General features: G+C 55.6%; 57 protein-coding genes and 1 riboswitch (1 of these 58 running past the window's edge). Of the genes, 41 read left to right on the top strand and 16 right to left on the bottom strand.

From position 1 onward, the window contains the following. On the bottom strand, window positions 1-196 hold the 5' portion of the coding sequence (locus tag ACX5K5_RS16440; RefSeq protein ID WP_459174835.1) for a hypothetical protein. 80 nt of this gene lie to the left of the window's left edge; the window shows 196 of its 276 coding nt (coding positions 1-196); its start codon is at window positions 194-196; its stop codon lies off the left edge, out of view. A gap of 104 nt (window positions 197-300) precedes the next feature. Here ACX5K5_RS16440 and ACX5K5_RS16435 point away from each other — a divergent pair, with 104 nt between their 5' ends. The 7 genes from ACX5K5_RS16435 (at window position 301) to ACX5K5_RS16405 (ending at window position 8,146) form a co-directional block, all read left to right on the top strand. Continuing rightward, window positions 301-1,755 (top strand): glycosyltransferase family 87 protein, encoded by a 1,455-nt coding sequence (locus ACX5K5_RS16435; protein ID WP_096255123.1) that lies wholly within the window; start codon window positions 301-303, stop codon window positions 1,753-1,755. Then, window positions 1,752-3,170, top strand: coding sequence for a phytoene desaturase family protein (locus tag ACX5K5_RS16430; protein WP_096255125.1), 1,419 nt, complete (start codon window positions 1,752-1,754; stop codon window positions 3,168-3,170). The genes ACX5K5_RS16435 and ACX5K5_RS16430 overlap by 4 nt, the downstream gene beginning before the upstream one ends. A gap of 17 nt (window positions 3,171-3,187) precedes the next feature. Next, window positions 3,188-4,222 carry a YdcF family protein gene (locus ACX5K5_RS16425; protein ID WP_188683874.1) on the top strand — a complete coding sequence of 345 codons (1,035 nt, stop codon included), beginning with the start codon at window positions 3,188-3,190 and terminating at the stop codon, window positions 4,220-4,222. 130 nt (window positions 4,223-4,352) lie between these two features. Further along, on the top strand, window positions 4,353-5,285 hold the full coding sequence (locus ACX5K5_RS16420) for an ABC transporter ATP-binding protein (protein WP_096255129.1): 933 nt from the start codon (window positions 4,353-4,355) through the stop codon (window positions 5,283-5,285). Then, window positions 5,285-6,115 (top strand): ABC transporter permease, encoded by an 831-nt coding sequence (locus ACX5K5_RS16415; protein ID WP_443438779.1) that lies wholly within the window; start codon window positions 5,285-5,287, stop codon window positions 6,113-6,115. The genes ACX5K5_RS16420 and ACX5K5_RS16415 overlap by 1 nt, the downstream gene beginning before the upstream one ends. A 36-nt stretch (window positions 6,116-6,151) precedes the next feature. Beyond that, a complete protein-coding gene (locus tag ACX5K5_RS16410; RefSeq protein ID WP_096255133.1) occupies window positions 6,152-7,441 on the top strand; it encodes a sensor histidine kinase in 1,290 nt (429 codons plus the stop codon). A gap of 3 nt (window positions 7,442-7,444) precedes the next feature. Further along, window positions 7,445-8,146 (top strand): response regulator, encoded by a 702-nt coding sequence (locus ACX5K5_RS16405; RefSeq protein ID WP_096255135.1) that lies wholly within the window; start codon window positions 7,445-7,447, stop codon window positions 8,144-8,146. 61 nt (window positions 8,147-8,207) lie between these two features. Here the strand turns inward: ACX5K5_RS16405 and ACX5K5_RS16400 are convergent, their stop codons facing one another. Continuing rightward, window positions 8,208-8,621, bottom strand: coding sequence for a LapA family protein (locus ACX5K5_RS16400; protein WP_096255137.1), 414 nt, complete (start codon window positions 8,619-8,621; stop codon window positions 8,208-8,210). 214 nt (window positions 8,622-8,835) lie between these two features. On the opposite strand from ACX5K5_RS16400, the gene ACX5K5_RS16395 reads away from it, so the two are divergent. The 8 genes from ACX5K5_RS16395 to rplI all read left to right on the top strand — a co-directional run bounded on the left by ACX5K5_RS16395 (window position 8,836) and on the right by rplI (window position 15,570). Then, complete coding sequence (locus tag ACX5K5_RS16395) at window positions 8,836-10,116, top strand: M18 family aminopeptidase (protein WP_459174834.1); 1,281 nt, start codon at window positions 8,836-8,838, stop codon at window positions 10,114-10,116. A gap of 139 nt (window positions 10,117-10,255) precedes the next feature. Continuing rightward, window positions 10,256-10,807, top strand: a complete 552-nt coding sequence (locus tag ACX5K5_RS16390) for an LURP-one-related/scramblase family protein (protein ID WP_096255141.1) — start codon at window positions 10,256-10,258, stop codon at window positions 10,805-10,807. A 165-nt stretch (window positions 10,808-10,972) separates the two neighbouring features. Further along, window positions 10,973-11,464, top strand: coding sequence for a type II toxin-antitoxin system RelB family anti-toxin (locus ACX5K5_RS16385; protein WP_096255143.1), 492 nt, complete (start codon window positions 10,973-10,975; stop codon window positions 11,462-11,464). Window positions 11,465-11,584: 120 nt separating this feature from the next. After that, window positions 11,585-13,675, top strand: a complete 2,091-nt coding sequence (locus ACX5K5_RS16380; protein ID WP_459174833.1) for an acyltransferase family protein — start codon at window positions 11,585-11,587, stop codon at window positions 13,673-13,675. Window positions 13,676-13,850: 175 nt separating this feature from the next. Beyond that, window positions 13,851-14,147, top strand: a complete 297-nt coding sequence (rpsF, locus tag ACX5K5_RS16375; RefSeq protein WP_096255147.1) for a 30S ribosomal protein S6 — start codon at window positions 13,851-13,853, stop codon at window positions 14,145-14,147. Window positions 14,148-14,201: 54 nt separating this feature from the next. Further along, window positions 14,202-14,792, top strand: a complete 591-nt coding sequence (locus ACX5K5_RS16370) for a single-stranded DNA-binding protein (protein ID WP_105676539.1) — start codon at window positions 14,202-14,204, stop codon at window positions 14,790-14,792. A 62-nt stretch (window positions 14,793-14,854) separates the two neighbouring features. Beyond that, on the top strand, window positions 14,855-15,094 hold the full coding sequence (gene rpsR, locus ACX5K5_RS16365; RefSeq protein WP_026820365.1) for a 30S ribosomal protein S18: 240 nt from the start codon (window positions 14,855-14,857) through the stop codon (window positions 15,092-15,094). 17 nt (window positions 15,095-15,111) lie between these two features. Then, window positions 15,112-15,570: a 50S ribosomal protein L9 gene (gene rplI / locus ACX5K5_RS16360; protein WP_096255151.1), complete on the top strand. Its 459-nt coding sequence runs from the start codon at window positions 15,112-15,114 to the stop codon at window positions 15,568-15,570. Window positions 15,571-15,641: 71 nt separating this feature from the next. Here the strand turns inward: rplI and ACX5K5_RS16355 are convergent, their stop codons facing one another. Next, the gene (locus ACX5K5_RS16355) at window positions 15,642-16,025 is read right to left on the bottom strand and encodes a hypothetical protein (RefSeq protein ID WP_096255153.1); all 384 of its coding nucleotides are present in this window, start codon (window positions 16,023-16,025) and stop codon (window positions 15,642-15,644) included. A 9-nt stretch (window positions 16,026-16,034) separates the two neighbouring features. Then, on the bottom strand, window positions 16,035-16,337 hold the full coding sequence (locus ACX5K5_RS16350; RefSeq protein WP_096255155.1) for a PadR family transcriptional regulator: 303 nt from the start codon (window positions 16,335-16,337) through the stop codon (window positions 16,035-16,037). 213 nt (window positions 16,338-16,550) lie between these two features. Here ACX5K5_RS16350 and ACX5K5_RS16345 point away from each other — a divergent pair, with 213 nt between their 5' ends. Both ACX5K5_RS16345 and ACX5K5_RS16340 read left to right on the top strand, forming a co-directional pair. Continuing rightward, on the top strand, window positions 16,551-16,883 hold the full coding sequence (locus ACX5K5_RS16345) for a type II toxin-antitoxin system RelB family anti-toxin (RefSeq protein ID WP_141392897.1): 333 nt from the start codon (window positions 16,551-16,553) through the stop codon (window positions 16,881-16,883). Between the two features lie 204 nt (window positions 16,884-17,087). Further along, complete coding sequence (locus ACX5K5_RS16340) at window positions 17,088-18,605, top strand: succinyl-CoA:acetate CoA-transferase ScpC (RefSeq protein ID WP_443438775.1); 1,518 nt, start codon at window positions 17,088-17,090, stop codon at window positions 18,603-18,605. 68 nt (window positions 18,606-18,673) lie between these two features. Here the strand turns inward: ACX5K5_RS16340 and ACX5K5_RS16335 are convergent, their stop codons facing one another. The 4 genes from ACX5K5_RS16335 to ACX5K5_RS16320 form a co-directional block, all read right to left on the bottom strand. After that, window positions 18,674-19,627, bottom strand: coding sequence for a hypothetical protein (locus ACX5K5_RS16335; protein WP_459174832.1), 954 nt, complete (start codon window positions 19,625-19,627; stop codon window positions 18,674-18,676). A 130-nt stretch (window positions 19,628-19,757) separates the two neighbouring features. Then, complete coding sequence (locus tag ACX5K5_RS16330; RefSeq protein ID WP_459174831.1) at window positions 19,758-20,336, bottom strand: dihydrofolate reductase family protein; 579 nt, start codon at window positions 20,334-20,336, stop codon at window positions 19,758-19,760. An 88-nt stretch (window positions 20,337-20,424) separates the two neighbouring features. Next, complete coding sequence (locus ACX5K5_RS16325) at window positions 20,425-22,029, bottom strand: acyl--CoA ligase family protein (RefSeq protein WP_459174830.1); 1,605 nt, start codon at window positions 22,027-22,029, stop codon at window positions 20,425-20,427. A gap of 158 nt (window positions 22,030-22,187) precedes the next feature. After that, the gene (locus ACX5K5_RS16320; RefSeq protein ID WP_459174829.1) at window positions 22,188-23,291 is read right to left on the bottom strand and encodes a PQQ-dependent sugar dehydrogenase; all 1,104 of its coding nucleotides are present in this window, start codon (window positions 23,289-23,291) and stop codon (window positions 22,188-22,190) included. 189 nt (window positions 23,292-23,480) lie between these two features. Continuing rightward, window positions 23,481-23,596, top strand: a riboswitch (SAM riboswitch). Window positions 23,597-23,702: 106 nt separating this feature from the next. On the opposite strand from ACX5K5_RS16320, the gene ACX5K5_RS16315 reads away from it, so the two are divergent. From ACX5K5_RS16315 to ACX5K5_RS16300, 4 genes are all read left to right on the top strand, one after another. Further along, entirely contained in the window at window positions 23,703-24,203 is a 501-nt protein-coding gene (locus ACX5K5_RS16315) for a flavin reductase family protein (RefSeq protein WP_096255163.1), read from the top strand. A 648-nt stretch (window positions 24,204-24,851) separates the two neighbouring features. Continuing rightward, window positions 24,852-26,207, top strand: coding sequence for a replicative DNA helicase (gene dnaB / locus ACX5K5_RS16310; protein ID WP_096255165.1), 1,356 nt, complete (start codon window positions 24,852-24,854; stop codon window positions 26,205-26,207). A 303-nt stretch (window positions 26,208-26,510) separates the two neighbouring features. After that, the gene (locus tag ACX5K5_RS16305; protein WP_188683854.1) at window positions 26,511-27,893 is read left to right on the top strand and encodes an MFS transporter; all 1,383 of its coding nucleotides are present in this window, start codon (window positions 26,511-26,513) and stop codon (window positions 27,891-27,893) included. 13 nt (window positions 27,894-27,906) lie between these two features. Next, window positions 27,907-28,095: a helix-hairpin-helix domain-containing protein gene (locus ACX5K5_RS16300; RefSeq protein WP_096255169.1), complete on the top strand. Its 189-nt coding sequence runs from the start codon at window positions 27,907-27,909 to the stop codon at window positions 28,093-28,095. Here the strand turns inward: ACX5K5_RS16300 and ACX5K5_RS16295 are convergent. The 3 genes from ACX5K5_RS16295 to ACX5K5_RS16285 are packed head-to-tail and all read right to left on the bottom strand — an operon-like array spanning window position 28,092 to window position 30,481. After that, window positions 28,092-28,424 carry a GNAT family N-acetyltransferase gene (locus tag ACX5K5_RS16295; protein WP_443443008.1) on the bottom strand — a complete coding sequence of 111 codons (333 nt, stop codon included), beginning with the start codon at window positions 28,422-28,424 and terminating at the stop codon, window positions 28,092-28,094. The two genes, ACX5K5_RS16300 and ACX5K5_RS16295, sit on opposite strands and share 4 nt — an antisense overlap. 14 nt (window positions 28,425-28,438) lie before the next feature. Beyond that, window positions 28,439-29,440: a pirin family protein gene (locus tag ACX5K5_RS16290; protein WP_459174828.1), complete on the bottom strand. Its 1,002-nt coding sequence runs from the start codon at window positions 29,438-29,440 to the stop codon at window positions 28,439-28,441. Between the two features lie 9 nt (window positions 29,441-29,449). Continuing rightward, the gene (locus ACX5K5_RS16285) at window positions 29,450-30,481 is read right to left on the bottom strand and encodes a tellurite resistance/C4-dicarboxylate transporter family protein (RefSeq protein ID WP_459174827.1); all 1,032 of its coding nucleotides are present in this window, start codon (window positions 30,479-30,481) and stop codon (window positions 29,450-29,452) included. A gap of 135 nt (window positions 30,482-30,616) precedes the next feature. Here ACX5K5_RS16285 and ACX5K5_RS16280 point away from each other — a divergent pair, with 135 nt between their 5' ends. From ACX5K5_RS16280 to ACX5K5_RS16270, 3 genes are all read left to right on the top strand, one after another. Beyond that, on the top strand, window positions 30,617-31,078 hold the full coding sequence (locus ACX5K5_RS16280) for a MarR family winged helix-turn-helix transcriptional regulator (RefSeq protein WP_459174826.1): 462 nt from the start codon (window positions 30,617-30,619) through the stop codon (window positions 31,076-31,078). 92 nt (window positions 31,079-31,170) lie between these two features. After that, window positions 31,171-31,428 (top strand): hypothetical protein, encoded by a 258-nt coding sequence (locus ACX5K5_RS16275; RefSeq protein ID WP_096255179.1) that lies wholly within the window; start codon window positions 31,171-31,173, stop codon window positions 31,426-31,428. A gap of 48 nt (window positions 31,429-31,476) precedes the next feature. Next, entirely contained in the window at window positions 31,477-31,917 is a 441-nt protein-coding gene (locus tag ACX5K5_RS16270) for an SRPBCC family protein (protein WP_205738262.1), read from the top strand. Here ACX5K5_RS16270 and ACX5K5_RS16265 read toward each other — a convergent pair. Then, on the bottom strand, window positions 31,897-32,313 hold the full coding sequence (locus ACX5K5_RS16265; RefSeq protein ID WP_096255183.1) for a nuclear transport factor 2 family protein: 417 nt from the start codon (window positions 32,311-32,313) through the stop codon (window positions 31,897-31,899). The genes ACX5K5_RS16270 and ACX5K5_RS16265 overlap by 21 nt on opposite strands. Before the next feature lie 77 nt (window positions 32,314-32,390). Beyond that, window positions 32,391-33,146 (bottom strand): SDR family oxidoreductase, encoded by a 756-nt coding sequence (locus ACX5K5_RS16260; RefSeq protein WP_096255185.1) that lies wholly within the window; start codon window positions 33,144-33,146, stop codon window positions 32,391-32,393. Window positions 33,147-33,313: 167 nt separating this feature from the next. Here ACX5K5_RS16260 and ACX5K5_RS16255 point away from each other — a divergent pair, with 167 nt between their 5' ends. Further along, complete coding sequence (locus ACX5K5_RS16255; RefSeq protein ID WP_459174825.1) at window positions 33,314-34,315, top strand: AEC family transporter; 1,002 nt, start codon at window positions 33,314-33,316, stop codon at window positions 34,313-34,315. Between the two features lie 17 nt (window positions 34,316-34,332). Here ACX5K5_RS16255 and ACX5K5_RS16250 read toward each other — a convergent pair whose 3' ends face one another. Both ACX5K5_RS16250 and ACX5K5_RS16245 read right to left on the bottom strand, forming a co-directional pair. Beyond that, window positions 34,333-35,355 (bottom strand): sugar phosphate isomerase/epimerase family protein, encoded by a 1,023-nt coding sequence (locus ACX5K5_RS16250; RefSeq protein ID WP_459174824.1) that lies wholly within the window; start codon window positions 35,353-35,355, stop codon window positions 34,333-34,335. Continuing rightward, a complete protein-coding gene (locus tag ACX5K5_RS16245) occupies window positions 35,352-36,593 on the bottom strand; it encodes an ROK family transcriptional regulator (protein WP_096255189.1) in 1,242 nt (413 codons plus the stop codon). Before ACX5K5_RS16245 ends, ACX5K5_RS16250 begins: the two co-directional genes overlap by 4 nt. Before the next feature lie 111 nt (window positions 36,594-36,704). On the opposite strand from ACX5K5_RS16245, the gene ACX5K5_RS16240 reads away from it, so the two are divergent. The 4 genes from ACX5K5_RS16240 to ACX5K5_RS16225 are packed head-to-tail and all read left to right on the top strand — an operon-like array spanning window position 36,705 to window position 41,580. After that, window positions 36,705-38,243, top strand: a complete 1,539-nt coding sequence (locus ACX5K5_RS16240; RefSeq protein ID WP_240520485.1) for a sugar ABC transporter ATP-binding protein — start codon at window positions 36,705-36,707, stop codon at window positions 38,241-38,243. Beyond that, complete coding sequence (locus tag ACX5K5_RS16235; RefSeq protein WP_096255190.1) at window positions 38,240-39,268, top strand: ABC transporter permease; 1,029 nt, start codon at window positions 38,240-38,242, stop codon at window positions 39,266-39,268. The genes ACX5K5_RS16240 and ACX5K5_RS16235 overlap by 4 nt, the downstream gene beginning before the upstream one ends. Window positions 39,269-39,325: 57 nt before the next feature. After that, complete coding sequence (locus ACX5K5_RS16230; protein ID WP_096255192.1) at window positions 39,326-40,387, top strand: substrate-binding domain-containing protein; 1,062 nt, start codon at window positions 39,326-39,328, stop codon at window positions 40,385-40,387. Window positions 40,388-40,431: 44 nt separating this feature from the next. After that, window positions 40,432-41,580, top strand: coding sequence for a Gfo/Idh/MocA family protein (locus ACX5K5_RS16225; protein WP_096255194.1), 1,149 nt, complete (start codon window positions 40,432-40,434; stop codon window positions 41,578-41,580). A 162-nt stretch (window positions 41,581-41,742) separates the two neighbouring features. Here the strand turns inward: ACX5K5_RS16225 and ACX5K5_RS16220 are convergent, their stop codons facing one another. Beyond that, window positions 41,743-41,925, bottom strand: coding sequence for a dimerization domain-containing protein (locus ACX5K5_RS16220; RefSeq protein WP_188683838.1), 183 nt, complete (start codon window positions 41,923-41,925; stop codon window positions 41,743-41,745). Window positions 41,926-42,241: 316 nt separating this feature from the next. Here ACX5K5_RS16220 and uraD point away from each other — a divergent pair, with 316 nt between their 5' ends. The 12 genes from uraD to mmsB all read left to right on the top strand — a co-directional run bounded on the left by uraD (window position 42,242) and on the right by mmsB (window position 55,748). Continuing rightward, window positions 42,242-42,736 carry a 2-oxo-4-hydroxy-4-carboxy-5-ureidoimidazoline decarboxylase gene (gene uraD, locus ACX5K5_RS16215; protein WP_459174823.1) on the top strand — a complete coding sequence of 165 codons (495 nt, stop codon included), beginning with the start codon at window positions 42,242-42,244 and terminating at the stop codon, window positions 42,734-42,736. Between the two features lie 29 nt (window positions 42,737-42,765). Next, window positions 42,766-43,122 carry a hydroxyisourate hydrolase gene (gene uraH, locus ACX5K5_RS16210; RefSeq protein ID WP_096255200.1) on the top strand — a complete coding sequence of 119 codons (357 nt, stop codon included), beginning with the start codon at window positions 42,766-42,768 and terminating at the stop codon, window positions 43,120-43,122. Window positions 43,123-43,126: 4 nt separating this feature from the next. Beyond that, a complete protein-coding gene (pucL, locus tag ACX5K5_RS16205; protein ID WP_096255202.1) occupies window positions 43,127-44,050 on the top strand; it encodes a factor-independent urate hydroxylase in 924 nt (307 codons plus the stop codon). Between the two features lie 76 nt (window positions 44,051-44,126). Continuing rightward, the gene (locus ACX5K5_RS16200; RefSeq protein ID WP_459174822.1) at window positions 44,127-45,662 is read left to right on the top strand and encodes a nucleobase:cation symporter-2 family protein; all 1,536 of its coding nucleotides are present in this window, start codon (window positions 44,127-44,129) and stop codon (window positions 45,660-45,662) included. Window positions 45,663-45,834: 172 nt separating this feature from the next. Continuing rightward, window positions 45,835-46,896: a LacI family DNA-binding transcriptional regulator gene (locus tag ACX5K5_RS16195; RefSeq protein WP_459174821.1), complete on the top strand. Its 1,062-nt coding sequence runs from the start codon at window positions 45,835-45,837 to the stop codon at window positions 46,894-46,896. 171 nt (window positions 46,897-47,067) lie between these two features. Further along, a complete protein-coding gene (locus ACX5K5_RS16190) occupies window positions 47,068-48,681 on the top strand; it encodes an FGGY-family carbohydrate kinase (RefSeq protein ID WP_459174820.1) in 1,614 nt (537 codons plus the stop codon). Window positions 48,682-48,714: 33 nt separating this feature from the next. Then, a complete protein-coding gene (locus ACX5K5_RS16185) occupies window positions 48,715-49,431 on the top strand; it encodes an L-ribulose-5-phosphate 4-epimerase (RefSeq protein ID WP_459174819.1) in 717 nt (238 codons plus the stop codon). Between the two features lie 42 nt (window positions 49,432-49,473). Then, window positions 49,474-50,985, top strand: a complete 1,512-nt coding sequence (gene araA / locus ACX5K5_RS16180) for an L-arabinose isomerase (RefSeq protein WP_096255207.1) — start codon at window positions 49,474-49,476, stop codon at window positions 50,983-50,985. Window positions 50,986-51,183: 198 nt separating this feature from the next. Next, complete coding sequence (locus tag ACX5K5_RS16175) at window positions 51,184-51,450, top strand: hypothetical protein (RefSeq protein ID WP_188683830.1); 267 nt, start codon at window positions 51,184-51,186, stop codon at window positions 51,448-51,450. Window positions 51,451-51,763: 313 nt separating this feature from the next. Then, window positions 51,764-52,930 (top strand): multiple monosaccharide ABC transporter substrate-binding protein, encoded by a 1,167-nt coding sequence (gene chvE, locus ACX5K5_RS16170; protein WP_096255208.1) that lies wholly within the window; start codon window positions 51,764-51,766, stop codon window positions 52,928-52,930. Between the two features lie 101 nt (window positions 52,931-53,031). After that, entirely contained in the window at window positions 53,032-54,570 is a 1,539-nt protein-coding gene (gene mmsA / locus ACX5K5_RS16165; RefSeq protein WP_188684095.1) for a multiple monosaccharide ABC transporter ATP-binding protein, read from the top strand. Next, entirely contained in the window at window positions 54,567-55,748 is a 1,182-nt protein-coding gene (gene mmsB / locus ACX5K5_RS16160; protein ID WP_096255211.1) for a multiple monosaccharide ABC transporter permease, read from the top strand. Before mmsA ends, mmsB begins: the two co-directional genes overlap by 4 nt. Window positions 55,749-55,851: the final 103 nt, after the last annotated feature.

Here is a 55,851-nt window from a genome sequence, read left to right as displayed (position 1 = left end):
GCACCTGCATATCGAGGATGGCTCGAGCCTCGTCTTCGCTGACTCCTAGGAGCTTGTGGACTGCCACGGCCGACGCATCGGTGGAAGGGGCATCCTTAATGCACGCGAAGACTTCTTCACGATGGTCGATTCCCCGGAGGATTGCCCGAAGTATTCTGGCGCTTGCTTCCAAACTTTCACGGCGTTGGCTGTGCATAGTTGCATCCTGCCATGTACCGCCCGGTGGCGAAAGGACGAGAATAACCGAACTAGCGGACTAAATGATGCAGTGCGGTGCCCGGGCAAACTAGGCTGGAGGTCATGAGTGCCCCGAAGAAACCGAGCCAACGCGGTCCGTTGCGCATTACCGTCCCCTCGAGGGCGGATGGATTTTTGCGTCAATTCACCGCGCTGATTGGTGGCCCCTTGGGTCGTCACAGTGATCCGGGACGAGTCAGTCCGGGATTCTTCAGTGTAGAACGCGTGATGATCTTGCTGACCACTCTCGGAGCGCTACTCATGCTCTTGGCGAAGAACCCCTGCCGAGTCAACGGCTGGGGCGGTTCAAACCCCTATGTTTATGCTTGCTACTCCGACTGGGTGCCGTTGTTCGGTGCGCGCGGTTTTGCCGACAACCCCTGGGTACCTTTTAGCAGCGGGGCAGAATTTGAATACCCGGTGCTGATGAGCGCCGTGGCCTCGGCGGTGGCGGCACTGGTTCCACAGGGGCTAGAGAACCGGTCACTGCTCTACTTTGATATGAACCTGGCGATCGTGGCGATCCTCTGGGTCATCACCGTGGTGTGTACGTTGCGCATGGGCGGACGTCGCCCCTGGGATGCGGCCATCGTGGCCATCGCGCCGGGCATCATCCTCACTGCCAGCATCAACTGGGATATGTGGGCGGTGGCCCTACTTGCTATGGGCATGCTGGCCTTCGCACGCGGACATACGGTGCTCGCCGGCGTGCTCATCGGGTTGGGCGCGGCGATGAAGATCTACCCATTTTTTGTTCTTGGGGCGATCCTGGTCATCGCCATCCGAACCGGAAAGTTCAAAGTCTTCTGGACAACCGGTGCAGTCGCCGCCGCAACGTGGGTGCTGGTCAATCTGCCCTACGCCCTGGCTTACCCGGACTCCTTTAAACACTTCTTCACTTTCTCCTCCGAACGCGGTGCGGGGCTCTCAAGTTTCTGGCATGCATGGAACGCCATCGCAGCAAAAACCGACTCCATGGGCACCTTCGAAGCCGAACAAATCTCGCGCTACGGGCTGATCCTCTTCTTCCTGTGCTGCATTGGCGTTGCGGTTCTAGGCCTGATGGCTAAACGCACCCCACGTCTGGGGTCACTGGCGTTTTTGATCATTGCCTCCTTTGTCATGGTCAATAAGGTGTACTCCCCACAGTTCATTGTTTGGCTGATCCCGTTGTTCGCGTTGGCGTTGCCGCGTTGGCGATTATTTGTGGTCTGGATGATGGTCGAAGTGGCGCACTTCTACGGACTCTGGAACTATCTTGACTCGTTCTCCGCAGATAAAGATCCACATAAGGTCTTCCCGGAAATCGGCTATGTTCTCTTAGTGCTCGCACATATGGTGATGCTGGCCTACGTGATGTTCCAAGTGGTTCGTTCGATCCTTGATCCGCGGCGTGACCCGATACGTGCCGTGGGACAAGAAGATCCATTGGCAGGTCCATTTGCCGGAGCCAAAGACGTATTCACCCTGCGCGGTCTTGGTAAGGGTGCAGAAAAACCAGAGGGACAAAAAGTATGACGTCGGTAGCGGTAGTAGGGGCTGGACCTAATGGACTCGCGGCGGCTGCGGTAGCCGCTCGAGCCGGGCTAAGTGTCGATGTCTACGAAGCCAACGAGACTATCGGCGGCGCCGCGCGCACACAACCGTTAGAGGGCTCGAGCGCAAAGTTTGATCTAGGCAGCGCCGTGCACCCCATGGCCATGCTTTCCACCGCGATGCACGAGCTCAACGTGCACCAACGGGTCGACTTTATCGTCCCGGAACTGTCCTTTGCTCATGTTCTAGACGAACGGACCGCCTACGCATGGCGCGACTTAGAACGCACCGGAGCCGAACTTGGTGCAGGCGACGGGCAGGCTTACACCCGGCTGCTTAGACCCCTGGTGCAACGTATCGAAGCGCTGAGCGATACCTTGCTTAACCCGCTGCTCAAGATGCCAGCCCACCCACTGACCTTGGGACTCTTTAGTGCCTCCACGCTAGGTGGCATGGCGTTGAAAGACATATTTTCAGCCAGGTACCCGCGTGCCGCAGCGCTTTACGCGGGATGTGCCGCCCATGTGGCCGGCGGAGCGCGTGGCCCGGCCAACGCCGGGGCTGGACTCTTTCTTGCAGCAGCAGCGCACGGGCAAGGATGGGCCGTACCGCGTGGCGGCTCACAGGCTATTGCCGATGCACTTGCCGCCGAAGTCATCAGCCACGGGGGCACCATTCATACCGGACATAAGGTGTCGCATGTTGCCGAACTCCAGGCAAAAACAATCCTGCTTGATACCTCCGCAGAGGATGGCGCTAAACTAACTAGCGGAAAAATTCCTGACAAACTGGCCAAAAAGTTGGCAAAAACCCGGCGCTCGCCGGGCAGCTGTTTGGTACATTTTGTGCTCAACGAACCGATCCCTTGGAAAGATCCGGTGTTGAGCCAGACAAGCACCGTGCATCTGGGCGGTACCGCAGCACAAGTGGGCCGGGCCGAACGCGCAGCGAACCGCCGCACCAGCGAGCATCCGTATCTGATTGTCGCCCAACCATCGCTTTTTGATGATTCGCGCGCACCGGCCGGAGAACAGGTTATTTGGGCTTACTGTCATGTCCCGCTGGGATCAACAGCAGACATGAGTCGGCAGATCACCGCTCAAATCGAAGCTGCGGCTCCAGGTTTCAGCGACCTCATTAAAGAAAGTCATGTGGTTCCTGCCAGCGGACTAGAACAGCAAAATGCTGCTCTGGTCGGGGGAGATCTTTCGGGAGGAACTATGGACCTCCTCGGAAGCGTGATGCGTCCGAGATTGTCTGCGGAGCCGTGGTATTTGCAATCCAAGGGCCTGTATTTAGTTTCCTCGGCGACCCCTCCGGGACCGTCGGTGCATGGGATGGCTGGTTATCTTGGGGCCAAGGCGATGCTGCGACGCGAATATTCGATTTCTTCCTAAGCTTTAAGGACTGGCAGATGAATTCTCTTTACTCCGGTTGGCTTCCCGGCCTAGTACTTGTGGGTTTCTGGTTGTTCTTCGTGCATTCTTATCGCAAGGATCCACGCCGTTTAGGCAATGCGGTGCTACTTTTCCCCTTAGTTCTGTTGAGCATCGCCTTCTTAGCTGATCTAGTGACTGACCTAGTGCCAGGTCTTGGACTGGTATTTGTGTTGGTCTTCGCCCTGGCTCCGCTGATTTACCTGATCTTTGCCGGTGCGCTGATCTATAACGGGGTGGTGATGTGGCGCCGGGAAGGCTCCCGCGTCTCCAACCTACTTTCCTTTGCTTCCGGGGTCGCGGTTCTTGTGCTGCCGGTGGTGGCCATACTGCTGGTGGCACTGAATACCTGGTGGTCCTACACCGTAGCCTTTGTGTTGTTCATGTCCTCCGCTTTTACCGCCAGCCTTTTTGCGATGTTGCTGCTCTACGCCTGGGTGCACGGAAAGTTTCCTTCGATGGGTCAGCCTGCCGCGGTGGTGGTGCTCGGTGCACGCACCATTGATGGAAAAGTTACCCCGCTATTGCGCGGTCGACTCGATCGTGGCCTGCAGTTATACCGCGCGGCGACAGAACCTAAACCGCTCATAGTTCCCACCGGTGGGCAGGGCACCGACGAGCTGGAGCCCGAAGGCGTCAGCATGAGCCGCTACCTGAGCGAGCAGGGGATAGCTGAGGAACAGCTGTTGATTGAAGACCGGGCTAAAGACACCATAGAGAATTTGAAGTTCTCTGACACTCTGGTGCGAACCCATAGGCCGGACGGACAATTATGGGTGGTGACCAGTGATTACCATGCGCTACGCGCAGGGCTTGCAGCACGTAGTCTGGGGTTGGACGCGCGAGCGTTCGGCGGCAAAACCGCCGCGTATTACCGGCCCAGCGCGTTCTTGCGTGAATTTGTTGCCATCATGCGCGACCACCGAGTGCTGGTTGCGCTGCTCGCTTTACCCTTTGCTGCCGTGATAGTCGCGGGTTTAATGGTTCTGACTAACGCTGCGCTGTGGGTCTGAAGTCCACGACTTGTGCGCCTATAGGTGCACTTGTTGGCGCCTCAGCACGGTTGGCTCCACCTTTGGAGTGAGGGTCAAGATCAGCACTCGGGTCGGTGTTTTTGCTGACCAAGTTTTTTATGCTGGACATATGATTCAGGCACAGCAGCTAACCAAGAAATACGGTGCAAAAACCGTAGTCGACAACGTGTCGTTCACGGTCCAGCCGGGAATGGTGACCGGATTCCTCGGCCCTAACGGCGCCGGCAAATCGACCACCATGCGCATGATCGTAGGGTTGGCCAAGCCAACCGCCGGGCAGGTCGCAGTCAACGGCAATAATTTTCGCTCATCAAAGCATCCATTGACCGAGGTGGGGGCCTTGCTCGAAGCGAAATCGGTGCACAAGTCGCTTACCGCCCGCACCCACTTGCGGGCTATGGCAGCCACCGGGGGTATCTCGAGATCTCGTGTGGACGAGGCGTTGGAACTGACCGGTTTGAGCCAGTTGAACCGGAAGAAGGTCGGCGGCTTCTCACTGGGTATGGGTCAACGTCTGGGCATTGCCTCGGCGTTGCTCGGGGACCCACAGGTGTTAATCCTTGATGAACCGGTCAACGGACTGGATCCCGAGGGTGTCGCCTGGGTGCGTAACCTGGCTCGCCAGCAGGCAGCCGAGGGGAAAACGGTTTTCATCTCCTCGCACCTGATGAGCGAGATGGCGCAGACCGCCGATCACCTGATTGTTATTGGTCGTGGGCGGATCCTTGCCGATGCGCCGATCAGTGAATTTATTGATGACGGATTGCGTCAGACCATTGTGCGCTCGTCGAATCTGGATCCGTTGATGACGGTTCTCGCAGCCGATGGTGTGCAATTAACCCGACTGGATTCCACCACCTTGCGTGTGGCTGGTCCGGACTCGGAATCGATTGGACGCCGGGCTTTGGAAAGCGGAATCGTGCTCAGTGAGCTCCGACCACTGCAGCGCACGCTCGAAGACGCTTACATGGAATTGACCCGCGACGAGGTCGAATACAAGTCCCAAGTTCAGCACGACGCAGTCGCCGGAGGCACCCACTAATGAGCACTCATCTCGCAACCCCAAGCACTGGCAAAGTCACCTTTGGTGGCGTGCTGCGTTCGGAATCGATCCGATTCTTTTCGCTGAATTCCACCCGCGTCCTGATCCTAGTGGCGGTTGTACTCAATATGGGTATTGCCGTGCTGGGTGTCTGGGGCGTTGGTTCTTTCGCCAGCGAAGCCCCACCGATGGCCGGGGTTCCGGATATGACGAGCCCCGAATTTACTGCGGAACTGCTGGGCTCAGGCCTAGCCTTCTCGCAGCTAATCCTCGGTGTTCTCGGTGTGCTGCTGATGAGCGGCGAATTCACCACCGGCTCGGCTGTCAGTACCTTCCTGGCAAGCCCACAACGACTGCGTGTGCTGGGAGCCAAAGCATTACTCATCACCATCCTCAGTGCGCTCGTCCAACTGACTAGTAGTGTGCTGACCTATCTGGTCTGCTTGCCGCTAGCAAAGAACTACAACATGAAGTTGGACTTCTTCGCAAGTCACTTCCAAAACGTTCTTTGGTACGGTGCGCTCGCGGTAGTCATGGCAGCCCTGATTGGTTTGGCGCTGGGAGCAATCCTGCGTAACTCCGCAGGCGGCATCACCTCTTTGGTGGCCCTGTTCTTCGTACTTCCAATCGTCACCGGACTGCTGACTATGCTGGCAGACTGGGTGCAAAATGTTGTCCAGTTCCTCCCGGACCAGCTGGGCATGTCACTGGCTTTGCCGCAGTCCTATCCAAGCGATCTTGAACTGTGGCAACAGCTAGTTGGCGTAGCCGGTTGGACGCTGATCCCGCTGATCTTAGGTGCCTGGTTGCTTAAGGCCCGCGACATCTAAAAAATTGAAACACCGGATCAAACTAGACTGGATGATATGAGCCAAACATCGCTGCAGGAGCCGGTAGTCTCCTTCGACGAGCTGGCGGCCAAGCGGATGGGTCGGGTACGTAGATACCTGCGTACCCATCCGCGTGTGGTCGTTGTGGGGACCGTAGTCATTTACTTTTTCCTGGCGTTGCCCAACACCGTCATGATGGCCTACCTGCCTAATGTGCCACCGGCCTTGTATTTGTTACTGACCGTAGCTATTGGTCTGGCACTGTTGTGGCGGCGCAAGGCTCCACTGACGGTGTTATGCGTCATCTTCGTCCTTGAGTTTGTTGGCATATTACTTGCCGGCCAAAGCGGCGGTATGGGTGGCGTGGGAATGGCCATCGTCCTGTATTCGGTGGGCACCAGTTATTCTGGACGGCGGGCGATTCCCATTGCCTTGCTTGCAGGTTGTTTCCAACTGTTAATGATGGTGCTGATGGGCTACCCGGACCTGACCGATCTGACGGTGGAATCGGACGCGGAGAATATTGATGACGCGGCGGCCTCCGGGATCCTCATCGGTATTACCGGTGGCTTCCTGATCGGTATTTATGCTGCTGCTGCGGCCATCGGCACAAATATTCGTAACGCTCGCATCCATGAGGCCGAATTGAATCACTGGGCCTCCCAAGTTTCACGGCTCGCCCAGGTCCAAGAACGAAACCGTATTGCCCGCGAAATGCATGACGTGGTGGCTCACTCACTGTCGGTGATGATCGCTTTGTCTGAGGGTGCCCGTGTGGTGGGACGACGCGACCAAGAACGTTCCGAACAGGTACTCAAGGAACTATCGGGGACCGGACGTGCGGCCCTGTCTGATATGCGACGTATGCTCGGGGTACTACGGCAAAGCGAAACCGAAGAACTTGAACTGAAACCTACCGGCGGTAGCTTGGATCAGATGCTCGAGGGATTCCGTGTGGCAGGTTTGCCACTGACCTTTACGTATACCGGTGAGCCGCTTCCAGAAGATACAACTTTTCAGTTGACGGTCTTCCGCATCATCCAAGAATCTCTGACTAATTCATTGCGCTACGCTCACAATGTCAGCGATGTGCAGGTGCGTATGGAACGTTGTTCCAGCCAGGTGCGAATCGAAATTATCGATGACGGTGACGCAACCAGGGTACCGAGCGTGGGCACCGGCCAAGGACTACGTGGCATGCGTGAACGGGTTGCCCTCTTTGGCGGAACGGTGAACGCCGGCCCAGTGGCCCAAGGTGGCTGGATCGTGAAAGCTACCCTGCAAATGCCAGAACATTCCAACGAACATTTAGCCATCAAGGAGTAGCTCATGGAAGAAATTATCAAGGTGTTGCTGGTTGATGACCAGCCACTGCTACGCATGGGCTTCCGACTAATTCTTGAGGGCGAAAACGATATGCACATCGTGGGTGAGGCCGCCGATGGGTTAGAAGCACTCACGCAGACCGCGGCCTTGGCTCCAGACGTCGTGCTCATGGACGTGCGCATGCCAAAAATGGATGGGCTGGAGGCGACCGAACGGATCGCTAAACAGTACCCGGATACGAAGATCATCATCCTGACGACCTTTGACCTAGACGAGTACGCCTTTTCTGGATTGCAGGCAGGTGCCAGTGCCTTCCTACTCAAAGATGTTGCACCCGAAGAACTTGTCTCCGCGGTGCGCCTAGTAGCCTCGGGTGACGCGGTGGTAGCACCGCGCGTGACAGCCCGACTGTTGGAAACCTATGTGCGCCACGGTGCCAAGGGACATCCCGCAAAGACTGCCGACCCCCCGGAACGCGATCCACTGCTTGATGACCTGACTCCGCGCGAACAGGAAGTTCTGCGGGCCTTGTCCGAAGGACTATCAAATGCCGAAATTGCGCACCGATTTTTCCTCTCCGAGGCAACTGTTAAAACCCATGTTCGCCGGATTCTGACAAAGCTGCACTTACGTGATCGAGTGCAGGCAGTGGTTTATGCCTACGAAACCGGGCTGGTCATCCCATCGCAGGGCCTGGACTTCTAGACTTTAAACAAGAAACGCTGCTGACCGGCCTTCATCGGGTCCGGGCAGCAGCGTTCATACTTTAACGACGCTTCTGTGCCTTGCGGTCTTTTCGTGCAGTGGCGCGTAACTGAATCACGCGGGCGGCACCGACTGCCGCGATCAACAGGCCGCCGGCAACCGCTGCGATAAACAGGGCCAGACCAAGATTTACCTGACCTTCATAGGTAAAGTAGCGCAGCGTCACCTGGTCCTGGTTCTGCGCAATAAAAATGATCAGCAGCACCAGAACAATAAGACCCAGAACGGACGCAGTCCAGATCCGACCTAGTTTGGTCGCTGGTAACTTGGACTCTGGTTCGGGCGGCGGGGTCTGGGACTTAGTTGGCTTCTCAAGCGGTGCGGTAACTGGCTTGACGCTGGTAGCACCGTCTGGATCTGACGTTGCTTCGTGTCCAACCGGGAGTTCGTCTGGTGTGTGAGGAGTCGATGCCATGATTTCACTCGTTTCCTAGTTGGCTACTTTCTGTCAGCATGCTTGTAAATGTCCTACTACGTCAAGCTCGACACTCAGAAGCTTCGTTGATGAGACATTTTAAGTTCAAAGCGGAGACGATTGCACCCCTTAAAGGCCGAAAAATACTAAGCTGGGAAAAGCTCGGCAGTTCAGGCCGACACAGCAACCTGATGAAAGAAGTGAGCACCCAGTTATGGCACAAGCCGCAGCAATGGCACACATTGCAGACCTGGCCGAGTACGTAGCGACCTCCCCTTCCAGCTTCCACGCGGTGGCTAGCGCCGCCAAACGCTTGGACGCGGAGGGATTCACCGCCTTGGATGAAAGCGCAGCATGGAATTTGAGCTCAGGCTCTTACTATGTTGTGCGAGATGGTGCGATCATCGCTTGGGTGCAACCCGAAGCCGCGACAGCAACCAGTGGGTTTCACATTTTTGGAGCCCATACCGACTCACCTGGCTTTAAACTTAAGCCAAAGCCGACAACCGGATCTAACGGTTGGTGGCAGGCAGGCGTCGAGGTATACGGCGGACCGCTGCTCAACTCCTGGTTAGACCGAGAACTAGTGCTCGCAGGCCGTCTGGTCTTGCGTGACGGATCGGTTCACCTGGCTCAGACCGAACCGCTGCTGCGTATTCCACAACTGGCTATTCACCTTGATCGTCAGGTTAACGACGGCCTGACCCTCGACAAGCAGACTCACACCAACCCAATCTTCGGAGCCGGTGATCTGGCTGATGCCGACATTTTGGGTATTTTGGCGGCCTCCGCTGGTGTTGATCCGACGCAGGTCGCAGGCTACGACGTGCTGACTGCCCCGGCCCAACGCGGAGAGGTCTTCGGCCATGGCAAGGACTTCTTTGCCAGCTCGCGGCTGGATAACCTCACCAGCGTGCACGCAGGGCTAATTGCCCTGACTAATCATTCGCGCACCCCATCGGGGCAGCGCATCGCGATGCTCGCGGCCTTTGACCACGAAGAAATCGGTTCGGCTTCACGCTCCGGTGCTAGTGGACCATTCTTGGAAGAGATCTTGGGACGAATCCAGGCATCCTTCGGTGCTAGTACGGAGGACAACGCTCGTGCGATGGCCGCCTCCGTATGCCTCTCGGCTGATGCTGGACACGCGGTACACCCGAACTATCCGGAACGTCACGATCCGGCTAACCGCCCACAGCTCAACGGCGGACCGTTGCTGAAGATCAACGCGAACCAACGATACGCAACCGACGCGGTAGGTGCTGCAGCTTTTGCGAACTGGTGCGAGAACGCAGGGGTTCCATACCAAGAATTTGTTTCGAACAACCAGGTTCCTTGTGGTTCAACCATCGGCCCGCTGACCGCTACCCGTTTGGGTATCCGTACGTTGGATGTCGGCGTCGCGTTGTTATCGATGCACTCGGCTCGCGAGATGTGCGGTGTGGATGATCCTTGGTACCTCTCCAAGGTATCCCGCGAGTTCTTCGGAGAATAAGCGTCACGAAAAGCCGAAAGGAGCCCAGAAGCTTTTGAACCTGGGCTCCTAAAGTTTCGGAACTTAAGACGACTAGCGGAACTACACGTACAAAAGTATTACTCGGCTTGTCGAAGTTCTGGATGGCATAATCGCTTGCATGTCGATCTTCAATCAGGACGTTCTCGTTTTTCAGCAGACTAAGAATATTTCGAAAAATGATTTTGCCATCTTAGATGGTTCCGGTGGGCAAGTTGCCCATGTTGAAACCGGAGGAAGTGCGCTCGGACGTATGTTTGCTGGCGCGCGGCAACTGACAGTATTTGACGGACCGGACAATCCGGTCGTTCAGGTCAAGGACACCATGACTATGGGTCGCGACCGTTTTGAAATTCTAGACGGGCAGAGCGTTCCGTTGGCGAGTCTGGTCAAGCGCGTTACTTTCTTCAAGACACGAGTCACCATTTCCATGCAGGGCGAAGAGCTGGATTTGCTCGGTAGCGTATGGGACTTTAATTTCCAGATCACCGGTTCCACCGGAGAGATGGCCAGCGTTACCCGTGAGTGGTCGGGGATGGGCAATGCGTTATTAGGTAAGTCCACCTACGCACTGCAGATCGCTTCCCATCTAAATGTTGGGCAACGTCAGGCGGTCATCGGATCGGTACTCGCTTTGGATCTAATCCGGGAGAAACAAAACCGTAGCTCGTAGAGTCACTCTCTGAGAACCAAGGAACATGCCTTCGAGGGCATATGTCTTTCTTGTCCGGTAAATAGACTGAAAACCCCGTAAAGTCAAAGGTGTCGGCTTGTTGTCGGGTGAGTGTCGGGGTCATGTCGTGGTGCTTACGTGTCTGCCGCCAGTAGTGTCACTTGCATGAATGAATCACGGATTGCAGAACTTCGCCGCGCTAAAGGTTGGACGCAAGAACGTCTGGCTACGGAAAGCGGCATCACTGTTAGAACTGTTCAGCGGCTCGAAGCCGGCAGCGATGCCAGCTTGGAAACAATCTCGCTGATCGCTAAGGCGTTGGACGTGCAGGTTGGTGAACTTTTTATCAGCGTGCAGACCCCACACTTCTCAGAAGCCGTCGACGGATTAGAAACTCGTACACGAGTTGATCAAGAGCGTCGAGATTCTGCCACCCAGGGAATAGTCCTAATCTTTCGAGGGCTGGGAATACTGGTCACTTTCGCAACCCTGATTCTCGCCACGGTTGGACAATTCGGCTGGTACATCTGGTTGCTCATACCTGTCTATTGGGGAGTGGGCCGGTTACTGCTCGAAGCGGTCTTCCGATTGCGCATAGATCCCAAATTTGATGCCAAATATCCGCTCTCCTCGGCAAATAGAAAACTTTTGGGATAGTTCTATTCAGGTATTCCTCGTGGCACATGTCGGATACCCACGAGTTTCCCACTTGTAGTTTTGCTTGCGGATGCCCGGTGATTACCTGCTGTTCACCGGGAACTGGTCTGATCAAAGAACATGAGTTCAGCACCGGCAAACATCAAAAATTTCAGGCCCGAAATTCAGGCACTACGCGCCTTAGCGGTCCTGCTGGTGGTTGCTTACCATTTAGAGCCAGGTGTGCTCCCAGGTGGGTATATCGGCGTGGATATCTTCTTCGTCATTTCCGGTTTTCTGATCACCTCACATTTACTGCGCGAAGCACAACGCACCGGAACGGTGAATCTTGCCTCGTTCTTTGCCGGCCGAGCACGCAGAATCTTGCCCGCCGCGATGCTGGTCATTGTTGTTGTGATTGTTGCCGGACTACTGATTCTGCCTAAGACTCTGTGGGGGACTCTGGGGATTCAAGCGCTCGCCTCCGCCTTTTCCGTGCAGAACTGGGTGCTCGCAGCTGATGCGGTTGATTATCTGGCCGCCGAAGAAGCCGCCGGTCCACTTCAGCATTTCTGGTCACTCGGAGTCGAAGAACAGTTTTACCTTTTCTGGCCATTGATAGTGCTCGTCGTCTGTGTGCTGGTTAAGCAAAATTTTCCGGGCCCACGAACTGACCGGTTTGCTTCCCGACGGCGGGTCATATTTCTCAGCTTTATGATTATCGCGCTGATCTCTTTGGGCTACTCGATCTACACGGGATACTCCGGTGATGCTGCCGGATATTTCATCACCACCACCCGCATCTGGGAGTTAGCCGTTGGCGGACTGCTCGCTGTACTGATGGATGCACACGCAAACGGATCTTTCACCCTTCCCCGATGGACCAGTTCGGCGGCTGTGCGAAATACTCTGGTGCTCATTTCCTTGGTCTCGATTCTGGGCGCTGCGCTGACCTATGATGCGCAGACGGTGTTCCCCGGAATTGCCGCAGCCCTACCGGTGCTCAGCTGTGTGGCAATTATTATTGCGGGCAATACTCGTGGGCTTGGTTCTTTGCACTTACTGGTTCAGTGGAAACCGGTGCAATGGATCGGCTTGGCTTCCTACTCGCTCTATCTCTGGCATTGGCCACTGATCGTCTTTGTCACCCATCTTCTGGGTCATGATCCAAACCCGATTCAAACGCTGGCCCTGTTGGCTGGGTCGTTGCTCTTGGCCTGGGCGAGTTTGAAGTTTGTTGAGTCGCCGGCACGGCAATTTATGCCGTTAGCCGGCTCGGCGAAGCTTTCGCTGGTTGCCGGTGCAGCAGCGGTTGCAGTAGTGGCAGGAACTGCACTCATACCTGGTATCGCGCAACGAGAAAGCATCGAAAAGGATCAGCAGGCAGTCGCCCAGCTAATCCAGGATCCACCGGCAGGTTTTGGTGCCGCTTCGGTGGGCTCCGGAGCTCCGGCATACCTTCCGGAGACCACGCAGATCATCCCGGTGCCTGCCACGGCCGAGGATGATCAACCGGATTTGGGTGAGTGTGTCCAGGATCCGCAATCAACGCAGATCAAAGAATGCGAATTCGGGAGCAAAAACGCCAGCTTCACGGTGGCGCTGGTCGGCGACTCCCACGCAGCTCACTGGTTCGAAGCGTTAGCCGAACATGCCAAAGAGCGGGGCTGGAAAGTTGTCACGTACTTGAAGAACTCTTGTCCGTTTAGCGCTACGGAACGCACCGCAGAACGCGACGGGGGCATCAACTGCGCCGAAGCCAACAAGCAGACTCTGGAGAGGCTTAAAAGCAGGGACGATATAAACGCGGTGGTTGCCGCGAACTGGGCCGGAGCCAGCTTTGTGGCAGACGCTGCGCAAGGTTATGCGCAGCAGTGGAGCAAACTAGAAGATGCCGGTTTGCCAGTGTATGCGGTGGTTGATACTCCGCGGCCGCCCAAGGATGAATATGCCCGTGATTGCGTGGAAGAACATTCGGCAGAGCCCGAGGCTTGCAGCTTCGATAAAGCGGTAGCTTTCGAATCGGGGGACGTCACCAAGCAGGCGGCGAAACACGAGCCCCGGGTGAAGGTCTTGGATTTCAGTGATCAATTTTGTATCGACGAGCGCTGTCCGTCGGTGATAGGCAATGTGCTGGTCTACCGGGATAAGCACCACATCTCCGATACCTACATGCGCACTCTGGCCACAGTGTTTGGGGAACGTCTTGAATCGGCGATGAATGCTCAATGAAATTCAGTGCATGATCTAGGACACCTAGGGTTCTGTCATTGCACTTATCTCGGGTAGGATTGGAAGGTCTGTGCTACTGCACGCCCGAAACTTGGGTGCCGCGGTGCATGGATAACGCAAGAACCTCCTGTTGCGGAAATGCCGCGACCGTTTAGCCCAAAGGAGGTGGGTTCACATGCGTGCTTATGAACTTATGGTCCTCATCGATCCAGAGGTCGATGACCGCACCGTAGAGCCAACTCTCGAGAAGTACCTCGAAGTTGTTCGCTCAAACGGTGGAACGATCGACAAGGTCGATATCTGGGGACGTCGCAAGATGTCTTACGAGATCCAGAAGAAGGCAGAAGCCATCTACATCGTGGTGAACTACACCGCGGATCCAGCTACTTCGTCCGAGCTTGAGCGTCTGCTCAAGATCAACGAGCTGATCCTGCGTCACAAGGTCACCCGTCCGGAAGAGGCTCGCGTTTAATTACGCTTGCACTTTCGTTGTACGACAAACGTTCATTCTGACTAAGGAGAGTCAATGGCAGGCGAGACTGTTATTACCGTTATCGGAAACCTGACCGCCGATCCGGAGCTGCGTTTCACGCCGTCCGGTTCAGCCGTAGCGAACTTCACGATCGCTTCGACTCCTCGCACCTTTGATCGCCAGTCCAATGAGTGGAAGGACGGGGAAGCCCTGTTCTTGCGCGCATCGGTATGGCGTGAGGCTGCAGAGAACGTTGCGGAGACCTTCACCAAGGGCATGCGAGTCATCGCCCAGGGTCGTCTGCGCTCACGTTCGTATGACACCAAGGAAGGCGAACGTCGCACCGTCATGGAGCTCGAGGTCGATGAAATCGGCCCGTCGCTCCGCTTTGCGTCCGCCAAGGTAACCCGTACCCAGCGCTCCGGCGGTGGCCAGGGCGGCTTTGGCAACAACGGTGGCGGTGGAGGATTCTCCAACGCTCCGCAGCAAAATGCCCCACAAGCACAGCCGCAGCAACAGCAGCAGCCACAGCAGGGCGGCGGATGGAATGCTCCATCCAACGACCCGTGGAGCACCGGCGGTAACAACGGCGGCGGTGGCGGCGGTGGCTGGGGCAACCCAGGCAGCGACGAACCACCTTTCTAAAAAACTATTTATTCACCATCCCGCAGATCTCTCTGCGGGCTCCAAACCTAAGGAGCTCCACGATGGCTAAGGCTGAAATCCGTAAGCCCAAACCAAAGTCCAATCCCTTGAAGGCCGCTGACATCACTGTCATCGACTACAAGGACGTAGCGTTGCTGCGCAAGTTCATTTCTGATCGCGGAAAGATCCGCGCTCGTCGCGTGACCGGCGTATCGGTTCAGGAACAGCGCAAGATCGCACAGGCTATCAAGAACGCACGTGAAGTAGCCCTGCTGCCTTACTCCGGCGCTGGCCGCGGCTAAGGAAGAGGGGATATAAAATGGCAAAGATCATTCTGACTCACGAAGTATCCGGTCTGGGTGCTGCAGGCGACATTGTTGAGGTAAAGAACGGCTACGCCCGTAACTACCTCCTTCCACGCGGGTTCGCACTCGTATGGACCAAGGGTGGCGAGAAGCAGGTTGAGTCCATCAAGGCTGCTCGCGCTGCTCGCGCCGTAGCAAACCTTGAGGATGCTCAGGCACTTGCTTCGAAGCTGAAGTCCCAGCCGGTGAAAATCACCATGAAGGCTGGCACCAACGGCCGCCTGTTCGGCACCGTGAAGACCGCAGACATTGCTGCTGCGGTTGAAGCTGCTGGCCTAGGCAAGATCGACAAGCGCAACGTTGAGGTCAACGACCACATCAAGTCGACTGGCAACTACACCGCAACCGTTCGCGTACACGAGGATGTTGTTGCAAACCTGAAGCTTCAGGTTGTTGCTGCAGCCAAGAAGTAAGTCTTTTTAGACTCACCTCTGTTCAAAGGGTGATGCATTCTCCGCAAGGGGAGTGCATCACCCTTTGACGTTTAACGACTCTTGCGCGAACGTGCGATAGCGCGTGAGAAATCAATGATGATCCCCAGCGCTACGAATCCGAATGCAGGTAGCCACGTGACTGCCCAATTACTCATGCTCCCGGCAGTTCGGTCGCGAAGGATAAGTTGCAGCAGTGGCCACAAGATTCCCAAGACCACTCCGATGATCATGAATGTTTGGTGGCCCTTGGGGGTAGCTTTCTTGGGAAAGGAATCCGCATATTCGTCGGGGCTTCCGAAGCTAGCTGTAGCTTCGTCGTAGTTGCTGCTCTCTGCTTCAACTTCGCGCACAATGTCACGAATGGTGGCGACGTCCAGATTCCGTAGTGAGAGATTAAAACGAAGCTCGGCGAGATAGTCTTTAGTGCTTTTCATCGTTTTCTCCTAGGTTATCTGGCGTAGCCAGGTTCGAACTTCTTGCAGAGTTGTTTGGCCTTGACTGGTGATCCTGAAGGTCTTGCGTGCTGGGCCGCGGTCGGTGATTTCCCATTCCGAGACGATATCTCCGGACTCTTCCATCACTCGCAACAATGGGTAGAGGGTGCCGCTTTTGATCCCTGTGAGACCATGTTCTTCGAGTTTGGATAGCAATGCATAGCCATGTGCTGGCTCATTCATTAGCTGATTCAAGATGATCACCGGTAGCGTTGAGCGCTTCACCTGATGAACTGTCTTATTCGCGTTCATGCCTTAAGTATGATTCATACATATTCAAGTTCCAATACTACTTTCGGATGACATCTGAGACTTTGCTCAAGTCACCTTTGCTTCCTAAAGCCCTGCGGAGAGGCGTAACCGCGCATTGGGTCATTGTTCATTCAAATGACCCCCGCCAAGGCCGTCACAATCATTGGGAAATGCGCCGGTCACACCTAATCTCAGAGATGAGAGTAGCTAGCTTTGAACAATGAAAGAACGGTGGAACACATGGGCTTTGCTTTTGCGGATCCGGATGTATTAACTGAGGCCCAGCGTGAGGCGGTTGCCGAACATCGACGTTCGGTGAAGATTGAGTCTCGCAAGCTCTCGCTGCGCGAAATGCGCGAGGACGCGCAGCTGAGCCAGGTGGAGCTTGCAACATCCCTGAAGCTCAGCGTAGACCGGGTTGCACGTATGGAAGCCGGGGATCTGGACCGCGTGCAGGTGGCAACACTTCGGCGATATGTTGAAGCGATGGGTGGCAGGCTTAAGGTAAAGGCCGTTGGTGAAGCAATTCACGTGGACCTTGGATAAGTAAACAAGGCGGGTCAAATTACTGCATATTAGCTGTCAAGGCCAGACCGGTCAGCGCAAATTGAAGACAGCTCGTCGCTAAAACTCTGAACTCTCGTGCAAAAGCCCTAGCCGCGGTGAAATCAACCGCAAATACCGGCTAAAGTGTTCCGGTGAGATGTGGGTTACTGATCTGCATCACAAGGAAGTTTAGAAGGGGTTATTTTGCACGAGCGTATTCACCACCGGGCCTTTGTCGATCGTTTGATGAGTGCCGAACAGGCAGCAACTTTTATCAAACCCGGAATGACGGTGGCCATGAGTGGCTTCACCGGTGCGGGATACCCGAAAGCGGTTCCTGGCGCCTTGGCCGCGCAGATGGAAAGTCAGCACGCTCAGGGACAAGACTTCAAGATCAACGTGCTGACCGGCGCCTCGACCGCACCGGAGCTCGATGGTGTGCTCGCCAAGGCCGAGGGCATGAACCTGCGCCTGCCTTATATGTCTGACCCTGAGCTACGCCGGCGAATCAACGACGGCAACATGGAGTACATGGACATTCACCTGTCCCACGTCGCTCAGCACGCCTGGTTCGGCTTCTACGGCAAGATCGATGTAGCTATCGTCGAGGTGGTCGGCGTGACCGCAGAAGGCGATCTGATCCCTTCCAGCTCGGTTGGCAACAATAAGACTTGGCTGGAAATGGCAGACCAGATCATCATCGAGGTCAACACCCAGCAGTCGGCCGCGATGGATGGCATGCACGACATCTACTACGGCACCGCGCTGCCTCCACACCGCAAGCCAATTAACCTGACTACGGTACGTGACCGCATCGGCCAGAAGTACATGGATATCGATGTCACCAAGGTGGTGGCGGTCGTAGAAACTGATGCGCCAGACCGTCTGAGCCCTTTCGCTCCGGTAGACGAGACCAGTACCCAGATCGCAGATCACCTACTTGATTTCTTGGACTATGAGATCCGCCAGGGAAGACTGACCGAGAAGCTACTGCCATTGCAGTCCGGCGTAGGCAATATTGCCAACGCCGTACTAGCCGGACTGGCTCGTGGCGGATACGAGGGCCTAACCGCCTACACGGAGGTCATCCAAGACGGGATGTTGGAGCTGATCAAGGACGGCACCATCGAGTTTGCCTCCGCCACCAGCTTCTCGCTGTCTGCCGATGGTATCGACGAGTTCAACAAGCACGTGGATCACTACCGTGAGCGGATCTTGCTTCGTGCTCAGGAGATTTCCAATCACCCGGAAATCATTCGCCGGTTGGGCTGCATTGCGCTCAACGGCATGATTGAGGCGGATATCTACGGCAACGTCAACTCCACTAACGTGCTCGGATCCCATGTGATGAACGGTATTGGCGGCTCGGGTGACTTTGCCCGTAACGGTTACCTGTCGGTGTTCATGTCCCCCTCAGTGGCTAAGGGTGGCAAGATCTCCGGTATCGTGCCAATGGCCAGCCACGTGGACCACACCGAACATGACACGATGATCCTGATTACCGAGCAGGGCCTAGCTGATCTGCGTGGACTTTCACCTAAGCAGCGCGCCCAGCTGATCATCGACAAGTGCGCACACCCCGAATACCGTCCGATGTTGCAGGACTACTTCGACCGCGCACGTAAAGAAAGCTACGGCAAGCACACCCCACACCTGTTGGGTGAGGCGCTTGCCATGCATCAGCGCTTCTTCGAGACCGGTGATATGCGCTTAGCTAAGTAGCTCAAGATCGCTTTAGGCTGGACCCTGACTCTTTTGAATCAAGGTCCAGCCTTCGCTTTAACTATCTCTTATTTAGATTCGCGAAGGTAAAATCCCTGAGTCTGGTTGTTGTACATGCGCACTTCGTTCAAGTGGCCGGTCGGCACGTTCGGGTTCGCAGGATCTGCAATTTTGGTTCCCGGTGCATAGAACATGGCTAACGGTGCATCGGAGTAGTTCAACGTCGTAAAACCGTTGTTGACCCAGAAGTTGAGAACTGCAACGTCGCCGTTTGCATGGGTGACCTGAGGATACTTAATTTCTAAGCAGCCAGGGGAATGCTCGGCGGTGACATCATCACCTGGACACCACGTTCCGTAGACCAGTGAGAGATCCAAGATTCCTCGGTCTGTCGCAGCCAAATCTTCTATGGACTCGGCGACTAACTGCTTACCGTTCCAAGCTAAGGTCGCCTTAATCTGTCCGCTGGGAGCTGCGGCCGGCTCGGTGGTCAAAAGTTCCCGGTCAGCGATGACCAATTTCTTGCCGTCGACTTTCAAAGAGCTGGGAATCCCGCGTGCCCCGCCGTTGACATCACCCACCTGGAACGGCTTACCCAGCGGGGCGATGCCCTGCGCTGTGCTCTGAAAAAGCTGGATGTGTGCTGGCCACGCTACGCCGCCCTTGTCGCAGTAGAACGCCGTGACCAATTCTTTCACCCCGTCGCCGGTGAGGTCAGCGGCTACGGTGAGCTTCGAGTCTGCAAGGGTTGGAGCGCTCGCGTTGGGGTATTCCGGATGTTTTGCAGGCAGCGCTCCGTCGACGAGTTTTCCCGCTGGGAAGCCACACATCGACGGAATCTTTGCGGATTTGAGCATTTGCGGGGTTAGATCTGCAAGGGGTGCGGGAGACGAGGGGGCCAGTTTCGACTCGTGGGCTGATGGACTAGATGGTTCCGTGGTCGTTGGAGGTACGGTGCACGAGACCATTGCCAAGGCAGCGATGACGCCAAGAACAGCCGGAATTATTTTTCGCTGTGGCACGGTAGTTTCCTAAGCAAGAAGTGATTATCTGGTATTTATCTCCGAGCTTATAGTGAATTACTACTTGTGGGAGCGTCCATTTTGAGTATGACGCCAAACTTCGAGATTTGTGAGCCGCTGCCTGACGTTCTTAATGATGCAGGCTAGGACGATAAATTAATTCTTGGATACTCCCATCAAGCAACCTTGAATCCACAAGTTCAAGGTCAAAATCCTCGACGCCGGCGAAGATTGGATCCTGACCCGTGAGCCCAGTCAGTGCAGGGAAGATGGTTAGCTGAATAAAATCAACCAGCCCCGCTGCCATAAGTGCCCTATTCATAGACAAAGACCCGTGCGAACGCAGGGGGACCGTGGATTCAGCTTTTAACCGCGGCACCACCGCTAGCGCGTCAGCACGCTCTAGCGAGGCATCGGGCCAGTCCAAGACACCGGTCAGCGTATTAGAAATGACGGTGGCGGGTTGTTTATGCATCGCCTCGCCCCACGGGTCATCAACATCCGAATATTTGTCGGCCTGCGCACAAAACTGTGAGAACAGCTTGAAGGTGTTGGAGCCGAAAACCATATGACAGGGGGATGCATACTGCTCTAAACGGCGGGCTAGAAGTTCGGGGCCTTGTTTGCCCCAGTAACCACCCCAATTTCCCGAGGCGCCGCCAAATCCGTCGAGGCTCGAAAACACGTCAAAGGTATATGTCGCAGGCATGAGAACTCCCGGTGTAATGAGCTAAGTGCAACTCACCTTACGCCTGCCCGGGCCTGCCCGGAACCCTGAAGTGAAGGCCGGTCCACGGTCATTTAGTTTCGCTCAACCCTTGAGCGCGCAGGACATTCTTTTGTACCTTGCCGGTGGAGGTACGTGGCAGATCCTGTGGGAAAACGATGGTTCGTGGAACCTTATATCCGGCAAGTTTTTCCCGAGCAAAACCGATCAAGGTCTCCTCATCTAGGGTGGACCCGCTGGCTCGGATGACGTAGGCGATCGGACGCTCTCCCCACTTCTCATCAGGCACCCCCACGACTGCCAAGTCCAACACTTCCGGGTGAGAAGCCAACGCCTGTTCCACCTCAATGGTGGAGATGTTCTCGCCGCCAGAAATGATAATGTCCTTCGCCCGGTCGCGTACCTGGATATAGCCGTCGGGATGCATCACCCCAAGATCCCCGGTGTGGAACCAGCCGCCGGCAAATGCCTGTTCTGTGGCCGCTTCGTCACGGTAGTAGCCAATCATGACGTTGTTTCCGCGCAAAACAATCTCACCCATGGTCTGTCCATCGGCGGGAACATCGCCCATATTCTCGTCAACTATCCGGGCGCTTTCTGCGGTCAGCATGCCCACGCCCTGGCGGGAGAGCAGGGATGCACGCTCATCTTCGCCCAGCTGATTCCACTCGTCTTGGTATTCACAGATCGTGTAGGGACCATAGACCTCAGTCAGGCCGTACACGTGGACTACCTCGATACCCAATTTTTGGAGCTTGGCGATAATTGCTGGCGAAGGTGGTGCGCCCGCGGTGGTGATGCGCAGTGGTGCCTGGAGCGGGTGAGCGCGCGGCGCATCGGCAATGATCGAGCAGACCGTGGGAGCCCCGCAGAGGTGTGTTGCGCCAAGTTCTTCAATGCCATCCCAGACTGCATCTTCGCGGACACCACGCAGGCAAAGGTGGGTGCCGCCGGCTGCGGTGACCGCCCAGGGTGTGCACCACCCATTGCAGTGGAACATTGGCAGTGTCCAGAGGTAGCGGGTTTGGGTGGTGAATCCCTGGTGGTGCGCCTCGGAGAGCGAGTTCAGGTAGCTGCCGCGATGCGAGTAGAGCACTCCCTTGGGTTTCCCCGTGGTGCCCGAGGTGTAGTTCAAGGCGATGGGTGCGCGCTCATCTGCCACCTCGTAGGCCAGCGGTTCCGCCGTCGAGACAGTATCAAGCAGCTCCTCTAGCGTCCCGTCCACCGCAACCTCGGGGCGTTGGCCGGTGTACTGGTCGTCGGTGATCTCAATCAGTGCTTCGAGGCTCAGAATCTCGGCACGCAAGGTTGAAGTATTAGCCAACAGCTCGGTGTCGGCAAAAAGTATCTTCGCCTCGGAGTGATCCATGATGTAGCGCAGCTCGTGGGCGGTGAGTCGCGTATTTAAAGCGATCAGCACGCCTCCTGCCAGTGGTACCGCGTAGTGCGCCATCAGCATTTCTGGAGTATTGGGGGCCAACACGGCTACCCGGTCACCTGGGTTAATACGCGTCCTGATGGCCTGCGCAAAGCGTTGCACACGGGACTCAAATTGTGCGTAGCTGTAATTTCGTGAGCCGTGAATGATCGCGGTCTTGGATGGATAAACCTCGGCCGAACGCTGTAGGAAACGCAGAGGGGTGAGTTCCGAATGGTTTGCCTGAGTCATGACCATGTGCGCGACATCCTTCGATTCATCGTTGTGGTTTACTTCAATTTGCAGATGTGAGCTGAAGCACTTCCATCTAATATCGTGGCATGAACCGCAGGGTCAAACAAAGAAACGCAGTCTCATTGCGTCGAGTGGGCGAAATTCAGCGGTCAGTGACTATGTCACTGACTAAACTTTGCGGGAAAAATACCGAGAATCTTGTCATCAGATTCCTGCGCGGTACCGCGGCCATCGGTGTTATTGGTCAATACCCAAAGCTCTCCGGCAGCAGTGACCGCTGCGTCCCGAAACCTTCCGTAGCTGCCGGTGAAGGCTTCGGTGGAATCACTCGGTGAGTTCAAATCGATGATTCGCAACCGTTCACCACGCAAGTTAGCCACATAAAGTACGTCCTGGTGAATGCTCATGCCACTAGGGCTCGCAGACTCAGTGCTCCATTGCTGGAGCGGGTCAACGTAGTCAGCATTATTGGCGATACCTTCGGTGACCGGCCACCCGTAGTTAGCACCCGCTCTGATCAGGTTCAGCTCGTCCCAGCGGTTTTGCCCAAACTCGCTGGCGTACATGGTTCCATCGCTAGCCCAGGCGAGTCCCTGCGGATTACGATGACCGAAGCTAAACACCGGAGAATCGGGAAAAGGATTATCTTCCGGAACTTCACCGTTGATGGTTAGTCGCAAGATCTTTCCGCCGAAGCTGTCTAGGTCTTGGGCCAAAGATTCATTTCCGGCATCACCAACGGTTGCGTAGAGCATCAAATCTGGTCCGATGGCCAACCGTCCGCCATTGTGGATCGTTGCCGAAGGTAGCCCTGAAATAAGCGTTTGTGGATTTGTGAGGCTCAGATTTCCAGCCTCTCCAGTTACCTCAAAGCGCTGGATTCGATTCCCATCGGCGGCGGTCGAATAGGCGAACAGGTATGGCCGTTGATAAGCCAGCCCGAGCAGTCCACCCTCACCACCATGAACTACGTCGTTGAGTTTGCTAACTTGCCGCTGATTTCCTTCCGTGTCTATTTCCAATATTCGTCCAGAATCACGTTCTGAAACCAAGAGCGTACTCTCCGCGAAAACCATTGACCAGGGAGCATTTAGCTCATCGGCAACGATGCGGGGTTCGGCTGTTTGTGATGCAGAACCACTGTTGGAGACGTTGACTGGTGGTGCTGATGGCTGCGCAGTGCAGGCCGTTATGGAAACAGCGCAGGCCAGGGCAATACCGAGGTAAGCAGTGGTTTTACCGATGGCTACTGGTCCGGGACGCATGGGATCAGGCTAGCAACTTTGGTTTAATGCGCAAGGGAGTATTGGGATAAGTCTGAGCAGCGCTAAAAATGAATAATTTTCTGATTTGCCAACAAAAAATGGGTGCTCATCGAATTTCAGCTCGAATATTTCGATTTGCGAAGCGATTTGTTTGACGGTTACGCACGTTGCCCAATATCGTTTAATCAGAATCATGAGCGTCAGCAAAAGCCCTGGCTAGCTGGCCGGCAACCCTCTATACGGTAGCGGGGTGCTCCAGGTGAGGATTCGGTGTCGTGCAACACCGCACGATACAAGTACCGCACATCGAGGCGTAAAACCTTCGACGGCGGGCCAAAGTAAGCAGTAGGTGCTTTTGTCCTGTCGCCGACCGTCGCCGTACCGATGTGTATGAAGTAAAGGAAGCAAAGCATGTCTTTGAATCAAGAGCTTGACGCGCTGACGTTACGCAAAGTTTTCGCGCAGCACCCATCCGGAGTTGCCGCGCTTTGCGCCGATATCGACGGTGAGAAGACGGGAATTGTTGCCTCCTCGTTCACCGTGGGGGTCTCACTGGAACCCGCGTTAGTGATGTTTGCGGTGCAGAAAACCTCAAATACCTGGCCAAAGTTGCGCGGTGCTAACCGCATAGGTGTCTCAGTGCTCAGTGAGCGCAATGAAGGAGTCTGCGGGCAGATCGCATCGAAGAAGGGCGATCGGTTCCTCGGTATTAATACACACAGTAGCGCCGATGGTTCATTGTTCATTGAGGACTCCACACTATGGCTCGACACCTCAATTTATAGTGAGGTAGAAGCGGGAGATCACTGGGTGGTACTGCTAGAAGTTCATGGCCATAAGCTGGCCGAGCATCTTCCATCGATCTTCCATGATTCACGATTTCACTCGTTACCGGTCCCGGAATTCGTCTAAATAGCTTTTTCGCGCCGCCGGCCTCTTGATCAAGAGGCCGGCGGCGCGATGCTGTTTAAGCAGTAGGTCTCGAGTTGATGCCGGGACTCCGTGCGTCACAAGTCGACGCGGGCGACTTTGAGCTTAATTGTGGATTACTTCGCCCAAAGTTACGACTCAGTAGCTTATAGTCGCTGTGACTACCGACTTCTAAGACTGTTGATTATCCACAAAACTGTCCACATGCATGTGGACAGTGCGTGGATAAGTTCCATCATAAGGCGAAATACACCGTAATTCCGGACTTTATCCTGTGGATAACGTAAGTTGAGAAGATTGTCTCTACAAAGAAATAAACTTTCTATCCACAGGCGTCAAAATATATTTATACTAGTCAACTCATAGTTCAATGAGTTTAAGTGTGGTAATCCACAAGCTTCTCCCCAAGTCACGCACAGGGTCATCCACAGCGAGAGCATGCTTATCCACAGATCTTGTGGATAACCGAGTTTACGGCTATAGATAAGAGACCTAGTGTTGGCTTTGGGACTGATATATCCACAGGTACCGCTGACGCTATAGCGTCGGTCGGCAGTGACATGCTTGAGCGTTGCCATCGGGGCACAAGGGTATTTCCCAGAGGTTCAATAGGGGATGGAAGTGTCTGTTATGAGTGCGGAACCGGTCTACGAAAGTCAGGGTTCTGAGGCGGGTCGTACCCCGCCGCAGGATATTCCTGCCGAAATGTCGGTTCTCGGCGGCATGATGCTGTCTAAAGATGCCATCGCCGACGTGGTTGAGGTGTTGCGTGGAACAGATTTTTATCGTCCAGCCCACGAGTCAATCTTCGATGCAATTATCGATCTCTACGGTCGTGGTGAACCTGCCGATGCAGTGACCGTCTCGGATCTGCTCACCAAGCGCAGCGAAATCGCCCGCGTCGGTGGAGCTGCCTATCTGCACAATCTCATCCAACAGGTACCAACGGCCGCAAACGCCGGCTACTACGCTGAGATTGTCCGTGAGCGGGCGGTGCTTCGCCGTCTGGTGGATGCCGGAACACGTATCGTGCAGATGGGTTACTCGCCAGATGGCGAAGTTGACGCCATCGTGAATGAAGCCCAGGCTGAGGTCTACAAGGTTGCCGAAAACCGAAATAGTGAAGACTACGTACGCCTCTCGGACATCATCGAAGGAACAGTTGATGAAATCGAGAACGCCGCCAATGCCGGCGACGGAATTACCGGTGTGCCTACCGGATTCTACGAATTCGACGAGCTGACCCAAGGTTTGAAGGGCGGACAGATGATTATCATCGCGGCCCGTCCGGCAGTGGGTAAATCAACCTTTGCTCTGGATTTCGCCCGCTCGGCGGCCATTAAGAACAATATGGCTACCGTCTTCTTCTCCTTGGAAATGGGCCGCAATGAAATTGCGATGCGACTGCTCTCGGCGGAAGCGTCCATTCAGCTCCAGGACCTGCGTAAGGGTTCGGTAGAAGACGCGCAGTGGACCAAGATTGCCACCACCATGGGACGGCTGAACGAAGCGCCACTATTCATCGACGATTCGCCGAATATGTCCATGATGGAAATTCGTGCGAAATGCCGCCGGCTCAAGCAACGCAATGAGCTGCGCATGATCATCCTGGACTACCTCCAGCTGATGAGCTCCGGTAAGCGCGTGGAATCGCGTCAGCAGGAAGTCTCTGAGTTCTCACGTAACCTCAAGCTGCTGGCCAAGGAGCTAGACGTTCCGCTGGTTGCCCTGTCGCAGCTGAACCGTGGTTCCGAGCAACGTACCGACAAGAAGCCAATGATTTCGGACCTTCGTGAATCGGGTTCGATCGAGCAGGACGCCGACATGGTCATCTTGCTGCACCGTGATGACGTGTATGACAAGGAAAATCGTCCGGGTGAAGCCGACGTGATCATCGCTAAGCACCGTGCAGGTCCTACCAAGACCATCACCGTGGCCTTCCAAGGCCACTACTCGCGCTTCAGCAACATGCAAAACGATGGCTAAGAATTTGCCTTGAACCAAAGCAAAAATGTTGGGCTCGAGAAATCATGTAGATTTCTCGAGCCCAACATTTTAAGTTAGTAGCTAGCCTTCGCACGGATTGGGCAGGCTAGAAAAGGCTGAGTACCCCGCTGGAAAGAATTCCCGTGGCACCAACCATCACTGCAAGAGAAACCGCGGTGATTTTGACCATGCGGCGACGTGTATCTTCGTTAAGCATGCCTTCAGCTTACAAAGCAAAGCTGAATAAACACTAACCAAAGATGCCGAATCAGCGAGCATGGCATTCGATGAAAGAATGACGGTATGCCTTCGTCACCCACCCCACCCGCAAAAACTTCGGGTATCGAGTCGATCTACGACGCCAAATATTTAGCCACCACAGTGGGAATGTTTGTTTTAGTGTTCCTGGTGGCCTTTGAATCGATGGCTGTGACCACCGTGATGCCACTGGTTAGCGAATTATTAGACGGGCAACGCTACTTTGCGCTGGCCTTTGCCGCTCCCATGGCTAGTGCCATGCTTGGCATGGTTGCCGCCGGTGAAATATCGGATCGACGTGGTCCTAAAATCCCGCTCTATGCCTCGGTGAGTGTCTTTGTTATCGGCTTGTTGATCTGCGGGACGGCGAACACCATGCAGGTGTTGATTCTTGGAAGGATCTTGCAGGGGATTGGCGGGGGCGCAATTACTGTGGCCATCTATGTGTTGATCGCCAGAGCTTACCCAGCAATTCTCCATACAAAAATCTTTGCACTCTTCGCCACCGCGTGGGTGATCCCAGCTTTGGTTGGCCCGTGGATCGCGGGGCTCATTGCCACCTATATCCACTGGCGCGCGGTATTCCTTGGCGTTCTAGTATTTATTGCACTGGCCTTTATCGCTATCGTCCCCACCTTGCACCGGATGTCCACAGAACGTGATCCAAGCCTGGGACCGGTATCAACCAAACGCCTACTATTGGCAGCGCTCACCGGCGCACTGGTCATCGTGATGAACCTGCTTGGCAATGCCGGTACCGGTTGGTCTTTAGCCGGTCTGCTGGCCGCGCTGTTACTCGCACTGGTAGCCATCAGGCCCTTGCTTCCGCGTGGAACTTTTACCGTACGTCGCGGGCTGCCGGCCACAATAATGACCCGAACGCTTGTAGCTGGCGCATTTTTCGGGGCGGAAATTTATCTTCCTTATATGCTCCGCGAAGACTACTTCTTAGCGCCAGACCGCGCCGGGCTAGTCCTCACGGCGTCTGCTTTGATGTGGTCACTAGGCTCCTGGCTGCAAGGCAGAGTCGGGGACCGGCTCAGTAACGCGGCGTGTATTTCGATTGGTGGTGTAGCCGGTGTTATCGCAATATCCACTGCGTTGTGCGCGGCGTTGTTCCATCCGCCCGTGGTGCTACTTGTCGCCGGATGGGCGGTTGGCGGGTTCGGCATGGGCATGATCTTCCCCCGGCAAAACGTGAACATGTTTGCCCTGTCATCTAAGGCAGAACAAGGCTTTAACTCCTCGGCCATGACCTTGGCGGACTCGCTGGGCAACGCTTCGGTGACCGCGCTGGGTGGTGTCATCTTCGCAATGGCCGCTATCGGATTTGGCTTCGTCGCGGTCTTCGCGTTCTCGCTGCTCCTGATCCTTGTGCTGCTGATCATCGCCCCGCGCACCAAAGCCAACGCCGCGGTAAGTGTCTAGTTATGCTGGTCAAATGGCTACCAAATTACCAGTGATCGGGGCACCTGCAACCCGGGCATTAGAAAAAGCCGGTATCACCAGCCTCGAACAGGCAGGGGATACCGGCATCAAAGCACTAGCAGCACTTCACGGGGTGGGGCCCAAAGCCCTGAAGATTCTTAGTGAAGCGATCGCCCAGCGCGGACTAAAAATGAAGAGCTAAGCACTTGGCAGAACCTTTAAATGCTCGTCCGTGGTTGCCGCTAGGTGCTCTTGGAATTCAGGATGTTTGGCAATATAGGCTTTGACGTAAGGGCAGACCGCGACAATTTTTGCCCCGCCGGAGATCGTGTTGTCCAACGCGAATTTCACCATCACGCTGGCTAGTCCTTGGCCGCCGTATTGCTCGTCGACTACCGTGTGGAAGAAGATCCGCTCGACACCGTCCACACCCTGAAAATCACGGTAGTGTGCGGCTCCGATCAACTTTCCGTTGTCGTCCAAGGCATAACGATTGCGATCCGGAAGATATGCCGGGGTAATCTCACTCATGGTGATTCAACTTTCTACGAGGGGTTCACGCGGGGACGTAGTCGGACGGCGGGTAAGGCCGGAGCAGGTAATGCCGCCGGAGTATTCGCTGGGAAAGGCCCAAACCGGTCTTCTGAAGCATCTCCCGGTTCGGCACCAATTTCAGCCTGATATTGCGCACGGAACGCAAGGACCTCTTCATGCGTGCGGCCCACGAAGTTCCACCACATGAGGATGTCTTCGCCTAGCGGCTCCCCACCAATGAGCAGTGCACGCAATGGCTCGTCGCCTGCCTTAATCCGCAGAATGGTGCAGCCGGCCCGGACAAATCCGAGTTCACGGTGTTCCAGCTGATTCCCATTGAGCGTTGCTTGGCCCTGATCAATGAGCAACCCGTGTTCGTGATTGGCTGGCACGAGGATGCCGACTTCGGCTCCGGCTTCTAGATGCAGTTCGGCGCCACTGAGTTCGGTATGTGTTTTCACCGGTGAGGTAGAGGTTTGATCGCCGATGGCGAGGGTGCCTAGGAATACGTTGAGCATCCAACCAGTCCCGTTCATCGGTTCTGGACGGTAGTTCTCAAAGGTCGGTTCCATATTGCGTACTCGGTCCGGCAGTGCAGTCCATAGCTGCGCTCCGTGCAAGATGGTGGATTCATCGCACAAAAACTCCGAATGCGTGATGCCGTAACCGGCGGTCATCAAGTTCACTTCACCGGGACGTACTATCGCCTGATTCCCCGCAGAATCGATGTGCTCGATTTCTCCGCTGAATAACCACGAAACCGTCTGCAGCCCAGTGTGTGGATGGCGCGGAACGCTCATGCCACCGGTGAGCGAAACATCATCCGGACCGTAATGATCGAGGAAACACCACGCGCCAATCAAGCTCCGCTGACGCTGGGGAAGAGTACGGAATACGGTCATAGCTCGCGGACCACCCAAGGGAACTGGGCGAGGCTCGAGGGTCTGTACCTCTAAATGCGCATCAAGATTACTGCAGTCAATTTCCGCAGGGGCCGGTTCGAGGTTGCTCATAGGCTAAGACTAGGCAGGTTGTTTCATTCGTGCCACCCATAATGCGGTGGTTCCCGCCCAAGCCGCCACCGCAATCCAAATAAGTATTTGTCCCAAGACAAAGAGCGCGGTGAAGTCCGGAATGGACCCCAGTGAAAGGCAAGCTGTCGACAGCATGCCCAAGGGAAACACAATGGCCCATAATCCGGTCTCGTAGCTCACCGGATGTCGATGCATTACATGGCGCCAGATCCCAAAAATTATCAGCAGCGGGATGAACCACAATCCGATAGACAACAACGCCAACGTGGTGAACGCGATGTTTGCCTGTAGCCATTGCGGAATTTCACCACTATTTGCTAAGCCTAAAAGCTGCGAACCGGTCAGCACGCTGATTGCCGTGGCACCCATGAAGATCCAATAAGTGGGGGAGAGCGTTTCGGCTCGATTCGGGTAGCGAATCATGCGCACCGTCACCAGTGTCGCGGTCAGCAAGTAAAGCGAGCAGCCCAACAACCAGATACCTAAGGACAGCATCGGTGTCCAGGATCCGAGGTAGGTGTGGTGTGCCAGGCCGCCTGCCACCGACTGTGTAGCAACAACCCAGAGGAACCACGAGCCGTTGGCAAGTGTCAGGGCAGGCTCGGGACGTTCATGCAGCACTAATCCTGCAGGAATGGCATAGGTGCCCGCCACCCACAGAAGCGCACCAAAAATCATGGCCGTGAGTGCGGCGCCTGGCATATTCAAAACTGCCAAAACTAAGGCTAGGACGTTGGCGGCCGCCACGACGGTGAAGAACCCAAAACCAACCGCAGGGTTCAAGATATCTAACAGCATTGCGGCTGGGTGCCGCACCGCACGTAGTGTCAGCACCCCCAGCAATCCGAGGAACATGACGAAGGCGAGCAACGAAAATACCTGTCCCAATGCGATAAACCCAGACAGAACCAAACCCAAACCAATGATGCCGGTGGCCATGACGCTGGAAAAAACTGAGGGAGCAAGAGCGGTAACCCAATGTGAGAAGCGCGGCCGTATGCCATCCAGTTTTTGGTTCACCTGTTGCTCCTCGTATTCTTCGGTCTCGAATTTGAGGGTAGCGCGAGCGGGGCTTGGTATCCAAGCCGCGTCTCAGGTTGCTGGCGTACGATCTTAAGGAAGGTACCGGGATGAGCTCAAGGAGAACTAAACATCGTGGACACTACCAATCTTCGTCGTGATGATCTGCTTAAGCTTGAACGACAATTATGTTTCGGGTTAGCGGTCGCCTCACGCGCGGTGATTTCAGCCTATAAGCCCGTGCTTGACCCGATGGGTCTGACCCACCCGCAGTATTTAGTCATGCTGGCCTTATGGGAGCACGGCCCGATTGGCGCTCGTGAACTAAGCGAGAAGTTGCATTTGGATCCAGGAACCCTCACTCCGTTGGTGAAACGGCTTGAAAAAGCCGGGTTGCTTGAACGTCGCAAGAATCCTCGGGACGAACGCGCAATCCTGATTGAAATTACGGCGCAGGGCAACGCATTGCGTGAGCACGCACTGGATGTTCCTAGCCAGATGATGCAGCGACTGAACCTCAGTGAAGAAAAGGTTGTTGAGCTGTGTGAGATTCTGGGCTCGGTAGCGAACGCAGGAATTTCTGCGCCGAGGGAATGACCTAAAATATAGTTGGTGCACCAACTAATAGCGTAGACTGGAAGTACTGACGTAGCCCGCCCAGGCGCACCGACAAACATGAGGTTTACACCATGGACGAGTCACCACTACCCATCATCAGAGATATCACCGGACTAAGCCTTCGGTACCGCGCCCTTTGGCGTCTGAAGTTTCTAGGCCTGAGCATCTTTGGCCCGGCTGAACGCTCGGTAGCCACCAGTCCGCGCGAACGCATCAAATGGGATCGGGCCATGATGGTGTTGCGCGCACATCAGGCCGCCGGAACACAGCCTGATGAACAGACTATTTACACCACTAACCGCATGGAATCGCGTCGCCCCAAACAGTAGGCAGTCGATTCCTCAGAAGGACCACGGTAAAATCTGATTATGCAGGAAATGACTGAACTTGTAGTGTCCCGGCAATTCACCGCACCGCGTAGCGCGGTGTGGGCGGCTTTTGTTGAGCCAGAAATTATCGCCCAATGGTGGGGCCCGCAAGGGTGGAACGTGCAAGATGGCTCGGTCATCCTTGAACCAAAAGTCGGTGGACGTCACGAACTGACCATGGAGCAGGGCGATAACCCCGAAGCACAGGTGCCGCTCAAGGCAGTGGTCACAGTCTTTGATGAACATGTTTGTCTGGCTAGCGCCGACGGCCCTCATGAGATGACCTTGGATCTGGTGATCCACACCAAGGTGGACTTCAAAGAATTTGCAGGACAGACCCATGTGACTCTCACGCAGACGCCGCTGCCTTACGAGGTCATCGAAACCAGCACGAAGGCGTGGAATTCGGCCTTCGCGAAACTTGAATCGTTATTGTCCGAATACTTCTAAATGGGGCTTCGGGACTAGGTAACTGCGCACGGAGGCAATGCGCGCTGTTTTGGTTGCCCCGGTAAAGCGCAGTACATGGCTAAAGGCAGCAGAGATATCTTGTTCGTTGGTGACATTTCCGTCGGTGCTACCCTCGCGCCCGTGAGTCAGTACGCTTTTGAACTCCAAGGACTTTTTTTCTCCGGAACTGCTCACCCACTGACATAACGCGTCGACCCCGCGCAACGTCCCAAAGCCTACGATTTCCCATTCAACATCGTCGCTTACCCACCGTTTCAGATGGTTCACGTCCTTGCTGTGCAAGGCCACAATCACTTCTTGAATGATTTGATGCCGTGGGGCGTTACCGCAATTCTCCGGATAACTGATCTGTAAGTTTGAACGTTCGGCTGACATGTTTTCACTCACCTGGCTTCGGACTTAAATGGTTTGTCCCACTATAGTCACCACTTTTGAGCCGAAGTTGCAGCGCCTTACCCACGACCGATAAATGGCATGCCGGCAGCGGTGATGGTTAATTGATTGACCGACACGGTCAGTGGACTATTGGCGAGGAAAGCCACCGCATCCGCCGCTTGCTGCAAAGCGAATGTTGGTTCGACCTTGAGTGAGCCATCGGCTTGCAAGGCACCCTGGGAAGTGCCTAGCTCATTCATGATGTCGCTTGCGGTATTGCCAATATCTATTTGAGAAGCGCAAATATTAAACGGCCGGCCATCTAGCTCGATCGATTTTGTGAGTCCAGTAATCGCATGTTTGGTGACCGCATAGGCCACCGAACGCGGCCTAGGCACCTGCGCAGAGATAGAGCCATTGTTGATGACCCGGCCACCGCCGTGATCTTTCATGTAGATAAAGGCTTCGCGGGCACAATTTATCGCACCAGTGAGGTTGACCCGACAGGCTTTGTCCCAATCGTCCTCGTGCAATTCATCGATTGATACCGCAGGGCCAAAAGTGCCAGCATTATTAAACAGTGCATCTAATCTGCCGAAGTGAGCGGTGGCTTTAGCAAACAACTCACGGACTTGACCGGCGCTGGTCACGTCGGCGGTGAGTACTAGGGCATGTTCGTGATCTTGGGCGGCCTGGCGAAGTGTGTCCTCGGTGCGCCCAGCCAACACGACATTCCAGCCTTGACTGAGCAGCGTTCGCGCGGTCGCTTTTCCAATCCCGGATCCGGCACCGGTTATCAAGATGGTGGAACGAGACGTATTTGCAGTAGCCATTTTCTCTCCTTAGAGCACCAAGTTCAGCACGGTGGTGCCTGATTACAGAGCATATGAACTTGTCTGCCAATGACTGAAGTCGATCCTCGGATATTACGCCGATGCGTAGGGCCGACTCCATAACTATTAGGCTTAGAAAGACTCAAAAAGACCTGTGAAGGAGTCGTGTGTTCCTCGACGTGCTGTTCGGTGTTTTACCGCTATTTTTTGTGATGCTCATTGGGTATGCGGTTAGCTATTCACCGAAGTTCCCGCCCAGCGTGGAACCAGCACTGAACGTCTTCGTTTTTTATGTGGCGCTGCCGGCACTGTTGTACAAGGTGGTTGCCCGCTCCGATATTAGTCACGGCGTTCCGTTGGATTTTCTCTGGATCTCGGTTCTATCCACGTTGCTCTTCGCGCTCATCTGTTGGGTGCTGTTCCGCTACCTCTTGCGCGTGGATCGCGGCCGGTCTCTTGCCGGGATGTTAAGCACCAGCTTCGGTAACGTCTCCTATTTAGGGATTCCAGTAATTCTTGGAGTGCTCGGCAGTCAAGCCGGACTTGCCGCCGGGATGGGGCAGCTGATCCACAACGTCATTTTCATGGTGGGTTTTCCGATTCTCGCGCAGCTAATGATGCCAACCGGCCCGGGAAACGGGCATAAGCCAAGTGGCCGCCGAATCGCGTTGACGGTAAGAAACGCGCTAATTTACAGCCCGGTTACGTGGGCGATGGTTATTGGCGGAGCGGTAGTCATGTGGGGGATCCCGATACCACAGCCGATAGATGACACGGTAGATTTAGTCGCCGCCGCAGCGGCCCCAGGAGCATTGTTCGTGATCGGGTTGTCCTTGCGACGTACGGTTCAACGCACGCTGCAGCGGCGTGCCTCGGCAACTGCGGTTCCGGTGCGAGCGACAAAACGCACCATGGGCATTATGGTGGTGGGCAAAATGCTGGCCCTGCCAATGCTCACGGTTTCATTGCTGTGGCTTTTTGCGCCAGAACTTGATGCGATGTGGTTCAACACTGCGGTACTGATGGCAGCTTTGCCTACCTCGGCCACGGCGTACATCATGGCGCAAAACGACACCGGTGATGGCGAGTCGACCGCACTAGCCATCGTGATCACCTGCGCCTTGTCCGTGGTTGTGCTCCCGGTGCTTGCGCAGCTGGTACTGAAGTAGGTTGCCGAGCTCGGTGGTTATTCTTGGTTGCTGAATGCCGCATCAAAACCTGCTTCGGGCAGTTTCCACAGCAGCGAGCGGACGTAACTTAGCGCCTGCCTGGCGCCATGTAGCCGGTCCATTCCGGCGTCTTCCCATTCAACCGAGATGGGGCCGGTGTAGCCAATAGATTTCAGTGCCCGGAACGCGTCCTCCCACGGTACGTCTCCATGGCCTGTAGAGACGAAGTCCCAGCCTCGGCGAGGGTCACCCCACGGTAGGTGTGAACCAAGGACACCCGCACGTCCATTAGCGGCACGAAGTCTGGTGTCTTTGCAGTCCACATGGTAAATCCGATCTTTGAAGTCCCAGATAAACCCGACCGGATCAATGTTCTGCCACATCATATGTGAGGGGTCCCAATTAAAACCGAATGCCGAGCGGTATCCGATTGCCTCGAGGCTGCGCACCGAAGACCAATAGTCATACGCGATTTCCGAAGGATGAACCTCGTGTGCGAAGCGCACCCCTTGGTCATCAAAAACATCGAGGATCGGGTTCCAGCGGGTTGCGAAATCTTCATATCCTGCTTCGATAACCGAGGCGGGCACCGGTGGAAATTGGGCGACGTAAGGCCAAATCTTTGAGCCGGTAAATCCCACCACTACGTTAACATCGAGCTTTCGGGCCACTCTGGCCGCGCGCTTCATATCTTCTGCAGCACGCTGGCGAACCCCTTCAGCATCTCCATCTGCCCAGGTGTATCTGCGCACCATCGCCTGGTGGCGAAAATCAATGGGATCATCACAGACGGCTTGACCGGTGAGGTGGTTGGAGATCGCATGAACCTGCAATCCATACCGATTTAGGATCTCCAGACGTGATTTCAGATAGTTGGGATCTTCGTCGGCGCGTTTGAGGTCTAGATGGTCGCCGGAGGCGGCGATCTCTAACCCGTCATAACCCCAGTCCGCGGCCAACTTAGCTACCTGCTCGAAGGGAAGATCTGCCCATTGCCCGGTAAAGAGTGTCACCGGGTGGGTTGCGGGGTCGGTGTTCATCGCAGGCTCTCCTTGGTGGTGTCGTGTGAGGATCGTGTGGCTGCTCGGGCGTTGGCTAGTTTGTCGACCGCCTCGGCGGAAAGTATGTGAGAAATGACCAGCATGCTTGCCCCGCGGACACCTGCCATGTCTTTCGCTGTTGAGCCGCCGATGACCAAATGTTGGGTGGCCAAGGGGGTGGATCGATAGTAGACGACTTCACGTACTCCGGCGATGACATGCTCGCCCGCGCGAGCCAGCCGTCCGCCCAGAACGATCACCGAGGGATTGAGAAGATTCACGCACATGGCAAGTACTGCTCCGATATCGCGTCCGGCTTGTCGGAGTACTTGAATCGCGGCGGTATTATTCTCTTCGGCAAGCTTTCCGACGTCTGAAGCGGTCTGTACTGGATAGCCTAGAGCCGCCAGGTTTTTAGCTACCGCTGCCCCTCCGGCAAGGGCCTCTAGACAACCGGTGTTTCCGCAGCTGCACGGTTTAGCTGCTCCGCCGGGCACTTGCACATGGCCTAAGTCGCCAGCTGAGCCTTGAGCTCCACGTTGTAGCTCGCCACCGCTGATGATGCCGACACCGACTCCGGTCGCGACTTTCACGAAAATAAGGTTTTCGGTAGTGGGCCAAGACAGTGTTTTCTCGCCCAGTGCCATGATGTTCACGTCGTTGTCGACCAGGACCGGGACATCAAAGTGCTGTTGGATGGTCCCCGGAATATCGAAGTCGTTCCAGCCGGGCATGATCGGAGGTTTGGTGGGGCGCCCCGTTGAGTGTTCGACCGGGCCAGGGACGCCAATAGCGATTCCAGAAAGTGTGTCTAGACCCCGTGCGTTACGTTGAAGTAGTTCGGTGAAGCTTTTAATCACCCACGCCAAGGTGGCCATGGGGCCGGCGGCGATATCGACATCTGCGCGCAAATGGTCAATGATGTTCCCGGCTAAATCGGTCAGTGCCAAAATGGCGTGCGCGGCTCCTAAGTCTGCGGCGAGCACTGTGCGAGATTTCGGTGCGAACGCAAAGTTTGACGGTGGCCTGCCGCCGGAAGATGCACTGGATCCGACGGTGCCGATTAGTTCGAGGTCAAGCAGTGCCTCTACGCGGGCTGCGATGGTGGAGCGCGATAGTCCGGTGATCTGGGCTAGCTCCGAGCGGGTGCGCGGTTTGCCGTCACGCAGGAACTGAAACAGTTCACCTGCACCGGGTGCAGCGGTGGGTGACTTGGGGGCAGTGATCGTCATGGCCATGACTCTAGTGAAACATATTCAGCAAAAGATGTTGTCCAGATCACAACTAATGACAATAGATAATCGACTTTTGCTCGACAGATATCAAAAGTCAGTGTAACGTCCATCACTATGAGCCACGATGAAGTCAACAGTGGGACGGATGAGCAAATCACTTTGCTCGAAATGCGGGGGATCGAAAAGCGATTTCCAGGCATCATTGCCTTGCAACAGGTCAGTTTCGGGGTCAAAGCTGGAGAGGTCCACTGCCTGCTGGGTCAAAATGGCGCGGGAAAGTCGACACTGATCAAGGTTCTCGCCGGGGTACATCAACCTAATGACGGAGAAATCCTGCTTGACGGCCGCCAGATCCGTTTTTCCTCTCCCGATGATGCGATCAAGGCTGGCATAGGAACGATGTACCAGGAACTCGACTTGGTCGAGTCACTGACGGTTGCGCAAAATATCTTCCTGGGACACGAAAAATCCCGCGGGGGATTCAGCTCCCATAAAGCTGAACAAGTCGAGGCAGCAAAGCTTCTTGGCAGGCTAGGCCACCAAGAAATATCACCAAGCATGGAAGTCGGCGAGCTTTCGGCGGCTGGTCAGCAAATCGTCTCAATGGCCCGCGCACTGTCTCGCGAGGTACGCCTTATCATCATGGATGAACCCTCTGCGGTCCTCGATTCCGAAGAGGTGCGCAACCTATTTGAGACCGTCAGAGCATTAACCGCCAGTGGGGTTGCGGTCATTTACATTTCGCATCGCCTCGAAGAAATCCGAGTCATTGGCGATCGCATCACGGTTTTAAAAGACGGCCGCGCCGTCGCCTCAAACCTAGAGGTCTCGCAAACTTCCAATGGTGAACTGATCACGCATATGACTGGCCGGACCATCAGCAACGTCTTCCCGCCGGTGGTCAGTCTTCTGGACGGCACACCAGACATTTTGCAGGTTGAAGAGCTGGTCATCGCTCCCGGACAGGAACCGCTCTCCTTTAACGTCCGGGCAGGTGAGGTGCTTGGGCTGGCCGGGCTTGTTGGCTCCGGGCGTTCGGAGATCTTGGCAGCTATTTATGGCAGTACTAAACCGGTCTCCGGAGTGGTACGCGTCGAAGGCAAAAAGTTGAGACCGGGTTCTGCGGTAGCCGCCGTTAAAGCAGGCATGGGTCTTTGCCCAGAAGAACGCAAAAGCCAGGCTCTGCTGCTTGATGACACTCTCATCTCGAACTTCACGCTCGCGAGTATCGGACGCTACGGCACCGCCGGGTTTACCAGTGGTAAAAACGAATACCAAGTCAGTATGGAACAGATCGGCAAGCTCGAATTGCGGCCCGCAGATCCCACTCGCGAGGCACGCACCCTCTCTGGTGGAAACCAACAAAAGATCGTCTTGGGCCGCTGGCTCTCCCACGGGTGCAAGGTGCTCTTGCTCGATGAACCAACGCGTGGCGTAGATGTTGGGGCACGAAGCGAGATCTATCAATTGATCTCCGAACTCTCTCGTGCAGGAATCGCGATCATCGTGGTGTCCAGTGAACTAGAAGAAGTGCTCGGATTAAGCCATCAAGTTCTGGTGGTTTCCGAGAACCGCATCGTGCACCGGGGCATGGCAGCAGAACTGAGTGAACATCAAATTCTTGACCTTGTGATGGAAGGGACCACCCTATGAGCTTCGCAACTTCGAGCCACGCGCGATCAACGGTGCATAATCGGCCGCGACGCAGCGTACTCAAATGGCTGCTTGATGCTGGGCTGCGCCGAAATATGGGGCTGATTTTTGCGCTGATCTTGTTGTGCGTGGTGGGTGGCCTCACCGCCGGAGAGCGATTCGCTGACGTGAACAACATGATGACCATTCTGCGCCTGGCCGCGGTAACCGGTGTGGTCAGTATTGGCGCAACCTTTGTGATCACCATCGCCGGTATCGATCTGTCCGTGGGTGCGATCCTGGCTCTCGCAGCGGTCTGGGCGACTACCTTATCCGGGCAGATGTTCGCCGAGAGTACCTCCTGGATCTTTTTGCCCATCACCGCGATGGCCATTGGCGCCGCGGCCGGGCTGGTCAACGGCATTTTGATCGCCTATGGCAAGGTCGTCTCGTTTATTACCACTTTGGCTATGATGGCCGCCGCACGTGGTTTGGCAGAGATCATCTCAGATAAGAAAACCCAACTGATTTCGGTGGATGGATTTCTTCAGGCTATCGGTGGAGACCTGTTCGGAATTCCCACTATCGTGTTGATCTTTGTCCTCGTGGCGATAGGCGGTTGGGTCTTACTCAACCGCACGACCTTCGGGCGCAGAACCTTCGCCATTGGCGGAAACGCAGAAGCCGCAAGGCTCGCCGGGATCAAGGTCGAACGTCACACCATGATCGTGTACGCGCTCGCCGGCCTATGTGCCGGAATCGGTGCCTTTATGCTCATGGCCCGTACCACCACCGGCAGCGCCACACACGGTACCGGCTTGGAGCTGGACGTGATTGCCGCGGTGGTTATCGGCGGAACTTTGCTCACCGGTGGCCGCGGCTCAATTTTTGGGACGGTGCTTGGTGTACTGATTTTTTCCACACTGACCAACATTTTCGCACTGAACAACCTCTCGCTGTCGGTGCAACTTGTAGCTAAGGGCGCCATTATCGTGATCGCAGTGCTGATTCAGAGGCAGCTGGCGATTAGGCAGTCGAGAACCTGATTTATCCCAAGACTTTCCGTGCACCACTCGCAGTAACAATGATTCAAAGGAGAAGAAATGTTTGCCTCGATTAAGGGTCCACGCAAGATGTTGGGTGCGGCCGCGCTGCTCGCAACGTCGGCTTTTATGCTCACCTCTTGCGTCTCAAATTCACCAGCACCCAGCAATGAATCTTCCGACGCCCAAAATGCCCCGGCAGCGGCCGGCGCCAACGCCGAAGAAGGCAAGAAGGTCACCATTGGTTTGTCGGTTCCCGCCGCGGATCACGGATTCATGGCTGCCATGACTGACCTCGCGGTGGAAACCGCGAAGGATTACCCAGACGTAGAACTGAAGGTATCCGAAGGCACCAACGACGTCAGCGTACAGATCAGCCAGGTCGAGACGATGATCAACGACAAGGTCGATGCGATTGTGCTCTTGCCTTTCGATGGGGCAGCGTTGACCAAGGTGGCGCAAAAAGCCATGGATGCGGGCATCCCCGTGATCAACGTTGACCGTGAGTTCAGTACCGCGCAATCGTCACGAGTCACGGTGCTCGGCGATAACTATGGCGTAGGAGTCTCCGCTGGCGACTTCATCTGCGCCGAACTGGGCGACAAAAAAGACGCCAAAATCGGTGAAATTCCTGGAATTGATTCCTTGCCGCTCACCCAGGAGCGTAGTGAAGGTTTCAAAGATGCGCTGGCCAAATGTGGTCTTGAAGTTTCGAACCGGGTTCCAGCAGAGTTCACCGTGGAATCCGGTGAGCGTGCCGCCTCAAACCTGTTGCAAGCTGCACCTCATCTAGATGCAATCTGGAACCACGATGATGATCAGGGCGTCGGGGTGCTGGCAGCCATCAAGGCCGCAGACCGTAGTGAATTCTTCATGGTAGGTAATGGCGGTTCGGCAAATATGATGCGTGAGATTCAGTCCGGAGATTCGGTGGTCAAGGCGACCACCGTGTACCCGGCATATCAGGCCGCTGATGGCGTGAGGATGGCGCGACTTGTTGCCCAGGAACGCTCGTTGGAAGACCTGTTGGACATTGAAATTCCGCGCAAAGTTGTGCTGTATGCCGCAGTGGTGACCAAGGACAACGTGGAGAAGTATTTGCCTACAGCCTTTGAGTCCTAGGCCGCAGAGCGTAGCGAAATTAGTTCCACTAGAAGGAGAAGCAAATGCTCAGAACAGGATCGGCCCTTGGGGTTGCGGTGATTGGCCATTCGTTCATGGGCAAGGCCCATTCCCAAGCGTGGCGAAACGTTAACGCCACCTACGATTCGACCCTGGTGAGCATGCGGGTGCTGGTGGGCTCTAACCCCACCAGCACCGCCGAATCAGCTGCCAAATATGGGTGGGAAGAATCTAGCACCGACTGGCGCGCGACAATCCTCCGTGAGGATATAGACATTGTCGATATCTGCACCCCGGGAGCCCTGCACGCTGAAATAGCACTTTTTGCTTTAGCGCATGGCAAACACGTGGTGGTTGAAAAGCCACTGGCTAACACGCTGGCCGAGGCCGAGGAGATGAATGCGGCCGCGCTGGCGGCGGCCGAGCGTGGAGTGATCAGCATGGTGGGGTTCAACTACCGGAGAATTCCTGCCCTGACCATGGCTCAGCGGATGCTAGCCGAGGGGCGGCTGGGTCAATTGCGACAGTTGAACATTCGCTACTATCAGGACTGGCTCGTCGATGATTCCGCTCCTATGACGTGGCGGTTGCGCAAGGATGAAGCCGGGTCCGGGGCGCTGGGAGATTTGGCTTCTCACGCGGTGGACCAGCTCAGGTTTCTCACCGGGGCGCAGATCAGCTCGGCTTCGGCGACCAGCCGAACCTTTGTCACCGAACGGGCTGGAGACTCGGGGCCAGAGCAGGTCAGCGTCGACGATGCGATCTGGGCGACCTTAGAACTGGATAATGGCGCAATCGCCACGGTGGAAGCCAGTCGGATGGCCACAGGGAGGAAGAATTCTCTTCGTATCGAGGTTTACGGATCCCAAGGATCCTTAGAATTCGATTTGGAGTCAATGAACTTTTTGAAGTTGTACGAGGCTTCGCATGATGCCGGGGAGCAGGGCTTCAAATCGATTATGGTCACCGAACCAGAGCATCCGTACTTAGATGGCTGGTGGCCTACCGGGCACGTACTTGGGTGGGCCGAAAGTTTCACCCATGAAATCCGGGATTTCTTGGCGGCCATTGTCAGCGGTATCCCGGCCAGCCCATCTTTCGCTGATGGGCTTGCAGTGCAACGGGTGTTGGCAGGAATTGAAGATAGCGCGACCCAAAGTGGTGCGCGAGTGAAGGTTGCTGGCGCAAATTAGCAAGTGCTGCGGGGCAAGAAAATCAAGTATCCGATTACTCACGGGATCAATTTTCCGGTGGCATCATGTGTGGTGCCGAACATTTTAAGTACGCAAAGACCATGCTCGGCGCCTCCGGAGCATGGTCTTTGCGCTGTTCGTGGCCCACGAGGTGGGTGGGTGTTACCTGCGCAGCAAACGATCAAAAAAGGTTGGCGCGGAAGGGTTGATTCGAGGCCGTGGGGACATATCTGGATCTAGGTTTTCAATTGGCTGGAACATTCCCGTTTGCAGTGCTGTGGTCGCGCTGAGGACCCGCGCTTCCTTGGGTGAGTAGTTGATGCTGGCCGGCTGGTTGGCGGTCATGGCGACCCTCCTTCTTGAATCTATTCATTCCACAATATGGAAGTTTGTTTTTGTTGTACGGAACCAGTATCTCTGGGTAGCTGGAGTGTTGGCAAGGGTTTGCGCCTAAAAACTTCTTCCGACCGAAATTCCGGGCAATAAATCACACTTCAAAAAATAGCTTTGCAAAACCACTTGACGGGAGTGGTGTGAGTTGGCTTACAGTAGTGGAACGAAGATTCCACGATCCAAAAACATCGAGTCGAAGCCGATAAGTCGTCGGTGGTAAGGGTGTTCAGCCGCCGGATTGTGGTGTAAGAAAAGAGCTGATCACCCAATGAACCTCGAAGACTTTAACAACCTCTCTCAGGGGCAGGCCGCAGCGATTCTGCGCCCATGCCTCGATGTGGAGCGTTGGATCAACGACATCGTCGCATCTCGTCCCTACTCAAGTAACGATGAATTACTTGCAACAGGTTATCGAAGTGCCGAAACCCTGAGCGAAGCAGAAACTGCCGCCGCGTTGGCACACCATCCAAGGATCGGTGAACGAGCCGATGGGAACTCGGCCGAAGCCCACCTTTCGCGTGGTGAACAAGCGGACCTGCAGCTGAACGACGACATTACCGCTCAGCTTTCCGCGGCTAACCGAGCCTACGAAGCCCGATTTAACCGGGTATTCCTCATCCGTGCCGCCGGCCGAAGCAGTGCCGAAATCCTGAGCGAATGCGAACGCCGTTTGGGTAATGCCGATGACATTGAAGCGCGCGAAGTAGCTGAGCAACTAAGCGCCATTGCGCTGCTACGGCTAGAAAATGCCATCAGCAACTAAAGCCACCCCTTTGAACTAAGGAGTACTCCATGGATGAACAGACCGCGGAACGCAGTCACATCACCACCCATATTCTCGACACCGGGACCGGGAGGCCTGCCTCTGGTGTTAAGGCCACGCTGGAAGCCAATTCGGCATCCGGCTGGCAAGAAATCGGATCCCAGATCACCGATGCGGACGGACGCATTAAGCATCTTGGACCGACTCAGGTTGAAATAGGCCGCTACCGGATCTCCTTTGAAACCGGTGACTATTTCGGGAAGCAGGGAACGGAAACTTTCTTCCCCGCGGTAAGCATCGAATTTTACGTTTCTGACGTTGCCGAGCATTACCACGTACCCCTTCTTATCAGCCCGTTTGCATATTCCACGTACCGAGGAAGTTAGAGTCATGACCGCACAAATTAAGGCCCCAGCCGGAACCAAAATCGTCCTAGGAAGCAACCAGTACGGTAAAGCTGAAGTCCACCTGGTGAAGATCACCCGAGACACCGACCGTCATCAGATCCAAGATCTAAACGTCACCAGTCAACTGCACGGAGACTTCGCCGCCGCCCATACCGATGGCGACAACGCCCATGTGGTCGCCACCGACACTCAGAAAAACACCGTATACGGCTTGGCCCGTGATGGAGTGGCTTCACCAGAAGAGTTCCTGGTTCGACTCGGCGAACACTTCACCAGCAAATTCGATTGGGTGACCGGAGGACGCTGGGCCGCACAACAATTCTTCTGGGACCGGATCAACGACCATGATCACGCGTTTTCACAGAACAAGTCCGAGGTCCGCACCGCGGTCTTAGAAATCGCCGAAAATGGTGAAAAATGTATCGTTGCAGGTCTGGAAGACCTGACGGTTTTGAAGTCCACCGGCAGTGAATTTCATGGGTTCCCGGTGGATAAATACACCACACTCAAGGGCACCACCGAACGAATTCTCGCCACCGATGTCACCGCCCGTTGGCGCTACACTCCGGAAGCTGTGTCCGCCGGCATCGATTTTGATGCCGTGTACGCGTCGGTGCGATCCTTGCTGCTAACGCAGTTTGCGCTCACTCACTCCTATGCTCTGCAGCAGAGCATGTACAACATGGGTCAAGCGGTTCTGGAGGCACATCCGGAAATCGCTGAAATCAAGATGTCCTTGCCAAACAAGCATCACTTCCTGGTGGACCTTGATGTTTTTGGGCAGGACAACCCGAATGAAGTGTTCTTTGCTGCTGATCGTCCCTATGGGCTGATCGAAGCGACTGTCACCCGTGAGGGCACCGAGGCTAACCATCCGGTCTGGGCTAATATCCCTGCATTTATCTAACTCGACGTGAAAAGGGTGTGCCAGTGCTGGTATACCGGTACACCCTTTTGGCAGCGACTGACGTAGGAGGTCAGCCTTGAGCGCTACACACAACGAATCTATCAAAGCAGCACGCCCGGAAGACGCTAAATTACCTTTTGGAAAGTCGTTGGCCTACGGGCTCCAGCATGTATTGACGATGTATGGCGGCATTATTGCTCCACCTCTCATCATCGGTGGAGCGGCCGGACTGAGCAGTGAAGAAGTAGGGCTCCTGGTAGCCAGCTGCCTATTCATTGGCGGGCTTGCAACCATCCTGCAGACTATCGGCATTCCTTTCTTCGGTGCCCAACTGCCGCTGGTTCAAGGCACATCGTTCGCCTCCGTGGCAACCATGGTCGCCATCGTCAACGGTGGTGGAGGGTTGCCGGCAGTCTTCGGCGCGGTGCTGGTTGCGGCGCTCATTGGTTTCCTCATCGCCCCATTCTTCGCCCGAGTCATCAGATATTTCCCGCCGGTAGTCACCGGCGTGGTGATCACCATGATTGGCATATCGCTGACCCCGGTAGCAGCAAACTGGGCTATGGGAGGAGACGCTAAAGCTGAGGACTACGGATCATTGGCGAATATTGGTTTAGCCGCCGGTACTTTGCTGCTTGTCTTGCTGCTGTCCAAGGTTGGTATCGCAGCCATCTCGCGCATGTCTATCTTGATCGCGATCCTTTTAGGCACCGTCGGCGCCGCGTTGCTTGGCATGGCCGACTTCTCGCAAGTGGGGACCGGTGCAGTCTTCGCCTTCCCACAGCCGCTGGCCTTCGGAATGCCGGTTTTTGAGCTCGGTGGAATCATCTCGATGACCATCGTTGTCTTGGTCATCTTGACGGAGACAACCGCCGACATTCTTGCCGTCGGTGAAATCGCTGGTTCCCGCGTGGATTCCAAACGTATTGCCGATGGCCTACGCGCAGATATGGCATCTTCGGCGGTGGCTCCAATCTTTAATACCTTCACCCAGTCTGCCTTTGCGCAGAATGTTGGGCTGGTAGCAATCACCGGGATCACCAGTCGCTTTGTCGTGGCAGCCGGTGGCGGAATCCTGGTGGTACTTGGACTGCTTCCAATCCTTGGACGGGTGGTCGCAGCGATTCCCACGCCAGTTCTTGGTGGTGCTGGAATAGTCTTATTCGGAACCGTGGCTGCCTCGGGAATTCGCACGCTGTCGAAGATCAAATATGACGGAATGAACCTGGTGATTGTGGCCGCGTCCATCTCCTTCGGCTGTATCCCGATCGTCAAGCCTGACTTCTATGCAAATTTCCCAAATTGGTTTGAAACGATCTTCCACTCGGGAATCTCCTCGGCGGCCATCATGGCGGTATTGCTGAACTTGCTGTTCAACGAATTTAGGTTCGGAAATACCAAAAACTCCTCGGTCTTCTCCGCCGCCCCGCCACGTTTGGTGAAGCGCGAAGAGATCTGCGGACTGATCGAGGGTGACCATTTTGAAGGTGGCAAGCTCATCGATAAGGAAGGCTATGAAATTCCCGTGGTGACTCCCGAAGAATTTGAACAGATTCAGACCGGAGCCATTCAGATGCCTGTACCCAAAGTTGCCGAAACACCGGAGCATTAGAGGCGAAAGTCCTAACGACAAGCCTGATGAAAAAGATTGAAAGTACCAATTTTGGCAAAGTGCCCGCTGATGAATATCTGTGGGCACTTTGTCGTGTTCTCAGGCTGAGAAAATTTTTATATGTAGGCAATATGAGATTTTATAGTCGGAGGGGCTCGTAGGGTTTGCGATAATGACGAATGTGAATACTTACCGGACTGACGCCGAGAGCTCTTCCAGCCGTCCGCCATCGATGGCGGACGTGGCAGCAGTCGCCGGAGTCTCCCACCAAACTGTGTCCCGGGTTTTGAACGATCATCCGAACGTCCGCGAAGGCACCCGGGTACGGGTTTTAGAGGCAATTAAAGAGCTCGGATACCGAAGGAACCTCGCAGCCCGTGCCTTGGCTACGGCACAAACACGCACCATCGGCATCTTGACCATTGGCAGCGAATTTTTTGGGCCGCAGTCCACCGTGCTTGCGGTAGAAGCAGCAGCTCGAGCCCAAGGGTATTTTGTCACGGTGACCTCCATGGACAGTTATGACATTGGTGCCGCGGTCACCGCGCTGAACCATCTCACCGACCAGAGCGTGGATGGCGTGGTGGTAGTTGCCCCACATGATCAGGTCACCGAGGCCATCGATGAACTAAAGCTGAAGGTGCCGGTGGTCGTGGTGGCCGCCCGCACGAACGTTCTTGAGAATGATCCGGTGCACTACGTATATGTTGATCAACGCGATGGCGCACGGCAGGCCACAGAGCATTTAATTTCGCTAGGACACCAAAAAATCGTGCACGTTTCTGGACCTACCGGATGGTTCGATGCGACCGAACGCAAAATTGGGTGGGGTGAGACTATGGCGGCCGCGGGTTATGACGCGGTGGAATTTCCTGCCGAGTCCTGGCTGGCTCCGAGCGGTTATGACGCGGGAGTCAGTCTTGCACCGCGGGTGAAGGCCGGAGAAATTACCGCGGTTTTCGCATCCAATGATTATCTGGCCATCGGGTTATTGCGGGCCTTTTGGGAAGCTGGGGTGTCGGTTCCCGAAGACGTGTCGGTAGTGGGCTTTGATGATTTACAGATTGCCGAGTTCTATATTCCCAAGCTGACCACGGTGCGCCAGCCCTTTGGTGACGTGGGACGTGCTGCGCTCGCCGAGTTGCTCAATGATGATCCGGCGTCATCTGGTCCACGGATGATCGCACCAACAATGATTGTGCGAGCAAGCACTGCGCCACCTGCGCGGAGCTGATCTGTGCGCCAAAGTGGGTAACTCAAACTTCTTCATGTGTTGCGCATCGCATTTTGTTAGCGCTAACATTGTGTGAGCGTTCCGGTTAGCCGTAGGACTTCAAGCCCTCACGCGCGGCGGAACGCGAAGACATTGAGCGTCACCCGCATGTGGGTGTAGGACGGAGAAGCCATGACTGGTCACCACATAGGTATGTCTGCGCCCGAGGTGATCGGTTCGGGACGTGCGGTGCTCGGCATCGAGTTCGGCTCGACGAATATCAAGGCGAGCCTCATCGGGCCCAACCACGAACAGCTGGCCAGTGGCCAGCATGCGTGGGAAAACCAGTTTGTGGACCGCCGCTGGACTTATTCACGTGAAGCTATCGTGACCGGTCTGCAAGAGTGCTTCGCCAACCTCGTCAACGAGTGCGAACAGCAATATTCGGTGCGCCCCACCAACTTTGCAAGCATTGGGATTTCGGCCATGATGCACGGCTATCTAGCCTTTGATGATGCGGGTCAGTTGCTGGTCCCATTCCGGACCTGGCGCAATACCTCCACCGAACGGGCCGCCGAAGCACTAAGCAAGGCTTTTGAGTTCAACGTACCTCAGCGCTGGTCAGTAGCCCACTATTACCAGGCACTATTGGACAACGAGGAACATGTTGCTGAGGTAGCTAGCCTCAATACCTTGGCTGGTTTTGTTCATCAGCAGCTCACTGGGCGCCGATTATTAGGTGCCGGAGACGCTTCGGGCATGTTCCCGCTGGACAGTTCTGTTCTTGGTTATGACACCAAATTCTTAGCAACCTTTGATTCGCTAGCCCAGAGTTTAGGTGCCACTGGCACGCTGGCCGAGCTGCTGCCTGAAGTATTGCCTGCCGGCGCAGATGCCGGGAGCCTGACTGCGCAGGGTGCACTGCTGCTTGACCCAAGCGGGCAACTGCAACGCGGAGCGCAGTGCTGTCCTCCGGAAGGAGATGCTGGAACCGGAATGGTGGCAACCAACTCGGTCGCCCCACACACCGCAAACGTCTCGATCGGAACGTCGATCTTCTCAATGGTGGTCCTCGACGCTGCGCTACGCGAAGTTCACCCCGAAATTGACATCGTCACCACCCCTACCGGGGACCCGGTAGCCATGGTGCACTGCAATAACGGGGCCAGTGAACTGGCGAGCTGGGCCTCGGTCTTCGGACAATTCGCATCCGCGCTGGGTCAACAGGCCTCCGACGATGAGGTGTACCAGGCGCTTTTGACCTCGGCGCTAGACGGTGCAGTGGACGGGGGAGGACTCGTTGCCTACAACTACCTCTCCGGAGAACCGGTCACCGGATTAGCCGAGGGCCGGCCACTGCTAGTGCGTACCCCCGACTCAACCCTAAATCTTGCAAACTTCATGCGAACCCAGGTGTATTCGATGTTTGCGACCTTAAGCGTGGGGATGGAGATTCTTGGCTCAGAGGGTGTCAAAATTCATAAAATGTTCGCCCACGGTGGCATTTTCCGCACCGCACAAGCCGCCCAACGACTCCTCGCCGCGGCACTTAACGTGCCGGTTTCCGTTGGAAGCACGGCACAACACGGTGGGCCCTGGGGGATCGCTGTGCTGGCCGCATATCGTCACTATGTCGGCACTAATCCAACGGTGAGCCTCGCCGAATATCTGAATTCGCAGGTATTCGCGGACGCGCAGCTAGACGAGGTTTCACCACTGCCGCAGGACGTGGCCGGTTACGCAGACTACCTGAACAGTTACCGGGCGGGGCTGGCCATTGAACACGCCGCGATTAAAGCGATCTAAAACATGTCCACCTCGGCACCAAGGAGTTCTCAGATGAGCGATGCTCAAGGATTAGCCAAATACTCAGAAGCAATGCGCCAAGAAATCGCGCAAGCGCGCGAACTCGTCGCGCAACTGCACGCGCAGTTGCCACGTTATGAGCTGGTGGTGTGGACTGCCGGAAACGTCTCGCAACGCGTACGAAACCCAGAGGTTGCCGACGGCAGTGCCGATGTATTTGTCATCAAACCTTCCGGCGTTGCCTATGAGGAATTGACTGCCGAATCCATGGTGGTCTGCACGCTGGATGGGGAGCTCATCGACGGAACCCGCGCTCCCTCCTCGGATACTGCCGCGCACGCCTACACCTACCAACATCTGGCTCATGTTGGCGGCGTGGTGCACACCCACTCGACCTATGCGACCGCATGGGCTGCCCGTGGGGAAGAAATTCCTTGTGTGCTGACCATGATGGCAGATGAATTTGGTGGACCCATTCCGGTGGGGCCATTCGCCATCATTGGCGATGACTCCATCGGCCGAGGCATCGTCCAGACACTACGTGAGTCGCGTAGCCCGGCGGTACTCATGCAAAACCATGGCCCCTTCACCATTGGCAAGGACGCACGTTCCGCCGTCAAGGCGGCGGTGATGTGTGAAGAGGTGGCCCGCACAGTTCACATCTCCCGCCAATTAGGTAACCCGGTGCCGATGCGCAGCGAAGATATCGACGCGCTCTACGCACGCTACCAAAACGTTTACGGACAATAAGCGCTTCTTTCGCGCCCGCATACTTCAATCCGAAAGGACACCATGAGCAAAGCATATGAATCCAAGGAAATCTGGTTTTTCACCGGAAGCCAAGACCTCTACGGGGAAGAAACCCTGCGTCAGGTCGCCGAGCAGTCACGCGAGGTGGCCCAGGCACTGGGAGATTCCGAACAGGTTCCCGCAAAGGTGATCTGGAAACCGGTACTCAAGGATGCCGAATCGATTCGTCGGGCCATGCTGGACGCAAATTCGGATGACAATGTGCTCGGTGTGATTACCTGGATGCATACCTTCAGCCCAGCCAAAATGTGGATCTCTGGTCTGAAAGCACTGGCTAAGCCATTGTTGCACCTGCATACTCAGGCCAATGTTGAACTTCCTTGGGACACCATTGACTTCGATTTCATGAACCTGAACCAGGCCGCACACGGTGACCGTGAATACGCGTACCTAGCAACCCGTATCGGTGCCACCCGCACCACCGTAGTCGGTCACGTCTCCAACCCAGCGGTAGCCGGGCGTATCGGCAACTGGGTGCGAGGCGCCGCAGGCTGGAACGCCACCCAGACGATGAAATTGGTTCGATTCGGTGACAATATGCGCAACGTTGCGGTGACCGAGGGGGATAAGACCGAAGCAGAACTACGCTTCGGTGTTTCAGTGAACACCTGGGCGGTCAACGACCTCGTGGAAGCCGTGGAAGCAGTTTCCGAGCCTGCCGTGGATGAACTGGTTGCAGAATATGAGCGAGAATACGACGTCTCCGCCGAGTTGCGTGCCGGTGCAGAGCGTCACGAGTCGCTACGTTATGCGGCTCGTCAGGAACTGGCCATCGAGTCCTTCCTACGAGAACTAGGTGCGTGGGCCTTCACCACCAACTTTGAAGATCTCGGTGGGCTGAAGCAGCTACCTGGCCTCGCCGTACAACGTCTGATGGGTAAGGGCTACGGCTTCGGTGCCGAGGGTGACTGGAAGACCGCGGTGCTGGTACGCGCGGCCAAGGTAATGGGAGCAGGGCTCCCCGGTGGTGCCTCGCTGATGGAGGATTACACCTATGACCTGACCCCGGGCAAGGAACTGATCCTCGGCGCGCACATGCTTGAGGTGTGCCCGTCGTTGACCACTACCAAGCCACGAATCGAGATTCACCCGCTGGGCATTGGCGGCCGTGAAGATCCGGTACGCATGGTCTTTAACGCGGACGCGACCACGGGCGCGGTAGTTGTTTCCATGGCCGATATGCGTGAGCGTTTCCGGTTGACGGCCAACGTAGTGGACGTGGTTACTCCGCCACAGGACCTGCCAAACTTGCCGGTGGCACGCGCCGTATGGCAGCCACGACCAGACTTCTCCACCTCGGCCGAATCCTGGTTGACCGCCGGTGGAGCGCACCACACGGTGATGTCTACGGCCGCCGGCATTGAGGCTTTTGAGGTCTTTGCAGAAATCGCTGGAACCGAATTGCTAGTCATCGATGAGAACACTACGCGTCGCGGATTCGCCGAACAGGTGCGACTGAACCAGGCGTACTACCGTCTGGCGCAGGGCCTGTAAGAAAAAATGAAGAGCACAAGGGCCGGCAACAAAAGTTGCCGGCCCTTGGCTCGTTAATCGAACGCTTCTGGATCTAGGGTCCGTGTCAGTTTTCTCGTGGCGGGAAGTATATGATCCACAGGTCGCAGCGGTAATCCGCATAGAGTTGTCGATTCTAACCGTGATATTGTCTAAACGGTCGATAGAAAAGGTGTAGACGTGCCGGTAGTTCTTATTGTTGCTGGCGTGCTAGTAGTGGGCTTTATTGTTCGGCTTGCATTGCATCCAGTTCAAACGATCTTGAATACGATCAGAGTCATTCTTTTCGCCCTTGCCGTCACGACGTTTTGCGTCTGGTACTTCTCCGTCGACAAAAGCAAGCCAGGGAGCGTTGAAGGGCTTTGGTTCAGCCTGATTGTCGCTGGGTTGTGGGTGTCAACCTTCGTATTACCTGCACTATTGAGAAGACCCGTTAATCGCCGCTAGCAGCAATGAATGCACCAGCCTCGCGCTACGCGAAGAGCAATTAGAGCTTTTTGTGAGGCTGAGATTTCTCGGGCTTGATTCGCTTTTCGACCTTAAGTAAACACCGTAGTTACTACTCGTGCACATCCATTCGTGGCGTGAGACCCGTTGGATGAGTCGCTTAAGACCGCACTTTCCCGCGGGTTCGACACCAGATGATTTACCTGTTAAAAAATTCTTCTCCAAAAAAGTGGCTCAAAGCACGTTGTTAGCGCTAACATAGTGTGAGCCCGGTCGCACCGCCGGAGCGAATCGGAACACGCAGGAGGAAAAGATGGCACGGAATAACTGGGCTCGCCGAGCGGTAGTCACGTTCGGATCCCTAGCACTGATCGGCTCACTAGCCGCATGTGGCGGTGGCGGAGCGGGAAGTGGCGACGCAGCCGGTGGCGACAGCAAGGCGCCTGAAGATATCCAGGTCGGTGTCGCCATGCCAACCGAAACCTCCGAGCGTTGGATCGCCGACGGTGAAGCCGTGAAGTCCCAGCTTGAAGAAGCCGGCTACGAGGTCTTCATGCAGTTCGCCAACGATGACATCCCAACTCAGCAGCAGCAGATCGACCAGATGATCACCAAGGGTGCAGATATCCTAGTGGTCGCCTCCATCGACGGCACCGCACTATCCAGCCAGTTGCAGGCTGCAGCTGATCAAGACATTCCGATCATTTCCTATGACCGCCTGATCAACGGCACCGAAAACGTCGACTTCTATGTCACCTTCGACAACTACAAGGTTGGCGTGCAGCAGGCTACCTCGCTGCTGACCGGCCTAGGCCTTGTTGATGATAAGGGCGAGAAGACCGGAAAGAAGGGCCCGCTGAACATCGAGCTCTTCGCCGGCTCCATCGATGACAACAACGCGCACTTCTTCTGGAAGGGAGCCATGGATACCCTGAAGCCATTCATGGATGACGGCACCTTGGTAGTCAAGTCCAAACAGACCAAGATTGAACAGGCTGCAACCCTGCGCTGGAGCCAGGAAGAAGCCCAGAGCCGCATGGAGGACTTGATCACCGCGCACTACGCCGGTGGCAAGACCAAGATTGACGGTGTGCTCTCGCCATTCGACGGGATTTCCCGTGGCATCCAGACCGCACTGACCAACGCTGGCTACGGCAAGTCCATCAAGGACGGTCTGCCAATCATCACCGGTCAGGATGCCGAAATCGCTTCGGTGAAGCTGATCCAGGACGGTGTGCAGTACTCAACCATCTTCAAGGACACCCGCAAGCTGGCTTCCCAGGCAGTCACTGCTGTGAAGTCCTACGCGGAGGGTAATGAGCCCGAAGCTAACGACACCGAATCCTATGACAACGGCAAGAAGGTTGTTCCTTCCTTCCTGCTTGATTCGGACATCGTGACCGCCGATAACATCAGCTCGTTGCTGGTTGACTCCGGTTACTACACCGCCGCTGAGGTCAAGGCAGGACAGACCAAGTAGCACCCGGTGTACGACGCGTTGGCGGGTGCTGAACCTAGTACCCGCCAACGCAGTCACCACGCAGCATGCAGTACACAGATCACGACAAGGACGGCGCCAGTATGGACAGCACCATCCTGCAGATGCAGGACATCACCAAGACATTCCCCGGGGTCAAAGCCTTAGACGGAGTAAACCTTTCCGTCAGGGAAGGTGAAATCCACGCCATCTGCGGCGAAAACGGGGCCGGCAAATCAACCCTTATGAAGGTGCTCTCCGGCGTCTATCCACACGGTAGCTACGACGGAAAAATCCTGTTCAACGGTCAAGAACTTAAGGCTTCGAGCATCAAGGATTCCGAAGCCGAAGGCATCGTGATCATTCACCAAGAATTGGCTCTGGTGCCCTACCTGTCGGTGGCCGAGAACCTGTTCCTTGGCAACGAGACCAAGCGCCGCGGACTGATCGACTGGCAAGAAGCAAACCAGCGTGCCGCCAAGTTACTGGCCCGCGTGGGTTTGGCAGAGTCTCCGGTCACCCCGGTTGGACAGCTCGGCGTTGGCAAACAGCAGCTGGTGGAAATCGCCAAGGCGCTGAACAAGGACGTGAAGCTACTGATCCTTGATGAGCCAACCGCAGCCTTGAACGATGACGATTCCGAACATCTGCTTCACCTGCTGCGCGAACTACGTGAGCAGGGAATTACCTGCATCATCATTTCGCATAAGTTGGGCGAAATTGAAGATATCGCCAATAACACCACGATTATCCGTGACGGTCAGACCGTGGAGTCCCTCGACATGGCGGACCCTAAATCCACACAGAGCCGGATCATCCAGGGCATGGTGGGACGCGCCCTCTCGGCGCGTTACCCAGACCGGGAACCGAATATTGGTCAAGTGGTCTTCGAAGTACGCGACTGGTCGGTGCACCATCCCACGCAGCATGAGCGCATAGTGGTCAATAAAGCCTCACTAGACGTACGCGCCGGAGAAATTGTTGGCATTGCCGGGCTGATGGGCGCAGGACGCACCGAACTTGCCATGAGCATCTTTGGACACAGCTACGGACGCGGCATTTCCGGTACCGTGCTGATGGACGGACGCCCGGTAGATACCTCCACCGTAGGCAAGGCCATCAAGGCCGGCATCGCTTACGTTTCTGAGGACCGCAAAAAATTCGGGTTGAACCTACTCGAAGATATTCGTGTGAACACCACCGCCGCCGGGCTCGGAAAGATCTCTTCGCGCGGGTTTGTCAACGGCAACAAGGAAATCCAGATTGCCGAGCACTACCGCAAATCCATGCGCATTAAGGCGCCGAGCGTGCTGGCAAAAACCGGTAACCTCTCCGGCGGTAACCAGCAGAAGGTAGTACTGGGCAAGTGGTTGCACACTGCCCCGGAACTTTTGATCTTAGATGAACCAACCCGCGGTATCGACGTCGGCGCAAAGTACGAGATCTACACGATCATCAATGAGCTTGCTGCCTCCGGTAAAGCGGTGCTGGTGATCTCCTCGGAACTGCCCGAACTGTTGGGTATCTGCGACCGTATCTACACCCTTGCTTATGGCCGGATGACCGGCCAACTCCCGAAAAGCGAAGCCACCCAGGAACGCCTCATGGAGCTTATGACCATCGAGAAGGAAATCGTCCGATGACACTGAAAACCGAGCTGAAAGACATTTTCACCAAGAACCTGCGCACCAGTGGCATCTATATTGCCTTCGTGCTCATCGTGGTGCTGTTTACCATCATGACCGACGGGCTGCTGCTCAGCCCGATCAACCTGACAAACATTATTTTGCAGTACTCTTACGTGCTGATCTTGGCGCTTGGCATGATTATGGTCATTGTCGCCGGACATATTGACCTGTCGGTAGGTTCGCTGGTCGCCTTAACCGGTGCGGTCTCCGCAGTATTGGTGATTAAAACCGGGGCTCCTTGGTGGGTTGGTATTCTCGCGGCCGTAGCCGTGGGTGCTTTGTGCGGTGTGTGGCAGGGATTCTGGGTGGCCTATGTGGGCATTCCGGCGTTCATCGTCACCTTGGCCGGCATGTTGCTGTTCCGTGGTTTGACCTACGAAGTGCTCAACAATGTCTCGTTGTCCCCATTCCCTGGTGAATACCAGCAGGTGGCCGGTGGCTTCCTGAACGGTTTGCTCGGCGGTTACGGTTTTGACATGTTCACCGTGCTGATCGGCGTAGTGGCCGTGGCAGGTTTGGTGTGGTCGCAGTACAGCACTCGTCGTGGACGGGTGAAGTTTGGTCAGGACGTCGAGTCGATGGCCATGTTCATCGCCAAGAACGCACTTTCAGCGATCGTGATTCTCTGGTTCTTCTGGCAGATCTCCATCAGCCGCGGTATGCCAATCGTGCTGATGATTCTGGGCGTACTGGTGATCGCCTACCACGTGTTGACTACACGGACCGTCTTCGGTCGCCACATTTACGCCATTGGTGGCAACCTGTCTGCCGCACGACTTTCGGGCGTCAACGTCAAGAAGGTCAACTTCTGGATCTTCATTAACATGGGCATGCTCGCCGGTGTGGCCGGAGCGGTCTTCTCTTCACGCTCCAATGGTGCGCAGCCCGGTGCAGGTAACATGTTTGAGCTCGACGCCATTGCTGCCTGTTTCATCGGTGGCGCCTCAACAACCGGCGGTGTGGGCCGTGTAACCGGTGCCATCGTTGGTGGCTTGGTGATGGCGGTACTGTCCAACGGTATGCAGCTGATGGGCGTGGGTGCTTCGGCACAGCAAATCGTCAAGGGCCTAGTGCTCTTGCTCGCCGTCGCCTTTGACATCTACAACAAGCGCCGCGCAGGCGAAGCCAGCTAAGCGCATTGGACCCTCCTGCCGGTTTGCCTTGGCTCACGCCTGACAAAGGACCTGCGGGAGGGTTCAGCTATGTCTTGAGCACAGCGAAAACTAGGAAAGAAGA

This window comes from Glutamicibacter bergerei, assembly GCF_054495185.1.
The sequence above is the reverse complement of the archived record's forward strand: the minus strand, read 5'-3'. Positions and strand labels throughout refer to the sequence as shown.

Excerpts from the sequence above, each read along its gene's own strand:
- chvE (WP_096255208.1), top strand. The coding sequence starts at position 51,764 with ATGGCACGGAATAACTGGGCTCGCCGAGCGGTAGTCACGTTCGGATCC.
- ACX5K5_RS16295 (WP_443443008.1), bottom strand. The coding sequence starts at position 28,424 with ATGAGTGAGATTACCCCGGCATATCTTCCGGATCGCAATCGTTATGCC.
- ACX5K5_RS16265 (WP_096255183.1), bottom strand. The coding sequence starts at position 32,313 with ATGTCAGCCGAACGTTCAAACTTACAGATCAGTTATCCGGAGAATTGC.
- ACX5K5_RS16320 (WP_459174829.1), bottom strand. The coding sequence starts at position 23,291 with ATGCGTCCCGGACCAGTAGCCATCGGTAAAACCACTGCTTACCTCGGT.
- uraD (WP_459174823.1), top strand. The coding sequence starts at position 42,242 with ATGAACCTCGAAGACTTTAACAACCTCTCTCAGGGGCAGGCCGCAGCG.
- rpsF (WP_096255147.1), top strand. The coding sequence starts at position 13,851 with ATGCGTGCTTATGAACTTATGGTCCTCATCGATCCAGAGGTCGATGAC.
- ACX5K5_RS16225 (WP_096255194.1), top strand. The coding sequence starts at position 40,432 with ATGCTCAGAACAGGATCGGCCCTTGGGGTTGCGGTGATTGGCCATTCG.
- ACX5K5_RS16270 (WP_205738262.1), top strand. The coding sequence starts at position 31,477 with ATGACTGAACTTGTAGTGTCCCGGCAATTCACCGCACCGCGTAGCGCG.
- pucL (WP_096255202.1), top strand. The coding sequence starts at position 43,127 with ATGACCGCACAAATTAAGGCCCCAGCCGGAACCAAAATCGTCCTAGGA.
- ACX5K5_RS16330 (WP_459174831.1), bottom strand. The coding sequence starts at position 20,336 with ATGCCTGCGACATATACCTTTGACGTGTTTTCGAGCCTCGACGGATTT.
- ACX5K5_RS16395 (WP_459174834.1), top strand. The coding sequence starts at position 8,836 with ATGGCACAAGCCGCAGCAATGGCACACATTGCAGACCTGGCCGAGTAC.
- ACX5K5_RS16315 (WP_096255163.1), top strand. The coding sequence starts at position 23,703 with ATGTCTTTGAATCAAGAGCTTGACGCGCTGACGTTACGCAAAGTTTTC.
- rplI (WP_096255151.1), top strand. The coding sequence starts at position 15,112 with ATGGCAAAGATCATTCTGACTCACGAAGTATCCGGTCTGGGTGCTGCA.
- ACX5K5_RS16230 (WP_096255192.1), top strand. The coding sequence starts at position 39,326 with ATGTTTGCCTCGATTAAGGGTCCACGCAAGATGTTGGGTGCGGCCGCG.
- ACX5K5_RS16325 (WP_459174830.1), bottom strand. The coding sequence starts at position 22,029 with ATGGTCATGACTCAGGCAAACCATTCGGAACTCACCCCTCTGCGTTTC.
- ACX5K5_RS16235 (WP_096255190.1), top strand. The coding sequence starts at position 38,240 with ATGAGCTTCGCAACTTCGAGCCACGCGCGATCAACGGTGCATAATCGG.
- rpsR (WP_026820365.1), top strand. The coding sequence starts at position 14,855 with ATGGCTAAGGCTGAAATCCGTAAGCCCAAACCAAAGTCCAATCCCTTG.
- mmsB (WP_096255211.1), top strand. The coding sequence starts at position 54,567 with ATGACACTGAAAACCGAGCTGAAAGACATTTTCACCAAGAACCTGCGC.
- ACX5K5_RS16195 (WP_459174821.1), top strand. The coding sequence starts at position 45,835 with ATGACGAATGTGAATACTTACCGGACTGACGCCGAGAGCTCTTCCAGC.
- ACX5K5_RS16245 (WP_096255189.1), bottom strand. The coding sequence starts at position 36,593 with ATGGCCATGACGATCACTGCCCCCAAGTCACCCACCGCTGCACCCGGT.
- ACX5K5_RS16370 (WP_105676539.1), top strand. The coding sequence starts at position 14,202 with ATGGCAGGCGAGACTGTTATTACCGTTATCGGAAACCTGACCGCCGAT.
- ACX5K5_RS16385 (WP_096255143.1), top strand. The coding sequence starts at position 10,973 with ATGAATGAATCACGGATTGCAGAACTTCGCCGCGCTAAAGGTTGGACG.
- ACX5K5_RS16260 (WP_096255185.1), bottom strand. The coding sequence starts at position 33,146 with ATGGCTACTGCAAATACGTCTCGTTCCACCATCTTGATAACCGGTGCC.
- ACX5K5_RS16390 (WP_096255141.1), top strand. The coding sequence starts at position 10,256 with ATGTCGATCTTCAATCAGGACGTTCTCGTTTTTCAGCAGACTAAGAAT.
- ACX5K5_RS16350 (WP_096255155.1), bottom strand. The coding sequence starts at position 16,337 with ATGAACGCGAATAAGACAGTTCATCAGGTGAAGCGCTCAACGCTACCG.
- ACX5K5_RS16355 (WP_096255153.1), bottom strand. The coding sequence starts at position 16,025 with ATGAAAAGCACTAAAGACTATCTCGCCGAGCTTCGTTTTAATCTCTCA.
- uraH (WP_096255200.1), top strand. The coding sequence starts at position 42,766 with ATGGATGAACAGACCGCGGAACGCAGTCACATCACCACCCATATTCTC.
- ACX5K5_RS16400 (WP_096255137.1), bottom strand. The coding sequence starts at position 8,621 with ATGGCATCGACTCCTCACACACCAGACGAACTCCCGGTTGGACACGAA.
- ACX5K5_RS16275 (WP_096255179.1), top strand. The coding sequence starts at position 31,171 with ATGGACGAGTCACCACTACCCATCATCAGAGATATCACCGGACTAAGC.
- ACX5K5_RS16290 (WP_459174828.1), bottom strand. The coding sequence starts at position 29,440 with ATGAGCAACCTCGAACCGGCCCCTGCGGAAATTGACTGCAGTAATCTT.
- ACX5K5_RS16250 (WP_459174824.1), bottom strand. The coding sequence starts at position 35,355 with ATGAACACCGACCCCGCAACCCACCCGGTGACACTCTTTACCGGGCAA.
- ACX5K5_RS16240 (WP_240520485.1), top strand. The coding sequence starts at position 36,705 with ATGAGCCACGATGAAGTCAACAGTGGGACGGATGAGCAAATCACTTTG.
- dnaB (WP_096255165.1), top strand. The coding sequence starts at position 24,852 with ATGAGTGCGGAACCGGTCTACGAAAGTCAGGGTTCTGAGGCGGGTCGT.
- ACX5K5_RS16220 (WP_188683838.1), bottom strand. The coding sequence starts at position 41,925 with ATGACCGCCAACCAGCCGGCCAGCATCAACTACTCACCCAAGGAAGCG.
- ACX5K5_RS16435 (WP_096255123.1), top strand. The coding sequence starts at position 301 with ATGAGTGCCCCGAAGAAACCGAGCCAACGCGGTCCGTTGCGCATTACC.
- ACX5K5_RS16415 (WP_443438779.1), top strand. The coding sequence starts at position 5,285 with ATGAGCACTCATCTCGCAACCCCAAGCACTGGCAAAGTCACCTTTGGT.
- ACX5K5_RS16420 (WP_096255129.1), top strand. The coding sequence starts at position 4,353 with ATGATTCAGGCACAGCAGCTAACCAAGAAATACGGTGCAAAAACCGTA.
- araA (WP_096255207.1), top strand. The coding sequence starts at position 49,474 with ATGAGCAAAGCATATGAATCCAAGGAAATCTGGTTTTTCACCGGAAGC.
- ACX5K5_RS16425 (WP_188683874.1), top strand. The coding sequence starts at position 3,188 with ATGAATTCTCTTTACTCCGGTTGGCTTCCCGGCCTAGTACTTGTGGGT.
- ACX5K5_RS16405 (WP_096255135.1), top strand. The coding sequence starts at position 7,445 with ATGGAAGAAATTATCAAGGTGTTGCTGGTTGATGACCAGCCACTGCTA.
- ACX5K5_RS16300 (WP_096255169.1), top strand. The coding sequence starts at position 27,907 with ATGGCTACCAAATTACCAGTGATCGGGGCACCTGCAACCCGGGCATTA.
- ACX5K5_RS16380 (WP_459174833.1), top strand. The coding sequence starts at position 11,585 with ATGAGTTCAGCACCGGCAAACATCAAAAATTTCAGGCCCGAAATTCAG.
- ACX5K5_RS16430 (WP_096255125.1), top strand. The coding sequence starts at position 1,752 with ATGACGTCGGTAGCGGTAGTAGGGGCTGGACCTAATGGACTCGCGGCG.
- ACX5K5_RS16185 (WP_459174819.1), top strand. The coding sequence starts at position 48,715 with ATGAGCGATGCTCAAGGATTAGCCAAATACTCAGAAGCAATGCGCCAA.
- mmsA (WP_188684095.1), top strand. The coding sequence starts at position 53,032 with ATGGACAGCACCATCCTGCAGATGCAGGACATCACCAAGACATTCCCC.
- ACX5K5_RS16410 (WP_096255133.1), top strand. The coding sequence starts at position 6,152 with ATGAGCCAAACATCGCTGCAGGAGCCGGTAGTCTCCTTCGACGAGCTG.
- ACX5K5_RS16305 (WP_188683854.1), top strand. The coding sequence starts at position 26,511 with ATGCCTTCGTCACCCACCCCACCCGCAAAAACTTCGGGTATCGAGTCG.
- ACX5K5_RS16190 (WP_459174820.1), top strand. The coding sequence starts at position 47,068 with ATGACTGGTCACCACATAGGTATGTCTGCGCCCGAGGTGATCGGTTCG.